We start from the raw sequence: 57,671 nt of genomic DNA on the forward strand, positions 1-57,671 counted from the left end.
GGGCGCCCTTTTTGCGTCTGAGCCCAGACCGGCGCGGGCAACAGTTCCATTCGGCAACAAGCGCCAGGATCACGCTGCGCCGCAGCACCGGAAACCGTATCAGTTGATAATTTCTGTTCAGGTGACAAGGGCAATGCCCTGCGACAGAATGGGCCGCACCCGGAGGAGACAGCCGGGGCCACGATAAAACGTCATACGTAAACGTCAGACCTCAACGTCATACGTCCAAGGCCCATGAAAAAACCCAAGAGCAATGTGATCATCACGTGCGCCATTACCGGTTCGGTGCATACGCCGTCGATGTCGCCCTATCTGCCCGTCACCCCCGACGAGATCGCGCAATCGGCATTGGATGCCGCCGAGGCGGGCGCGGCCATCGTGCATCTGCATGCGCGCGATCCGCAGACTGGCAGGCCCACGCAGGACCCGGCGCTGTACGCGCAGTTTCTGCCGCGCATCAAGGCGCAAAGCGATGTGGTCATCAATATCACCACCGGCGGTTCGCCCGTGCTGCCGGTCAGCGAACGCATGTTGCCGGCCACGCGATTCAAGCCGGAGGTTGCCTCGCTGAACATGGGGTCGATGAACTTCGGCATGTATGAATTGCTGGAACGCTTCAAGGAATTCAAGCACGACTGGGAACGCCCCTATCTGGAAAGCAGCAACGATCTGGTGTTCAAGAACACGTTCAAGGATATTGAGCACATCCTGTCGTCGTGCAATGACAACGGCACGCGCTTTGAGATCGAGTGCTACGACATCGGGCATCTGTACACGGCGGCGCATTTTGTGGACAAGGGGCTGTTGAAGCCGCCGTTCTTGATCCAGTCCGTCTTCGGCATCCGGGGCGGCATCGGCACGCATCCCGAAGACGTGATGATGATGCGCCGCACGGCCGACCGGCTGTTTGGCGATGACTACCGCTGGTCGGTCCTGGCGGCGGGGCGCAAGCAGACCACGCTTGCGACCATGGCGGCGACGATGGGCGGTTTTGTGCGCGTGGGGCTGGAAGATTCCTTGTGGGATGGTCCGGGCGAACTCGCGCAGTCGAATGCGGATCAGGTGCGCCGCATCCGCCGCATTCTTGAGGACTTGTCGCTGACCATCGCCACGCCCGACGAGGCGCGCGAGATTCTGCAACTGAAGGGCCGGGACAACGTCGCGTTCTGACGGCGGCACGGCAACAACAATCAAACCCCAGGCGGGAGACAAACATGAAAAAAATCTTGAACGCGGCAGTGGCGTCGGCCTTGCTGGCCATGGGCGGCGCAGCCATGGCCGACGACAACGTGATCCGTATCGGCTTCATTACCGACATGTCGGGCCTGTCGGCCGATGCCGACGGCCCGGGCGGGGCCGAAGCCATCAAGATGGCGGTGGCCGACATGGGCGGCGAGATCGCCGGCAAGAAGATTGAAGTGCTGGTGGCCGACCACCAGAACCGCGCTGACATCGCGTCGTCACGCGCACGCGAATGGCTGGACCAGCGCGGCGTGGACATGCTGATCGCGGGTGCGAATTCAGCCGCCGCGCTGGCGATGGCGAAGGTGGCTGAAGAGAAGAAGACGCCGTTCTTCGTGGTGAGCGCGGGCGCGTCGGAACTGACCAACGCGCAGTGCACGCCGTACACGGTTCACTACGTCTACGACACGGTATCGCTGTCGCGCGGCACGGCGCGCGCGATGCTCAAGGAAGGCAATAAGGACTGGTACTTCCTGACGGTGGACCACGCATTCGGCCACGCGCTGGAACGCGATGCATCGGCCGTGGTGCAGGCCAACGGCGGCCAGGTGAAAGGCCGCGTGCGCCATCCGCTGAACGCGGCGGACTTTTCTTCGTACATCTTGCAGGCGCAGGCGTCTGGCGCCACAGTGCTGGGGCTGGCCAACTCGGCCGCCGACACCAGCAACGCGGTCAAGGCCGCGGCGGAATTCGGGCTGACACCCAAGATGAAGATCGCGGGCCTGCTGGTGCTGATCACCGACATCCACGCGCTGGGCCTGGCGGCCGGGCAAGACATGTACCTGACCACCGCCTGGTACTGGGACCAGGACGATGCGTCGCGCAAGTGGGCGGCGCGCTTTGAAGAGCGCATGAAGAAGAAGCCGTCGATGCTGCAAGCGGGCGACTACTCCGTCACCACCACCTACCTGAACGCGGTGAAAGCCACCGGCACGACCGACGGCGAGACCATCATGAAGTGGGTGAAGTCCAACCCGGTGAACGACTTCTTCGTGAAGAACGCGACGGTGCGCGCCGACGGCCTGCTTGTGCACGACATGTATTTGATGCAGGTGAAGAAGCCGGCGGAATCCAAGGGCCCCTGGGACTACTACAAGCTGATCGCGAAGATTCCGGGCGACGAAATCTACACGTCGCCGCAGGAATCCAAGTGCCGACTGATGAAGCCATGATGTTGAAACCATGACACCCGCCCACGCCGAAGGAAACCGCATGAACCCGCAAGACTTGACCGCCCTGCCGGTGGACCTGAGCAGCCGCCGCGTCATCGTTACCGCCGGCGCGGCGGGCATCGGCGCGGCGCTGGCCGATGCTTTCGCCGAGCGCGGCGCGCATGTTCACGTCTGCGACGTGGACGAAGGCGCGCTGTTTGAATGCCGCCATGCCAACAGCCGTGCCGACGTGAGCCGCCGAGAAGACATCGACCGCTACATGGAGACCGCGCTAGCGCACCTGGGCGGCCTGGACGTGCTGGTGAACAACGCGGGGATCGCCGGCCCCACCGCCCGCATCACCGACATCCAGCCGGACGAGCTGGCCGCCACGCTGGACATCAACCTGGCATCGCAATTCCACACGGTGCGGCACGCCGTGCCCGCGCTGCGCCAGGCGGGTGGCGGCGCCATCATCAACATCAGTTCGGTGGCGGGCCGCATGGGGCTGCCCTTGCGCACACCCTACTCCGCCTCGAAATGGGGCGTGGTGGGCCTGACGCGATCGCTGGCGGTGGAACTGGGTGTTTACGGCATCCGTGTCAACGCCCTGCTGCCCGGGCTGGTGGCCGGCCCGCGCATCGACCGCGTGATTGCCGCGCGGGCGCGCGCGATGGGTCTGACGGTTGAAGAAGAAACCAAGCTGGAACTGGCGGGCGTCAGCCTGCGGCAGTTTGTCCAGGGCGCCGACATCGCGAACATGGCGCTGTTCCTGGCCAGCCCGTTTGGCGCGATGATCAGCGGGCAAGCGATCAGCATCGACGGCGATCTGCAATCTTTGCCGTGGCAGCCGCCGGCCGATTGAGCTTCCGCCCCCCCCGGTTCCCCTATGCCCGTCCCCTGTCCCCTGCCCCCGTGTGCACGGGGGCCGACGTGACGGGCTAGGCGATCAGTTGGATCGTGTGCGCAAAAACCCCGTTGCGTCTTGCCTGGGCCGTGGCGTGCAAGGCGCCCAGCAAGCGCTCGGCCAGATCCTGGTTCTGGGCTTCCTTGCGCGTGATCAGTACAAACTCGAACCACTGCCTCGACGCCAGCGGCACCGCGACGATGTCGGGGTAGACCGACACGATGTCCGACGCCGATATCGCGTTGACCAGGCTGACGCCTTTCACGGCGCGCACCGTGCCGGGCACCAAGGTCATATGCGCTTGCATGCCGGAGTCCAGCGCATCGGAATCGGCAATGTCGCCTTGCGCCACCACGTAGTCGGACCACAGCGGCTTGACGAAAGATTCGGGGGGAATGTCCGACACCGCCACCACGTCGCGCCGCGCCAAGGGGTGCTCACGGTGCGCGATCAGCATGACGTCGGTGCGCAGAAACGTCGTGAAGTTCACGCGTGGACTGTCGCTGCCCACCGCACCCAGGCCGAAGTCGGCCCGCATGGTTTCCACCGCGCTGATGCACTGCACCGACGATTCCACGTCGATGGAGAACGGCCGCTTGCCGTGTTCATCCAGGTGCCGCTTCACCGCTTCGGGCGCATACACCAGCGCCAACGCAGGCGACGAGGCCACGCGCAAGCCCCGCCCGCCAAACTTTTCAATGCTGTGCAGGGCTTCGTCGATGCGCACCAATTCGTCCAGCACGAACTTGGCTTCGGTGTACAGGTATTGCCCGGCTTCGGTGGGCCGCAGGGTCTTGTGCGACCGGTCAAACAACTGCACGCCCGTGGCGGTTTCCAGCCGCGACACCGCATGGCTGATTGCGGGCTGCGTCAGGCTCATGACCTGCGCGGCCTGGCGCGTGGACCCGGTCATGACCACCGTATAAAAGATGCGCAGGTCGTGGATGTTGAAGTTGCGTTTCATGCCGCTATTGCGCCACCCGCTGTATTTCCGGCGTGACCCACTTGCCGTCCAACAGCGCCGGCTTGGGCCAGTAGTAGCGCAGGGTCACCATGAACGGCCCAGGCGGCGCGGGCAGCCAATTGGACTCTTTGCCCTTGCCCGGCGACTGCGACTGGATGTAGATCGTCAGCCCGCCATCGCGGTCTTTCTTCAGCGACGGCAGCATGGGGGAATTGATTAGATAACGGTCGATCGGGTTGGACGCCAGCAATTGTTCTGGCAGCCGGTACATCGTCATGGACCAGAACGCATTCACGGGCGGCAGGCTGCGCGGCGCAAAGCGCAGCGTGTACGCGTACCGGCCATCCAGCTCCTGGCCCCGGCTGTCTTTTTCCAGCACGGGGTACAGCGCTTCTTCGCGGCTGTTGGCGCCGATGCCGATCTGCGTACCGGTCGCGCGCGCCAGATAGTCGTTCTTGAGCTTGGCGCGGCTGCCGAACAGCCCATCGGTCTTGCCGGCCAGTGCCGTGCGGTTCTTGTCGATGTCGTTCTGCGCCGTATGCATGCCTTCCTGCAAGGCGCGGCGCAGGCGCGGGTCCAACTGATCAACGGGATACGCTTGGCCGGGCTTGATGCCGATGCTGCCAAGCCGTTCGCGCAACCATTTTTCCGTGGGATGGGTGGGCGCAAATTGCAGCAGAAAAGCCAGCTGGTTGTAGAACTCCAGCGACGTGCGCATCTCGCCGGGCGGCACAGGGGGAATCCATTCAACGGCGGCGGGCGCGGGCGGCGCGGGCCGCGTGGCAAAGGAAGACAGGGGTTGGATCTTGTAGCGCGCCTGGATGCGCTTGACGTTGTTCAGGTCGGCCGCATTGAACAACTGCGTGCGGCCCACCACGTTGACGAGTTCGGTTTCCGACTTGATCACTTTGGTGATGCCGCGCGGCACCTTGCCGTCCCAGCGCGGCCCCGCCACCAGGAAGTTGCCGCCGCCGTTGCCGGTTTCGCGGCTGCCGATGTAGGCGAAGTTGTAGGTGTACAAGTCCATCAGTTGCAGGACGAAGTACCGCCGCTTTTCGATCGGCGGCACGCTGATCACGACGGGTTCGGCACGCAGGTCCAGCATGGCGAAGGAATAAGGCGTGTCGGCATTCGGCGTGACGAACGCGGTGTCGTCTGGCGTGAAGACGCGCGCGATGTTGTTGAAGGTGTTGGGCGGGCCTTTGTACTGCGGGTTGTTCTTGTCCAGGTTGAAGGCGTACATGGTCTGGTAGCTGGCCACCATGGGGGTGCCGTACAGATACGCTTCGCTGGCAATGCTGCGCGCTTGTTGCGCGGTGACGCCGTGGATGCCGACAGACTGCGACCCCGTGGCTTCGTCGGACGACGTGAAGCTGCAACCCGCCAGGCTGGCCATCAACAAGGGCGTGGCCAGCAGGGGCTTGGCCAGCAACCCCGCAAGACGGCGGTGGGCCTTGAACGCAAAGCCGGTGCTACTCTGACGATCGCGCATAATTTGCTCCAACACCTGCATGTTGTTGGCAACGCCCTGTTGGCGGCAGCGTCGCGGTCAAGGACAGCAATTCCGCAGGGGATTCTGGCATATTTCCCGCCAATGAAGAAGGATCGGGATACCGCAGCCCAAAAGAGAGAACATCCCCAGGCATGGATATCGACAGCAACTTTCCAGACCGCCCCCTGGGCGATGACGCCAACGTGCGCGCCCCCGCGTACTACGTGCTACAGGCCACGCACGCCTGCCGCCATTGCCAGCGTGCCACGCCCGTGTTCGCGTTGGCGCTGCCGCCAGATCACGAGAGCACGGAAGCCGATACTGAGCTGGAAGAGGACGGCGACAGCTTGGGCCTTTCGCCGACCGCCTTCCACGACTGGCTGTTCAGCCCCGCGCAATGGCAGCGTATCGCCGGGCCGGCGCTGATTTCGCAGGTGGGAATGGTGGCGGCGTCAGTAGCCCACACGCTGAACCAGACGGCGCCTACGCTGAGACCAGACCCCGACCGCCAGGGCCAATGGACCAATTTTTGCGACCACTGCCAGCGCGCGGTATGGGAAGGCGACTTGTACCCGACCGTGGGCCAGGCCTTCTGCCCGAAAGACGACGCCGCCGCCGCGCACATGACGGTGCACGTAGTGAACGCGCCCTTCGCGGCCTACGCCACCATGATCTGGTCAGACAGTTATCGCAATAAATGGCCGCTGTTCAAGCGTCTTGGCGTGCAATGCAGCGAGCCGTGATCGCCACGATGGCGCTCTCGGTGGCGCGCGCGTCGGTGTTCAGGTGCTGAATCAAGTCCAGCGTAGTGGAACGGCGGGTGAGCATCAGGCAGGTGACTTCGGCATCCTCCACGCGCGTGGCATGCCAGCACCCGGGCCGCATGCAAACGCCCTGCCCTTGCGGCACGCGAAAAGCGGCTAGCGTGGCCAGGTCGGGGCTACCGTCGGCTTGGCTTTGCGCCACCACCTGAATGATGGTGCCGGTCAGCGGCACGATGGCCTGCTGCGTCAGCAAGTGCTTTTCCAGGCTGGCGATTTCCGGGGAAGCGCTACGGTAATTGACCCACAGCACTTCGGCATCGCCGCCCGCGCCGGTGTTGAACACGTGTTCCTGCCAGAAATCCGTGGCGGGGTTCGAGAACAAGGGCACGCCGTTGCCATCCGGAATGGGCTTGCCCAACATCCAGCCATACGGCGTGAATGCCTGCGGCGTCAGATCATTGACTTCCAACTGCTGGTTGCTCGTCATGCAGAACCCTGTGATGGCTTGGGCGGCGTGCCGCGTTTGGGGAATTCGGCGGCGTAGTCGAAGTCGCCTCGGGCGATGGCCTCCAGGATGGCGGCGCGCCGATCAGCCGCGCGTTTCAAGTTGGCGGCCGTGGGCTTGACGCGGATGCGTTCAACGCAATGCCGGCCGTTATACATGAAGCCGATCTCGATGGACGATTCCGACGCGGGCCTGACGCCCTCGAACCCCTGGCTCATCGCCTTTCCCGTGGTGATTGCGAATGGGCGACATGATAATCGCCGGATATGCATCGTCCAAGCACGGCTTGCCTGATCACACCGGGCAAGCATGGTTACGATGGCGGATGACCCTGCAAGGATGAACCCGCCAAGAACACCCCTATCAAGGATGCCCACCATGACGACTGACCTGTCATCGCATTATGTTCTGCTGGACGCCACCGGCGCCGCCGCCACGGTCAAGGGTGGCGACGAGTTCTGGTCGCAGTCGCCCGAGGCGCTGGACCGGTTTGGCCGCGGCTGGCTGGTATCTGAATACACCTTCGCCAACGACTGGCCGCAATGGGAAATGCACCCCGAGGCGGACGAAATCGTGCGCCTGATGTCGGGCGCGGCCGAGCTGCATCTGGAATGGCCGACGGGCGTGCAAGTGGTGAAGATGCTGGCCGACGACGCCTACGTCATCCCCAAGGGCGCGTGGCATACCGTCAAGGTGGTCGAGCCCTGTCGCATGCTGCACATCACGATGGGCGCGGGCACGCAGCACCGGCCCGCCTAAGTCTTAACCGGCCGCGCCGACGGTGCGCACACGCAGGATCTCGCGGTCGTCGATGGGCCAATGCAGCACGGCGGACACCACGCCCAGCGCCATCGCGCCCAGCCAGATCAGGTCATACGACCGCGTGGCCTCGAACACCGCGCCGCCCAGCCACACGCCCAGGAACGACCCCAGTTGATGGCCGAAGAACACGAAGCCGAACAGCGTGGTCAGGTAGCGCACGCCGAACACCTGCGCGATCAGGCCATTGGTGAGCGGCACGGTGCCCAGCCAGACAAAGCCCATGATGGCGGCGAAGGCGTACACGGTCCACGTGGACAGGGGCAGCAACAGAAACAAGGCGATAGCCGCCGTGCGCAGCAGGTAGATGCCGGCCAGCAGGTATTTGCGGCGATGGCGCGCGCCCAGCACGCCGAACACATAGGTGCCCATGACGTTGGTCAGCGCAATGATGGCCAAGGCCGCCACCGCGTCGGCCGCCCGCATGCCCTTGTCCATCAGGTAGGCGGGCAGGTGCGTGCCGATGAACGCCAACTGGAATCCGCACGCCAGAAAACCCAGGTTCAACAGCCAGAATCCCGGCCGCGTGAACGCTTCGCCGATGGCGGCGCGCAAGGACAGGCTGGCGTCCGGCGCATTGGCGTCACGCGCTGCGCTGTCGGGCTCGCGCAGCGGCCGGGCCAAGGGCAGCAGAACGGCCATCACCACTGCAAACACCAGCAACGCGCTGACCCAGCCCCAAGCGCCGATCAGCCCCTGCGCGGCGGGCACCATGGCAAATTGCCCCAGGCCGCCCACGGCGCCAGCCACGCCCAGCGCCCACCCGCGACGCTCGGGCGGCACCAGCCGGCTTAGCGCGCCATAGACGGCGGCAAACGCCGTGCCGGACAGCGCGATGCCGATGCACACGCCCGCCATCAGCATGAACGCCAAGGGCGTGACAGCATGCGCCATGCCGACCAGGCCCAGCGCGTAGAACACCAGCCCGCCCGCGATGATCTTGGCCGATCCATAGCGGTCGGCCACCATGCCGGTAAACGGCTGCGCGATGCCCCAGGTGAGGTTCTGCACGGCCAGCGCCATCGCGAAGGTGTCGCGGCTCCAGCCCCGGTCCATCGACACGGGCAAGAGGAACAAGCCTTGTACGTGGCGCACGCCCAAGGCCAAGCCCATGATGATGCCGCCTGCCAGCACCAGCATCCACAAGCGTGAAGCATCGGGAGGCGATGCGTCGAGATGCGACGCAGCAGGACGTGAGGCAGCAGGGCCTGAAGCAGCGGGGGAAGGCGGAACAAGGGGCGCCGGCATGGTGTACCTCTCTGGTCGTACGCTGGGCCTCGGCACGGGAGGCATTGCGGCTTTATTACAGAAGGGCCGCGACGTGGCTTCAACCGATTATTTTTTGCCGGCTGCATGCGGCACGGGAATGCGAACAAAGGCCACCTGTTAACGCTTCGTTTTCTATAGTTACATTTACCCGTCTGTCCCCCGCAACTGCTGGTTACAGTGCTGCCTTCGCATATTCTGGCAAGGCATACGACCATGTGGCACGTCCGGCTTGGCTTTCCTCTTTTCGCGGCCCCTGCCCGCGTGTTCGCATGATGCGCGCCGCGATCAAGCCCTTGGCGCTGGCCGTGGCGCTGGCCTTGCCCGCCCTGCCCGATACGGCGCGTGCCGACTCCTGGCTGGACCAATGCACCACCAGCTACTACGGCCAGGGCGCGGACACGGTCTGCCATCAGTCCTTCAGCGAAGGCCTGGCCGGCGTGCTGACCGGGTCGCGCAGCGACGAGGCGGGCGCCTGGGGCTATATCGACAAGCAAGGCCGCATGGCCATCGCGCCCACCTACACGCAGGCCTCGCCGTTTCAGAATGGCCTGGCCGCCGTCAGCCAGGGCAACTTGTGGGGCTATATCGACACCAAGGGCCAGTGGGTCATCAAGCCGCGCTTCACCACGGCCACGGGCTTTAACGCCGAAGGCACCGCGCTGGTTGAAGACGACGAGCACGATGTGCTGATCGACCGGCAGGGCAAGGTGGTCAAGACCTTCCCGCTGGGCACCCGCACGTGGGGCTTCATGCCCGGCCAGAAGCTGGCGTCGATGGAGGTGCCCACGCCGCCCCGCCTGATCAACACCGCGACGGGTGCCGCTACCGCGCTGCCCGAAGGCGTGATGATGCTGGCCGCGCCGTCGGCCGGCTACTTGCCCGCGCAGGTACGCGGGTCGCGCTATTCCGGCTGGTGGGGCTTGCTGGACGCGCAGGGCCGCTGGGCCGTGACGCCGCAGGTGCTGCGCTCGCGCGAAGCGCCGATGCGCGACGGTGACGTCGTGGCGGTGCGCCGTGAAAAAGATTGGACCTTCGTGGACCCGCGCGGCGAAGCGATTTCGCAAGCCAGCTACGAGCGCGTGCAGTGGCTGGCGTCCGGCCTTTGGCTCGTGGCGGGCGAAGACGGCAAGTCCACTTTGCTGGACGCCAGGCTCAAACCCGTGCATGCGTTCTCTACGTCGTACATGGGCGTGCAGCAACGCGACGGCTGGCGCTATCTGTCCGACGCATCGACAACGCTGTTGATCAGCCCCAACGGCACGGTGCAGAAACTGGCGATACGCGACGGCCGGGTCGACATCGTTCAAGGCCGGGCATGGGTGTATGGCATGCCGGTTGATACCGCCGCCAGCGCTGGCGGCGGGAGCGAGGCCACGAACGACGCCACAGACGAGGAACCACCCGTGGCGGTGGAAGCATCGGACGGCAACGTGGACATCGCCGCTGACGCAATCGCCCCCGACGCGGTGGCCGACTCGGTTGGAACCTACGCGACCGACGCCTCCAAGCCCGCCACGGATGTGGCGACGGCGGCGGTCGACACCCCGGCGGTCGACACCGCAGCGACCGCCGCGGCATCGGCCGCCGCCGCGACCGTCGTGACAGACGCCGCCGAGACGGCCGACGCCGGGCAAGCGGCGGCCGACGCGGAAGTGGCCGACACCCTTAGCGCGGATGACGCCGCGTCGCATACCGCCCTCGCGATCAACGCCGAAGCTTCCCTCATGCAGGTGTACGCCGCTGACGGCAAGCCCTTGCTGGATGCGGACACCGGCATGCGCCTGCGCAGCTATGACGTCAGCGCGTTTTCTCCCGGCAAATCCGCCCAGCGAGGTTCCGGCGATCAGACCATGCCGCTGGCGCTGCTACGCGACCTCAACGGTGCACGGCCCCTGGCCATCCTGACCGTCACGGGCAAGATCGTGTCGAACCCGCAATGGGAAAACATCAACACCTATGACGTGACGATGCCGCTGGTGGTGCGCGCCACGAACGATAAGGTGGGCGCCATCGACGGCCAGGGCGCATGGGCCGTGCCGCCTGACTATGACGACTTGCGCCCGTTCAAGGGCCCCTACACCTGGGCGCGCACCCGCGACATGCTGCGCAACGACGCTCTGCTGATCGATGCGCGCGGCAAACCGGTGCGCTTGCCGGATGACGTGAGCGCGGCGGCGTCCGAACTGGAAGGCGACCTGCTGGTCTACCGCGCGGCGGACGACAACCGCGAACGCCGCTGGGGCCTGTGGAACGTGCGCCTGGGCGCGCCCGCGCTGAAGCCTGAATTTGACCGCATCGAGGAATTCGACGACGACTGGGTCCGCGTACAGGACAAGGGCCGCTGGGGCCTCGTCAACCGCCAGGGCCAGTGGGTCGTGCCGGCCACGCACGACAGCGCCTACAACATGGAATACCTGGGCAACGGCTTCATGCTGGTGAACGAGCCGGAAGGCAAGGGCCTGGCCGGCCGCTATGGCGACAGCCCGTACCGGATGGTCAACCTGCGCACCGGCAAGCGCAGCGACATCATCTTCGGCAAGCCCGACAAGTTGCAAGGCGGCCGCTACATGGGCGAACTGGCCGACGGCAGCGCCGTGCTGTTCGACGCGCAAGGCCGCGCCACGAAAATCTCTGACGGCCAGCCGGAAAGCAAAGAGCAGCATGGCGACTGGCTGATCGTGCGCCAAGGCGAACGCGAAGGCGCCATCAACGCGCGCGGCCAACTGCAAGTGCCCGCGCTGTATGGCGAATTCAATCCCTTCTTTGTGCAGCCCGAGGGACTGGCGCGCGTCAATCTGGGTTCGGGTTACCGCGTCATCGATCAGCAGGGCAAGACCGTGCTGGAAAAGCACGGCGACGGCTTTCCGCTGGCGTCCATGCAGCGCGTGCTGTTCGAGGACGACCGCGCGTCCACCTCCGTGCTGACGGACCTGCAGGGCCGCGAGGTCGCGCGCCTGTCCAACCGCTTTCCGGTGGGCTACCAGCGCGCCAGCGAAGGCGTGGTGCCTTATAGCGAAAACTACGGCAAGCAAGGCTTCCTGAATGCGGCGGGCAAGCGCGTCGTGGGCGCGCACTTCAGCGATCTGGGTGCGCTGAAGCACGGCCTGGCCCGGGCGCAGCGCCTGGACCGCACGGGCAAGCTGTACGGCTACATCGACCTGAGCGGGCGCTACGCCATCCCGCCCGCGTTCACATGGGCACAAGACTTCCAGGACGAACGCGCCATGGTGTTTCACGATCACCTGGTCGAATTCATCGACACACGCGGCAAGACCACCACCACCTTCGGCGTGCTGTGCGACCAGATCGTGATCTTCGACGCGGAAGAAAACCAGAGCTGGCCGCGCGAAGCTCTGACCTGCCAAGATGCGACGCGCATCGATCCCCCCGCCCTAGACACCGCCAAAGCAGAATGACCATGACGTCACGAGTGATCCGCACCACCCGTATCGCCTGCGCCCTGGCCGCGCTGGGCGCCTCCCTGTCCGCGCACGCGCAGATGGGCCATGTGTTTTGCGTTGACGAAGCCCGCGCGCGCAACGACGCCGCCGTCGACGACATCTCGTACCACACGCCCTACGCCAACGGCTGCATCCGCAACCTGGCGGACGGACGCGCCGCCGTGCTGCTGCCGTCCGCGCTGGAACCGATGCGCCGCGTGCCGTCGGACCAATCCCTGCGCCGCCATGCCTGGGGTTTTCTGGACCAGAACGGCAGGCTGGTGATCCGCCCCATCTTTGAGAACGTGCGCGACTTTCGCCACGGACTGGCCGCCGTGCAATGGCAAGGCAAGTGGGGCTTCATCAACCCACAAGGCCGCATGGCCGTGCCGCCGCGCTACGACAGCGTGGGCGACTTTGCTGAAATCGGCCTGGCCGTGGCCACGGTGGACGGACGCCACGAGTTCATCAACCGCCAAGGCGAAACGGTAGGCGAGCCGCTGGACGCCGGCATCGAAAGCCTGGTGATCGAAGACGGCGTGCCCGCGCGCGCAGCAGTGGCATTCAAGCTGGAATACCGGGCGCCATCGGGCGAACGCCGCTTCGCCATGCCCGGCGTGAAGGTGACGCAAGCCTATGGCCAGGGCTTCTTCATCGCCGACAACGGCGAGTATCGATACGGCTTGGTGGACCGCGACTGGAACTGGGTGGTTGAACCCATTTACGACGATATCTCGGTCAATCGCGACGGCATGCTGGCCGTGGCTTATGGGCCAGACGGCGTGGTGCTGCTGGGCACGGACGGCAAGGCGATCGGCGCGGACCAGCACTACGAATCGCTGAACCCCGTGGGCCGCAAGTTCTGGAGCGCGCAGTTGGGCGATCGCAAAGGCTATGCGGTACTGGACACCGCCGGCCAGCTGGTCGTGACCATGACGTTGCCCGAAGCCGAGGCCTCGCAGCGCTTTGGCGATGTGATCGTGTACCCGTCGGGCGACACGATGATGGCGTTGGTGCCTGGTCAGCCCAAGCCGGTGCCGCTGGGCGCGGGCCTTGCCCCCAGCGTCGATGAAGCAGGCTTCGTGCTGTTCAGGGGCGAGGCAGGCGTCGGCCTGCTGACGCCCAAGGGCGCGTGGTTGCACGGCGCCACCGCACCCGCCTGGTTGGCAGAGGCCGGCACGATGGAAGTGCAGCAAGGCCGGCTGTGGATCAAGAATCAGGAACGTGGGCTGCTCAATATCGTCGACGCCGACGGCCAGGTATTGCTGAAGCCTGACGCCGTCGAGGCCGTGCAGAACATGCAACTGAAGGCCCTGGCCGTGGACTTGCCTGGCGCGCCCTTGGGGCTGCTGGGCCAGTCGCATTGCCAATGCGGCCCGGCGGGCGCCGGCCTGCTGCTGGCGGATGGGAGCCTGGTGACCGACCCGTCGTGGAAGGACCTGACGATGCTGGAAGTGGGCGCGGACCGCGACAGCGATGCGCCCATATCCATCGACGGCCTCAAGCCGGAACAACTGCGCTACGCCGCGACCACCGCCGACGGCATCCGCCTGCTGGATGCCCAGGGCCGCGTGATGGACCTGCCGGCGCAGCAATACATAGGCGCGTTTCAGCAAGGCTATGCGCTGGTGTACGCCAACGGCGTGAACAAGATGATCGACCGCGACGGCAAGCTGTACGGCCTGCCCGCCGATGTCTTCGACTCGCAGGTCGTGGCGCCGGGGGTGATGCGCTACGTCAAGACCGCCAGCGCCGATGCGCCGTGGGGTCTGTACGACTTCGTGGCGGGCAAGGAACTGGCCGCGCCCGCGTTTCAGGAGATCGATGCGTTTGAGAACGGGCGCGCCGTCGCATCGCTGGGCGCGGACCGCGTGGGCGTGATCGATCTGCAAGGCAAGTGGACCGTGCCGGCGCGCCATCATGCCGTCGCGCGGGTCAACGACAGCTTGTGGAAGGTGATGCAGGCGGGCGCGCAGGACGAGGACTACGCCCGCCCCGTTGCGCTGTTCAACAGCCAGGGCCGCGCGCTGACGCCCTTCATCAGCCGGCTGCAAATTGGCCAGACGGAAGACGGCGCCGTCACGGCCGAGAGCGATCAGCGCCGCTGGATCTTTTCGGCAGACGGCGCCAATGCGCAAGACCTGGAAGATGCCCTCTACACGCGCCTGGGCGACTGGCTGGAGATTCGTCGCACGCCCCGTCACGGCTATCTGAACGAACAGGGCAAATGGCAGATGCCGCCCAGCGCCGCTACCGGCTCGGTGTTCCAGGGCTCGCCCGCGCGTGCGCTGGCATCCGATGAAAGCGGTGCGCGCCTGATCGACGCGGCGGGCAAGACGGTGGTGACGCTGCCCGCGGGCGAATGGCAGTGGCCGCAAGGTTCACCGCAACTGCTCAGGCATTACGAGGTGAACGGCCGGCTGCGCACGGACTATGTCGACACGAGCGGCAAGACGCGGCTGAGCGTTGAGGGCGTCACATCGGCGTTTTCGGAAGGCCAGGCGGTGTCGTTGCTGCCGACTCGCGCGATGCGCGCCGTGGATGCCAAGGGCGCGCTCACCGGCCCGGCGTTCAATGCGCTGGGCACGCTGCGCGACGGCTTGGCGCCTGCCCTGGGCGACATGAACATCGGCTTTGTCGACCGCCAGGGGCAGTACGTCATTCAGCCCGAGTACAGCACCGTCACGCCGTTCAAGAGCCAGCGCGCGGTGGTGTCCACGATGGACTACTCGGAACTCATCGACCCGGCCGGCCGCGCGCGGGCCCGCGTGGAAATGGTGTGCGGCGTGCGCGCGCTATACGGCAGCGCGGGGCAGCGCTTGTGGCCCAACACGATGCCGGCGCGTTGTGACCGCTAAGGCCGGCGCGTGCTTGAAGCGTCAGCGCGTGCTTGAAGTGCGTGCATGAAGCGCGTGCTTGAAAGGCGGGCGTGAAGCCCCGGCGTTGGACGCCTATTGCGTGTCCAACGCCAGGTAACGCTGGGTCTGCACGATGGCTTCGCGTTCCTTGAAGCTGGTGAGTTGGTCGGCCACCGCGCTGCTGTCGCCGGTCTGCTTGATGGCGGCCAGCGTGGCCTGCATGGCGTGGATGGCGGCGCGCTGCAAGTCCGACGGAATGATGGCCAGGCGATAACCCATGGCCGCCAGATCGGGCAGCGGCACCAGCGGCGTCTTGCCGCCATAAAACATGTTGATGAGCTTCAGGCCCGGCAGGCGGTCGGCAATGGCGCGAATCTGCGCCAGCGTTTCGGGGGCTTCCACGAAGATCATGTCGGCGCCCGCCTTCAGGTAGCGCTCGGCGCGCGTGATGGCAGCATCAAACCCTTCGACCGCGATGGCGTCCGTGCGCGCGATGACCAGCGTGTCTGGGTCGCCCAATGTTTGCCGCGCAATGTGGACCTTGCGGCACATTTCCTCGACGTCGACCAGGCTCTTGTCGTCCAGGTGGCCGCAGCGCTTGGGAAACGATTGGTCTTCGATATGAAAAGCAGCCACGCCCGCGCGCTCCATGATGCGTACCGTGCGCTCAACATTGGCGGACCCGCCGAAGCCCGTGTCCGCATCCGCGACCACCGGCAGCCCGCTTGCGTCCACTATCTTTTCCACGCGGTCCATCACTTCGGTAAAGCTGAGCAGGCCGATATCCGGATAGCCCGCCGCGCGCGCAATGGCGCCGCCGCTGGCGTAAACGGCGTTGAACCCGGCCAGGGCCACCAGCCGCGCGGACATACCGTCATAGGCGCCGGGCGCCACCACAATGCCATCGGCCAAATGCTGGCGCAGCAAGGCGCCGGGTTTCAAAGGGGAGTTCATGCGGGTTCCTGAAAGGGGGATCGATGCCTGCATGATCGGCTCGCAGGACTAGAATGTCCAATATATGGAATGTTGATAATCAGTATGTAAAAGGTATCGATATGGAACTGCGGCATCTGCGGTATTTCGTGGTGACGGCCGAGGCCCAGCACTTCACGCGCGCGGCGGAAATCCTGGGCATGGCGCAGCCGCCGCTGAGCCAGCAGATTCGTCAGTTGGAACAGGAAGTGGGCACGCCGCTGTTCGACCGAACGGGGCGCGGCGTGGTGCTGAACGACGCGGGCCGGGCGTTTTTTTCCTGCGCGCAGGATATTCTGCGACGCGCGGAGGCCGCGGTGCAGACGGCCCAACGCGCTGCGCGTGGCGAAGTGGGGGAACTGGCGTTGGGGTTCACGGAGTCGGCTTCGTTCAATGGCGTGGTGACGGAAGTGATCCGACGCTATCGCCAGCAGTATCCCGACGTTGAGATGACGCTGTCGCAAGGCGATAGCGAGACGCTGGTGGCGCAACTGCGCGATGGCGCGATAGACGCCGCCTTCGTGCGGCCGCCGTTCGCGCTGGACGGCGGGCTGACGTTCACACAGTTGACCGAAGAGCCGCTGGTGGTGGCATTGCCGCTGGGCCACGCGCTGGCGCGCCGCAAGCGCTTGGCGCCGAAGGATCTGACGCAGGAACGCTTCATCCTGTATTCGCGCAAATCCGGCTACGGGCTTAGCGCGGACATCATGGCGGCGTGCCGCCAGCATGGCTTGAACCCGTTGATCGGCCAACGCGCGCCGCAGTTATCGTCGGCGGTGAACCTGGTGGCGGCAGGCATGGGCGTGGCCGTGGTGCCGGCGTCATTACGCCCCCTGCGCCCCGACGGCGTGGTCTACCGCCCCTTCACCCTGGACTGGCCCCGCGCGGTGCTAGGCCTGGCCGTCCGCACAGACAAACCCGGCGGCCGCATAGAAAACCTGCTGCGCCTGGCCCGCGAAAAACCAACGCCAAGCCCGTAGGATGGGTGCAGCGCGAGAGAGCCGAAAAAAGAACGCAGACGCCGTTCGCGCGAAACCCATCAAACAACGCCCCAATTCTTAACAAGCCCAACGCAAGAACCCCCACCGCAAGATGGGTTCCGCGCGCTAAGCGTTCGAGTCCTTATCACGCCCCTGTCGCGCTACACCCATCCTACGATGGCACGACCGTAGGATGGGACGGACGTAGGATGGGTGCAGCGCGGCAAGGCAACAAAAAGAACCCCGACGCAGCCCGCGCGAAACCCATCATCCCCCCGCCCCAACACCCCCCCTCACCCCTCATGCGACTCATGTACCGCCACCGCCCCGCGCTTCCAATAGCTCGCGGCGCGAATACGGGATTTATCGATGGCATGCCGTGACACCATGATTTCGCGCACGGCCTTGGCCACGGCGGATTCGGCGGCGACCCAGACATAGCCTTCGCCTTCAGGCAGCACCAACTCACGCGCCGCATCCAGCAACAGCGTGCTATACCCCGGCGCGGTCCCATTACGCGGCAACCAACGCACCACAACGTTCGCCGCCGACGCCAGCGGCATCTCATTTTCCGCAGACGGCACTTCAATCAACACCAGCGCCTGCGCCTGCGCCGGCAATTCCTCCAGCCGGCGGGCAATCGCGGGCAGCGCGGTTTCATCGCCGATCAGCACATGCCAGTCAAACGCCTTTGGCACCACGAACGAACCACGCGGGCCGCCAATACCAAGCTGCTGACCCGGCTGGGCTTGTTCCGCCCACATGCAAGCCGGACCGTCGCCATGCAGCACGAATTCAATCTCCAGCTCACGACGCTCCGCATCAAAACGGCGCGGCGTGTAATCACGTGCGGCGGGCTTGGGCACACCTTCAGGAAACTTCACGCCGTCCGGGCCGACGCTGGGCAACGCCGGCGGCAGCAGAGGATCGGCGGGGAAGAACAGCTTCACGTGGTCGTCGAACGAGGCGGACACGAAGTCCTGCAGATCGTCGCCAGTGAAGGTAACGCGCGCCAACAGGCCCGCGACGCGCTCAACGCGCTGAACAGTCAGTACGCGCATCTTCAAGTTGTGGCGCACGCGCTCCACGGTCAGGTCACTACGATTCATCAAAGCTCCAGATTCTGGGAAAGTGCGGGATCAAGCACAGGGCTTGCCGTTGATCTCATCGGTGGCACGCGCCAGGATGGCGGCGATGCGGCGTTGTTCAGCGGGCGAGGCATCGGTGCGTTCCATCAGCGCGCGGCGGATCGCATGGCGGGCTTCAACAAACTCGGGCACCCATCCCGTGCGCGCGTCCTCGCCTTCCGGCCCCAGGCTGCGCGGCTCGCCGCTCCATGCCTGCCGCATCCAATCCATCTTGCGGGCGATGTGCTTGAAGCGGTTGAACATCATCGACACGCGATCACGATTCGCGTCCAGATGGACCCGGCCGGGTTCCGCCAGGTGGTAGCGCTTCTTCGCGCCATCCTGCTCGACGGTCGCGTAGCCCAGCTCTTCCAGATAGGTCAGCGCGGGGTACACCATGCCGGGGCTGGGCGTGTAGAAGCCGTTGCTAAGCGTGCCGAATGCCTTGATGAGCTCATAGCCGTGACTGGGGTTTTGTTCCAACAAGCCCAGCAGCATCAACTGCAAGTCATCGGCCGACACGCGACGGCCGCGCGTAAAGCCACGTCCGTCGCCGCCAAAGCCGCCGGCATCGCCGCCGCGCCCCCCGTCAGGCGGTCCGGAAAACCAATCACCCCCGGCACTGGCGTGGTGGGGGTGATGATGGCGATGGGGATGATGATGGCCACGGTGTCCGTGGGCATGGGTGTGATCGACGTCGTGCTGGTGCATGGAATGCCTCTTACGATGTATCTAAAGATATAGATCTTACGATACACCCGCGAAATTCCGGCCGTCAACCGCCCGTTTGTATCGCTAGGCGACGGCGGCCGGGTCGGCATGCGCCGCCAGCCAGTGCGCAAACTCCGCCGCCCGGGTTCGCCGGGCGCCGCCGCGTAGACGACCAGACGCAAATGGCGGCTTTCGTCGACGGTGAGCGTGGCGTGTTCGAACGCGATGTCGCCCAGCGTCTCCACGCGCAGCTTGCGCTGTCCCATGCACGCACCGTGCACGTCGTGTTCGCGCCACCAGGTCTTGAAATCCGGCGATACGGCTTCCAGCTCATCCACCAGCTCGGCAATGTCCGGCACCCCGCTTGCGCTGGCGAAGTCGCGGCGGAAGGTGGACAGCATGGCGGGCGCCTGCGCGGACCAGTCCACGAAAAGCTGCCGCATGCGGGGCTCCACAAACAGCATCCACAGCAGGTTGCGCCGGCCCGGCGCCTGCGCCGAAAAATCGAACACCCGATCCGCCGCGGCGTTCCACATCACCACGTCCCAACGCAAATTCAGGATGTAGGCGGGCCGCGTGGGCAGGTCGTCCATCAGGCGGCGCACTTGCGGCGGCACCGTGCACCAGGTGCGGCCGGGTTCAGCGGGCGGGCGCTGATGCGCAAGCAGATAAAGATGGCGGCGTTCGGCGGCGTCCAGCTTCAAAACGCGCGCCAGGTTTTCCAGAAAGGTGGCCGACACGCTGATGTTGCGGCCTTGCTCAAACCACGTGTACCAGGCCAGGCCCACGCCGGCCAACGCGGCGACCTCCTCGCGGCGCAGCCCAGGCGTGCGGCGACGGCTGCCGGCGGGCAAGCCCAGGTCCGACGGGTTGAGGCGTGCACGCCGCAGGCGCAGGAATTCAGCCAGGTCGGGGCGCGTGCGGTCCAGGCGTTCGGGGGTGGGCGTTGGGGTCATGAAGGGGTGCGAATCGGGTTTGGTGGACGGGGCTACTGTGGGCTGATTACTGCTGAAGCGTTATTGCTGACGGGTTGCTGCTACAAGGCCACTGCTGCCAGCCTATTGCCCGTAGTAACAGCATAAACAGCTAAATTGTATAAGGCTGCGCGCCCGCCCAGAATAGCGCCGATCCCAATCCAATAGCGCTGACATGACCTCGAACGCCCTGCCTTCTTCCCACGCCCGCGCCACCCCCGACACCCCCACCCTGGGCCCGCTGGGCCTGGCGGTGCTGTTGTCGGGCGGCTTCATCACCATCTTCGATTTGTTCGTGGTGAACGTCGCCATACCCAGCATGCAAAGCACGCTGGCGGCGAGCTTTTCACAAATCAACTTCATCATTGCCGCCTACGAAATGGCGTATGGCGTGTTGTTGATCGCGGGTAGCCGCCTGGGCGACCGCCACGGCCGGCGCCGTTTGTTCATGCTGGGCATGGCCGGTTTCGCGTTGGCCTCGGCGCTGTGCGGACTGGCACCCGACGCCAACGCGCTGATCGGCGCGCGGGTGCTGCAAGGCGTGGCGGCGGCCATGCTGTTTCCGCAGGTTTATGCGTTGATCCGTGTCAGCTTCGACGGCCAGGCGCGGCGGCGCGCGTTCGGCCTGATGGGCATGACGTTGGGCTTGGCCGCCATTGCCGGCCAGGTCCTGGGCGGCTGGATCGTGCATGCCGACCTGTTCGGCTTGGCCTGGCGCACCATCTTTCTGATCAACGTGCCGCTGGGCTTGCTGGCGTGGCGTCTGGCGCGCCATATCCCCGAATCCCGCGTGCCTTCCAGTGCGGCCATGGATTGGCCCGGCGCGGCGTGCGTGGCGGCGGGCCTGGCCTTGCTGCTGCTGGCGCTGATCGAGGGGCCGGCGCGACACTGGCCCGTGTGGGCGATAGCGTGCGCCGCAGTGGCCGTGCTGCTGTTGCTGTGGTTCGTGCGCATGCAACGTGGCATCAAGGCACGCGGCGGCGCGCCGCTGCTCGACATGGGCTTGATGACGCAGCCGCGCTTTGCCGTGGGGTGCCTCTTGGTGATGCTGGTGTTTTCCACCGCCAGCGCCATGTTTCTTTGCTACGCAATGCTGGTGCAAACCGGCTTTGGGCTGGACGCGTTCACGGCGGGGTTGATATTCGCGCCGGCAAGCGTCGGTTTTGTGGCCGGGTCCATGGCCGCGCCGCGCCTGGTGGCCCGCTTCGGCACGCCCGCCATTACGCTGGCCGCCCTGCTTTACGGCGGCGCCACCGTGGCATTGATGGTTCACGTGGGCATGGCCGGCGCGGACTTGTCGCCGTGGTCGCTGGTGCCCGCGCTGGTATGGCTGGGCGCGGCGCAGGGCGCGGTCAATACGCCGCTGGTCAACGTGGCGCTGGGCTTGGTCGAAGACCGCCATGCCGGCATGGCAGCGGGCGTGGTGTCGACCCTGCAACAGGTGGGCGCCGCGCTAGGCGTCGCGGCGGCGGGCATGCTGTTTGGCGGCGCCTTGCATGCCCATGCCGACGCCAGCGCGCCCGAACGCTACGCGCATGCCTTCAGCGCGGCCATGCAGTTCAACGTCGCGGCGATCGCGGCGGCGGTACTGCTGTTGTGGTGGTTGGGCCGACGTTTTAGCCCACCGACTTAGCCCGCCGACAACTCACGCGCGCGCGCTTCGGCCTTGCGCACCGCTTGCGTGATGGCATCCGCCACGCCGGCTTCCCGCATGTGCGACAACGCCGCATACGTGGTGCCGCCCTTGGACGTAACGCGTTCCTGCAGTTCCGTCAGCGGCACCGCTTCGCTAGCCGCCAAGCCCGCCGCCCCTCGGAACGTGGACACGGCCAGGCGGCGCGCGTCGTCGGCCGAAAAGCCCAGTTCCAACGCGCCCTTTTCCAGGGCCGCCATGAAATGGAACACGTAGCCGGGGCCGCTGCCCGTTACGGCGGTCACGGCGTCGATCATGGCTTCGGTATCGGTCCAGATACGTTCACCCACGGCGGCGAACAAGGCGTCCACTCGGTTGCGGTCGGCTTCCGCGCAGGCCGACGTGGCGTACAGGCCGGTCATGCCCAGGCCCACCTTGGCGGGCGTGTTGGGCATGGCGCGTACGATGCGCGCGTGCCCGCCCAGCCATTGCGACAGCGACCCCAGGTCCACCCCGGCCGCGATGCTGATCACGGTGGCGTCAGCCGGCAGGAATTCACGCACCTGCCCGCAGGCTTCTTGCAGCCCTTGCGGCTTGGTGGCCAGCACGCACAGTGCGGCGTCGCCAATATCTGCCCCCACGCTTTCCCGGCAGGCCAAACCGCGCGCGATGAGCGCGTCGCGCGTGGGCGCGTAAGGCTCGACCACCAGGAAATCGGCCAGCTCGCGGCCCTGTCCGAGCAAGCCGTCAATGATGGCGGAGGCCATGTTGCCGCCGCCGATGAAAACGATTTTTTCGCGCATAGGGATAGGGTCCAGGAAAGATTGCGAGCCAGCGTGCAAACGAGCTCACAGTAGATTGCATATCGCACGATACGATTGTATTTCGATCGTTTCAGCAACTGCAATCCAGGCGTGCCATTAGACGACGAGGCGGGCTGTGCTGCACGCGGGGCCTGAGTTCTGTCGCCCGCTTCCCGCCTAGGACATACCCTAAAATCAATTGATATACGATTAATCAAATCGAAAAGCGATTTAATCGATCGTATGCTGTGCCTCAATGCACTCGGGTTCCCTTGAACCCCGAGCTTCATTCGGGACGACAGACATGACCAACGGCATCACCCTGCTAGACGCGTTGACCCAGGCCCTGGGCGCCGACGCCATCCTTCACACCGAGGCCGACACCGCGGGCTACACCGAAGACTGGCGCGGCCGGTACAAGGGTCCGGCGTTGTGCGTCGCCCTGCCGGGCAACACGCAGCAGGTGGCTGACATCGTGCGCTTGTGCAACGCGCACGCCACGCCGGTACTGCCCCAAGGCGGCAACACCAGCCTATGCGGCGGCGCGGTGCCAAACGCGACCGGCACGCCGCCCGTCATTGTGAACCTGGCCCGCATGCGCCACGTGCGCCGGGTCGACGCGGCGAACAATTCCATGGAAGTCGAAGCGGGCTGCGTGCTGGCCACGGTGCAGGACGCCGCCGCCGCCGAAGGCCGGCTGTACCCGATCAGCCTGGGCGCCGAAGGCTCCTGCCAGATTGGCGGCACCATCGCCACCAACGCGGGCGGCACCGGCGTGCTGCGCTACGGCAACACCCGCGACAACATCCTGGGCCTGGAAGTGGTGCTGCCCGACGGCGCCATCTGGAACGGCCTGACGGCGCTGCGCAAGAACAATACGGGCTTCGACCTTAAACACCTGTTCATCGGGGCCGAGGGCACGATGGGCATCGTCACCGCCGCCGTGCTCAAGCTGCATCCCCTGCCCACGCGCCACGCCGTGGCCTGGGTGGCGCCGGACAGCCCGCAAGCGGCGCTGGACATACTGGGCATGTTCCAACGCAGCTGCGGTTCGCGCCTGTCGGCCTTTGAAATGATCGACAGCAACCAACTGGACATCGTGATGGCGCACGTGCCGGGGCGCAAGAATCCGTTGGACGGCACGCACCCATGGCATGTGCTGATTGAACTGTCCGACACCGGCAGCGGCGAAGAACTGCAAGACCTGTTGCAGCAGACACTTCTGCAAGCCGCTGAACGTGGCCTGCTGCACGACGCCGTGCTGGCCAGCAACGACACGCAGCGCGCCGCGCTGTGGGAAGTGCGCCACAGCGTGTCCGAAGGCAATAAGAAAGCGGGCGTGGGCCTGACCACCGACAGCGCCGTACCGGTCTCCAGCGTGCCGCGCTTTATCGACGAAGCCACCGCCGCCGTGCGCCGGCTGGTGCCGGACTTGCCCGTGCTGATCGTGGCGCACCTGGGCGACGGCAACGTGCACTTCATTCCCTTCTTCACGTTCGACGCCTGGAACGCCCTGCCCGACCGCGACGCGATGGCCGCCGATATCCGCCGCGCCGTCAATGACGTGGCCGATGCGCTGGGCGGCACCTTCAGTGCCGAGCACGGCGTGGGCCGCACGTCGCTGGCCGAGATGGCGCACTACAAATCGCCGGTTGAACTGGCGATGATGCGCGCGCTGAAGTCCACCTTTGATCCCGCCAATTTGTTCAACCCCGGCCGCTTGCTGCCATGAGCGGCTGTCTTTGACTCACAGCATTTGATCCGCAGTCCTTGATCCGTAGTCCCTGACCCGACCCGCAGGAGTCTTCCATGAAATCCATCCCCCACAACGCTTCGCGCCGCAACGCGCTGAAATCCGTCGCCGCCGGCGCCGCCGCCCTGGCCATGCCCATGATCTGGACGCCGTCGCGCGCGGCCTCCAAGCGCATCGTGGTGCGCGATGACGGCGGCATCTACAGCAAGGCGTATGGCGCCGTGTTCTACAAGCCGTTCACGGAAGCGACCGGTATCCAGGTAGTGGGCGTGCAGGCCAATGCCGAGCCCACCGCGCAGATCCGCAGCATGGTCGACACCGGCAACTACACCTGGGACATGGCCAAGATCAGCCAGCCGGCCATCCTGATGCTGACCGAAGGCGGCAAGGTCTATCTGGAAAAGCACGGCCTGGAATCCGACCCGGTCGTGGCCACCATTCCAAAGCAATACATGTCGCCGTACGGCGTGGGCAACAACGTCTACACCACCGTGCTGGCCTACCGCACTGACGCGTTCAAGGGCCGCCGCGCGCCCGAGTCGTGGGCCGATTTCTGGAACGTGAAAGACATCCCCGGCCGCCGTGGCCTGCGCAAGCATCCGTTCGACACCATCGAAGAAGCCCTGATGGCCGACGGCGTGCCCACCGACAAGGTCTACCCCTGCGACATCGACCGCGCCTTGGCCAGCCTGGACAAGATCAAGCCGTCGGTGGACGTGTGGTGGAACACGGGCGCGCAAGTTGAACAGATGCTGGGATCGGGCGAAGTCGACATGATCGCCACCTGGGTGTCGCGCGCGCAATCGGCCATTGCCAACGGCGCGCCGGTGCAGATCGTGTGGGACCAGAACATCTGGGGCTGCGACAACTGGGCCATTCTGAAAGGCTCGCCCAACGCCGACGCGTGCCGCGAGTTCATCAAGTTTGCCTCCGACCCCAAGCGCCAGGCGTCGCTGGTGGAGTACTTTGCCGCCGGCGTCACGCAACCCGCCGCCTTTGATTACATCAAGGCCGACGTGGCGCGCAACTGCCCCACCCACCCCGACAACATCAAGACCGGCTTGCACATCAACGCGGCGTACTGGTTGGACAAGCAGCGCGACGTGCTTGAGCGTTTCAACGGCTGGGTCCTGAAGTAAGTCGTCAATCGCGCGCCACGCCCGTGGCGCGCTCCGGGCATCTTTAACGTGTTGAACACCATGTCTTCTTCCAATCTGCAAATCTCGGGCCTGGGCAAACGCTATGGCGATTTCGTTGCGCTGGCGCCCACGCACCTGGACGTCGCCCCCGGCGAATTCCTGACGCTGCTGGGCCCGTCCGGCTCTGGCAAGACCACCCTGTTGAGCCTGATCGCCGGCCTGGCGCAGCCTGACGAGGGCCGCGTGCTGATCGACGGCGCCGACGTCACCTATGGCGCGCCGTATGAGCGGGATATCGGCATGGTGTTCCAGAACTACGCGCTGTTTCCGCACATGAGCATCGAGGAGAACATCGCGTTCCCCTTGAAGATGCGCAAGGTGCCGGCGGCCGAAGCGCGCCGCCGCGCGCACGAGGCGCTGGAAATGGTGCGCCTGCCGCACGTGGCCACGCGCCTGCCGCGCGAACTGTCGGGCGGCCAACAGCAGCGCATTGCGCTGGCGCGCTGCATGGTCTACCGCCCCGCCATCATCCTGATGGACGAGCCGCTGGGCGCGCTGGACAAGAAGCTGCGCGACCAGATGCAGTTGGAGATCAAGCGCATCCACCGCGAGCTGGGCACCACCATCGTGTACGTCACGCATGACCAGGAAGAGGCCATGACGATGTCCGACCGCATCTGCCTGATGAACGGCGGCGCGATCGAACAACTGGGCACGCCGGCCGACCTGTACTTCCGCCCCCGCACCTTGTTCGTGGCCGATTTCCTGGGCGAATCGAACCTGCTGCAAGGCGAGGTCACCTCGGTGGACGGCGACACGCTGACCGTGAAGCTGGCGCATCAGGGCGTGACCGGGCAGGCGCTGTCCAACGGCGCCCCCATCAAGGCCGGCCAGAAGGTCACGGTGATGCTGCGTCCGCAGAACCTGCGCGTGGGCACGGCTGGGCCGGGCCTGACCCGGCCGGGGCTGACCGGAAAGCTGCTGGACGTGATGGTGACCGGCAGCCTGACCAAGCTGTACCTGGACTCGGGCGTGCCCGACGCCGCGCCTATCGTCGTGGCGTATCCGACGCAGCGGCAGGCCGAGCAGTACGCCATCGGCCAGCCTTTGACCGTTAGCTGGCAAGCCGCCGACGCGGTGGCGATTGCGGAGTGAACGCATGACTACCCTTGCCACCCCTCGCCAGCGCATGAGCCCCGGCCGCCGCCATTTCCTGATGGCGGCGCCGCTGGTCGTGCTGCTGCTGGTGCTGCTGATCTATCCGGTCGGCCAGTTGCTGTTGCTGAGTTTCGTCGGCGACCAGGGCTTTACGCTGACGCAGTATCACCGGCTGTTTGAATCGTCGGTGTATATCAACGTGCTGCTGATCACGTTGAAGATCTCGTTATGGACCACCTTCTTCTCGGTGGTCGCAGGCTACCCGGTGGCCTATCTGATTTCCAGCCTGACGGCCAAGCGCAAGACCTCTCTGCTGTTCTGGGTACTGCTGTCGTTCTGGACCAGCTTCCTGGTGCGCACCTTTGCGTGGGTGGTGCTGTTGGGCCGCAATGGCGTGGTGAACCAGTTGCTGCAAGCGCTGGGCATCCTGGATGCGCCCGCCAACCTGCTCTACAACTTCGGCAGCGTGCTGGTGGGCATGGTGCATGCGCTGATGCCGCTGGCGGTGCTGACGATGCTGTCCGTCATGGAGAACATCGACCGCAACCTGCCGCGCGCCGCGTCCACGCTGGGCGCGCGCCCTGGCACCGCGTTCTGGAAGATCTATTTCCCGCTGTCGATGCCGGGTGTTGCGGCGGCGGCCATCATGGTGTTCGTGACCGCCATCGGCTTCTTCATCACGCCCGCGCTGCTGGGCGGGCGCAAGGAAACGATGATCACCCAGATCATCATCGACCAGGTGCAGCAGACCATGAACTGGGAGTTCGCCGGCGCGGTGTCGGTGCTGTTGCTGGTGGTGGTGCTGGTGGTGTTCGCCATCTATGACAAGGTGCTGGGCCTGTCCACCATGACGGGCGGCGCATCCACCCGTGTGCGTGCGTCAGGCAAGGAAAGCGTGTCGCGCCGCGCGGGTGATGCGGTGCTGACGGTGCTGGCCAACGTGTCCGATGCGCTGTTCGCACTGCTGCCCAAGCGCATGCGGCGGTCGGTCTCGGGCACCGGGCAGTCACGCACGCTGTGGTGGATGGTGCTGATTGTGCTGGCGTTTCTTAGCGCGCCGGCCTTCTTGATGATCCCGCTGTCGTTCGATTCCGGGTCCGGGCTGACGTGGCCGCCCAAGGGCTTTTCGCTGCAATGGTACGAGCAGATGTTCACGTCGCCCGTATGGATGCAGGCCATTACGCGGTCGCTGATCGTGGGGGTAGGCACGGGCTTGCTGGCGATGCTGATCGGCACGCCCGCCGCCTTCCTGCTGGTGCGCGCCAACATGCGCGGCAAGTCGGCGATGCTGGCCTTCGTGCTGTCGCCCATCGTGGTGCCGCGCATGATCATCGCTGTGGGCATGTTCTATTTCTTCGCCCGCGTGGGCCTGGTGGGCTCGATGATCGGGCTGATCCTGGCGCATACGGTGGGGGCGGTGCCGTACGTGGTGATCACGATGATGGCGGTGCTGCGCAACTACGACACGCGGCTGGATCTGGCGGCGCAAAGCCTGGGCGCGGGTCCCTGGTCCACGCTGCGCTTCGTGACGTTTCCGATTCTAGGCGCGGGGCTGATGTCGTCGTTCCTGTTCGCATTCGCCACGTCATTCGATGAATTGACGATTGCGCTGTTCGCCTCGGGCGGTCTGAACGCCACGTTGCCCAAGCAGTTCTGGGACGAGGTGACGTTGCAGATTTCACCCGTGATTGCGGCGGTATCCACCTGCTTGTTCATTTTCATTGCCGCGCTGATCTGGCTGGCCGACAGGCTGCGCCGCCGCAGCTTGGCCAACTGAACCCGGCGCGTTTGATTTATCTTTAGGAACCCCAACATGCTGAACGCAACCCATCTGCGCGGAGTCTTTCCCGCGATCCCGACGCCGGTCAACGCCGACGACACCATCAACGTTAAGGCGGCCCAGGCGCTGATCGCCTACCTGCTCAAGCAAGGCATCGACGGCATCGTGCCCTTGGGCGGTACGGGCGAGTACGGCGCGCTGGCCCGCGCCGAGCGCATCCGGATGTGCAAGCTGACCGTGGACGCCGTAGCCGGCCGCGTGCCGGTGATTCCCGGCGTGCTGGACCCGGGCTTTCATGATGCGCTGCAAGCGGGCCAGGAGTTCGCGGATGCCGGCGCGGATGCCTTGATGGTGCTGACGCCGTACTATACGACGCCGACGCAAGCGGGGATACGCGATTACTTTTTGCGCTACGCGGATGCGTCGCCGCTGCCCGTGATGATCTACGAAATTCCGTACCGCACGCGGATTGCGATTGCGCCGGAGGTGCTGCATGAGCTGTCGCGCCATGAAAATATTATTGGCATGAAGGCCTGCAATACGGACATGTATCACTTCCTGCGCACGGTGGCGGGGGTGGATGAGTCGTTCGCGGTGTTCAGTGGGGAAGATACCTTGCTGCCGGTGCATTTGGCCGCCGGCGCGAAGGGTGGGATCGTGGTGACGGCCAGCCTGCTGCCGTCGGCGTGGAAGCAGGTGGTTTCGTTGGCGTTGGAAGGGCGCACGAGTGAATCGATGGCGCTGCATCGCCGTTTGATTCCGTTGATGAATCTGGCGTTTGCGGAAACGAATCCGGGGCCGATGAAGTCGGTGATGGATTTGATTGGAGTGAATGCGCCCGAGGTGCTGGACCCGTTGGTGGCCCCGGCGGAGGGGTTGCAAGCGGCGTTGCGTAAGGAGTTGGTGCCGCTGTTGGAGGAGTTTGAAGGGGTGAAGTAGGCGGGGGGGTGTCGGCGTGGGTGGGATTTCGGCTTGCGCTGTGTGATGGGTTGCGCGCGATGGGGGTTGGCGTTCTTGCGGTGACTTTGCCGCGCTTCACCCATCCTACGGTGGGATGCTTGCACGTCACATCGTAGGATGGGTGAAGTGCGTGTGGGCGTGCAGCAGAATGCTGGCGGCTAGCGCACGGAACCCATCACAGCCGCCTCCACCTACCTCGAATACCCCGCGAACTTCGACTTTGAAATCGACGTGGCCGCCACTTGCACGTGGGGGGCCAATTCGGCTTCGACGCGGGCCACCGTCCAACGTGTCGTCGGCACCGAAATATTGATGGCGGCCACCGCGAACCCGCGATGGTCCGTCACGGGCGCGGCCACTGAAATATCACCCAACACCGTCTCGTTCACGATGATCGCGTAGCCCTTCTCGGCCACGCGCTGCACGCGGTCCAGCAATTTCTCGGGGTTCACTTCGGTGTACGGCGTGATCGCTTCCAGCCTGGTCTGCGCCAGAATCTCGCGGCGATGTTCATCCGACAGGCGTGACAGAATCGCCGTGCCCGACGCCGTGAAAAAGGCCGGCAGGCGGCTGCCGACGGCGATGTCCACGTTCACCAGATGATGGCCGGGAAACCGCGCGACGAAGACGATCTCGTGGCCGTCCAGCTCTTGCAGGTTCGTCGTTTCACCCAAGGTGCGGCTGATGTCCAGCAGATACGGCGATGCCTTGTCGATCAGCTCGTTCGCACGCACATAGTTGTACGAAAACTGCAGCACCTTCGGCGTCAGCCCATAGTTGCGCGTATCGGGAATGCGGCGCAGGTAGCCCAGCGTTTCCAGCGTGTAGACCAGGCGCTGCGTGGCGCTGCGGTCCAGGCCCGACTCACGCGCGATGTCGGCCAGGGTCATGTGCCGTTTGGAACCGTCGAAGGCGTGCAGCACCTGAAATGCTTTTTCAGTGGAGCCGACAAACCGCGACGACCGGGTTGCGGTGGGCGCCTGCGGTTCTTGCGTGTCGTCGATGTTTTTTTTGCGCACGGGGAACAGCCTATTGAGTTCTAGGGAGGCCACGCAAACATCAACGCGATGCGGGATTTGCCGGCCCGGCATCGCGTATTGCGCTTGATTTAATTGTAGTTCAATTACTAATAGCAGATATCAATCACTTTCGACGGGCGCCACCAGCCGCACCCCGGGCTGCGATGCCGAACGGGTGCCCGCCACGGGGTGGCATGACGCGGGGTGATACGTATGCACCACCGACAACTTCACCTGATCGCTACGGTTGCCCTGCGCCGCGTGCAAGGTGCGGCAGTGGAAGAACACCACGTCGCCGGCCTGAAGCTCGGGGCACACCGCGCGCGCAATCCAATCGGCGTTTTGCGGCGCGTCTTCGCGAAAGAATTTCTTCTCGTCGAACTGTTCGGGCGCAAAGGCCGCCGCGTGCGAACCCGGGATGAAAGACAGACCGCCGTTGTTGCGCGTTTCGGGTCCCAGGGCCAGCCAACAGGAAACCAGGTCGGTGTCCGTAAACGACCAATATCGAATGTCTTGATGCCACCCCGTCAGGCTGCCGTAGGCGGGGTGCTTGGTCATCACGCAGTTGTGGTGGACCGTGGACAGCACGGGCGGTTCGTCAAAGTAACGCGCCAGCCACCGTCCAATGCGCGGGTCCGTTGCCCATTGCGCGAACAAGGGGTCGCGGGCGTAGGCGTTCAATAGGCGCCGCACCGTCAGGCCGCCTTCGGCCCCGCGTGATGGCGGCGCGCCGGGGTATTGCAGATCGGCTTCGTATTCGATGGGCGCTACATGCTCCGCCAAGTGGCGCTGGGCCAAGGCGCGCAGCGCGGCCACCTGGCTGGGGTCCGCGAACTGACGGGCCACCACAAAGCCCTGCTTGCGCAGGACGGCTATCTGATCATCATGCAGAAACCCGGACATCTCGATCCTCACACCCCGCGGCGGTTGCGAAGCGTCTGCGTGCGGGGCAGGCGCGTACCGGTCAGGCGCCGGTATACGCGGGGATGGCTAGATTACCAAAGCGTCCGCGGCCGCGCGTCAGGTGGACGGGGTTTTTTCAACCTGGGGCGGCAAAGGCCGTTGGGATCGCCCGGCGTCCAGTTCCTGGACCTCGTGGTGGACCCATTCACGCCAGACGGCCACCAGCAGCGCCATCAGCACCGGGCCCACGAACAAGCCGACGATACCCATCGTCTTCACGCCGCCCACCAGCCCGAAGAAGGTCGGCAGGAACGGCAGTTTGACCGGGCCGCCCACCAGGCGCGGGCGCAGCGTTTTGTCGACGATGAACAGTTCGACACTGCCCCAGACCATCAGCGCAATGCCCGCAACAAGATGGCCGGAGCCCACCAGATACAGCGACACCAGCGTGAACGACAGCGGTGCGCCGCCCGGTATCAAAGCCATGAAGCCGGTGACCACGCCCAGCAGCACCGGCGACGGCACGCCCGCCACCCAGTACGCAATGCCCAGCACCAGGCCTTCGCCCAAGGCGATCAGGCCCATTCCGGTGACGGTGGAATTGATGGTGGCCGGCACCACGCGCGAAAAACGCTGCCAGCGGGCCGGCAGGATGCGTTCGCCCAGCACGTCCAATTGCGCCACCATGCGCACGCCGTCCTTGTAGACGAAGAACAGCGTGATCAGCATGAACAATACGGTCAGCAGAAGCTGGAACACGTTGCCCGTGGCCGCCAGCACCATGCGGTAGATGTTGCCCAGATGCTCGCCGCTGACCGCCTCGACCAGTTCGCCCAGCGCATGCGGCTGGCCGATATACGATTCCCAATATTGGCCCAGGCGTTCGCCAAAGACCGGCAAGGACGAGATCCAGTTGGGCACCGCCACCCCGTGGCGGTTGGCCGCGATGGCCCAGGCGAAGAAGGTGCTGGCTTCCTTGATGGCGTAGGACAGCGCGAATGACATCGGCACGATCAGCACCACGATGACCATCAGCAACGCCAAGGTAGCCGCTATCGCCGTGCGGCCGCCACAGCGCACGACCAAGCGCCGGTACAAAGGCCAACTGGCCAGGCCGATAATCATTGCCGCCAGGGCGGGGACGAGGAAGCCGCTAAGGAAGTACACCCCAGCCAACAGCACAAGCAGCAGCAGCCAACGGGCGATCAGGTAAGCGGGAAGTACAGGCTGCATAGAGCGGATCGACAGTAAGGGCGTTGTAGGCTTTGACTGTCGGACTATACAGACGTTTCAAAAAATACGAGGGACACGATCCCTGTATTTACTACGGGGTTTCCCGTGGTCTGGCTGCGTGGCGCGCCATCGGACGCACCACGCCAGGGAGCTTACAGCGCGTACTCGGCTGCCTCTTCACGCGGGCTGCGACGGCGCGGCGGGGTTTGGGCCAATACGGGTCCGGCCTGGGGCTGCACTTGGGGCTGAGCCGCCGGCGCGCCCATCGTCATGGCGCTGGGCATGCCCAGTTGACGCTGGTAAACGCCGCAACTGGCTGCCGCCGGGTCGGTTTCATCCCGGCCGCTAAGCAGCGGGCATCCGGCGAACAATTCCGCCACCCAATCGGTAAACGCGCGCACCTTGGGCGACAACTGCCGGCTTTGCGGATACAGCACCGAAATGGGGGTGGAGCTGGGCTTCCACTGCGGCAGGATCTCGATCAGTTCGCCCGATTGCAAGTGAGGCAAGGCCATATAGCGGGCCACTTGGATCAGGCCAAATCCCTTCAAGCCGCAATCCAGATAGGCGCCAGCTTCATTCACCGCCACCGTGCCCTTCATGTCCACTTCCTGGTGCTTGCCGTCCACCTTGAAATCCCAGGCGCAGTTGCGACCCGTGCGGCTCATGAAGTAGTGCACGGCGTGGTGGTCGCGCAGCGACTCGATGGTTTGCGGCATGCCATGGCGCGCCACATAGGTGGGCGACGCGCAGGTAACCGTCTGCAGGGTGCCGATACGGCGCGCCACCAGGCTGGAATCTTCCAGGTCGCCCGCGCGGATCACGCAGTCCACGGCCTCTTGCACCATATCCACGGGGCGGTCGCCCAGGCCTAGCACCAGCTCGACGTCGGGGTATTTGTCGTGGAAATCACACAATGAGGGAATCAGGATCAGCCGCCCGATGCAGGTCGGCACATCGATGCGCAACCGCCCTTTCAGGCGCAGCGCCGCTTCCTGGAAGCAGGCCTCGGTTTCTTCGACGTCTGCCAGGATGCGCACGCAGTGCTGGTAATAGCCCGCGCCGTCCGGCGTCAGGCCGATACGGCGCGTGGTGCGGTTGAGCAGGCGCACGCCCAGCAGGCGTTCGAGGTTCTGGATGATGGTGGTGACGGTGGTGCGCGGTAGCGAGAGGCTGTCGGCCGCCCGCGTGAAGCTGTTGGCGTCCACGACGCGCACAAACACCTGCATAGCCTGAAAACGGTCCATGGCAACGGTGTCCTTTTGGGCAAATAAGTCGGGGTGAACGGAGCATAACCCGATTTCGGCGCTGATTAGTCATCCGTGTCGAACAGTGTTGCCGAAATAACTGAGTTTATCCGGCCCCACAAAACACTCAGAATGCAAACCATCTTGAAGTGCCCTTGCCTCCCGGCGACCCCACAGGGCATGTCAATCCTCAGCTTTCCGCCCCTGTAGAAACCAGCCGCCAACTGGGTTTTCTGCCTAGGGACCCCGACCTTGTTGAATGCTGCGTTGCAGCATAAGCAAATTCCCCGGGGATGCTCAGGACTGCCATGCCCGACCGCCGCGGCCGCCTCCGCCCCAGGCCCAAACAAGCGCGCTTTCGCACCTATACCACTCAAGGAAACATCATGGTTTCGCGTAATCGTATTGCTTTGCTCGTTGTTTTTGCTGCCGTGCTGGCGGCCGGAGGCGGCTACGCCCTGACCCGTGGCCCCGCCGGCGGCAATGTCGCCATGGCCCAGGGCGCCCCGGCCGCCCCGCCCGTGGAAGTGGCTGAAGTGATCAACAAGACCATCGTGGACTGGCAGCGCTATTCCGGCCGCCTGGAAGCCATCGACCGCGTCGACATCCGCCCGCTGGTGTCGGGCACCCTGACCAAAGTGCATTTCCAGGACGGCAGCATCGTCAAGAAGGGCGACGTGCTCTTCACCATCGACCCGCGCCCCTACAAGGCCGAGGTGGACCGCGCCGCGGCCGCCTTGACCGCCGCCCGCGCCCGCGCCTCCTACACCGCCGCCGATCTTGCGCGCGGCCAGCGCCTCTTGAAAGACAACGCCATCGCCCGCCGCGATTTCGAGGAAAAGCAGAACGCCTCGCGCGAAGCCGCCGCCAACCTGCAAGGTGCGCAGGCCGCGCTGGACTACGCCAAGCTGAACCTGGGCTACACCAGCATCGAAGCGCCGGTTGACGGCCGCGTGTCTCGCGCCGAAGTCACCGAGGGCAACGTGGTAGCCGCCGGCGCCGGTTCGGTGCCGCTGACCACGCTGGTGTCGGTGTCGAAGATGTACGCATCGTTCGACGTGGACGAACAAACCTTCCTGAAGTACGTCAACCCCGCCCGCAATGGCAAGGCCGGCTCGGTGCCGGTTGAGCTGGGCCTGGCGAACGAAGAAGGCTATTCGCGCACGGGCGTCGTGCAATCGGTGGACAACCGCCTGGACGCCACCTCGGGCACGATCCGCGTGCGCGCCGAGTTCGACAACGCCGACGGCTCGCTCTTGCCTGGTTTGTATGCCCGCGTGCGCCTGGGCGGCAGCGAGCCCCGTTCCGCCGTGCTGATCGATGAAAAAGCCATCGGCACCGACCAGGACAAGCGCTACGTGCTTGTCCTGGACGACAAGAACCACGCCGTCTACCGCCAAGTGAAGCTGGGCGCCAACCAGGAAGGCCTGCGCGTGGTGGATTCCGGCCTTGCCGTCGGTGACCGCATTGTCGTCAACGGCCTGCAACGCATCCGCCCCGGCGACGCCGTGACCCCCACCGTCGTGCCCATGGTCGCCGCCAAGCGCGCCCCGGTGCAGACCGCCGCGGCCCAAGCCCAGTAAGGCCCGCGCGTCTTCAGAGAACGTTCATGAATATCTCAAAGTTCTTCATCGACCGGCCGATCTTTGCCGGTGTGCTGTCCATCCTGGTGCTGTTGGCGGGCCTCTTGGCCATGTTCCAACTGCCCATTTCCGAATACCCGGAAGTCGTGCCGCCGTCGGTGGTGGTGCGCGCGCAGTATCCGGGCGCCAACCCCAAGGTCATCGCCGAGACCGTTGCTTCGCCGCTGGAAGAATCCATCAACGGCGTCGAAGACATGCTGTACATGCAGTCGCAGGCCAACAGCGACGGCAACCTGACGCTGACGGTCAACTTCAAGCTGGGCGTGGACCCGGACAAGGCGCAGCAACTGGTGCAGAACCGCGTGTCGCAAGCGCTGCCGCGCCTGCCGCCGGACGTGCAGCGCCTGGGCGTGACCACGGCCAAGAGTTCGCCCACGCTGACGCTGGTGGTGCACCTGATCTCGCCGAACGACCGCTACGACATCACCTACCTGCGCAACTACGCGATCCTGAACATCAAGGACCGCCTGGCCCGCATCACGGGCGTGGGTGAAGTCACGGTGTGGGGCTCGGGCAATTACTCGATGCGCATCTGGCTGGACCCGCAAAAGGTGGCGCAGCGCGGCATGACCGCGTCGGAAGTCGTGGCCGCCATCCGCGAACAGAACGTGCAGGTGGCCGCCGGCGTGATCGGCGCATCGCCCACGCAAGGCGACGTGCCGCTGCAACTGAACGTGAATGCACGTGGCCGCCTGCAAACCGAGGAAGAATTCCGCGGCATCATCCTGAAGACCTCGCCCGATGGCGCCGTGACCTATCTGTCCGACGTCGCCCGCGTGGAACTGGACGCCCAGGAATACGGCCTGCGTTCGCTGCTGGACAACAAGCAGGCGGTGGGCATGGGCATCATGCAGTCGCCGGGCGCCAATGCCCTGGACGTATCGTCCCAGGTGCGCGCCGCCATGGCCGAGCTGGCGCAAGACTTCCCGCCGGGCGTGGAATACCGCATCGAATACGACCCCACGCAGTTCGTGCGGTCCAGTATCGAAGCCGTGGTGCACACGCTGCTGGAAGCCATTGCGCTGGTGGTGCTGGTGGTGATCCTGTTCCTGCAAACGTGGCGTGCGTCGATCATTCCGCTGCTGGCCGTGCCGGTTTCCATTGTGGGTACGTTCGCGCTGTTGCTGATGTTCGGCTATTCCATCAACGCGCTGTCGCTCTTCGGGATGGTGCTTGCCATCGGGATTGTGGTGGATGATGCGATCGTGGTGGTGGAAAACGTGGAACGCAATATCGCGGCGGGCTTGAGTCCACGCGACGCGACGTATCGGGCCATGCGTGAAGTCAGCGGCCCCATCATCGCCATCGCGCTGACGCTGTGCGCCGTGTTCGTGCCGCTGGCCTTCATGACGGGCCTGACCGGCCAGTTCTACAAGCAGTTCGCCATGACCATCGCCATTTCGACGGTGATCTCGGCCTTCAACTCGCTGACCCTGTCGCCCGCGCTGTCGGCCCTGCTGCTCAAGAGCCATCACGACAAGCCGGATTGGCTGACCCGTGGCATGAACCGCGTCTTCGGCCGCTTCTTCAACTGGTTCAACAACATGTTCGGCCGCGCGTCCGAGTCCTACGGCACGGGCGTGTCCAACGTGATCCGCCGCAAGGCGGGCGCCATGGGCGTGTACGCGGTGCTGGTGGCCGCGACGCTTGGCGTGTCGTACCTGGTGCCCGGCGGCTTCGTGCCCGCGCAGGACAAGCAGTACCTGATCGGCTTCACGCAGTTGCCCAACGGCGCGTCGCTGGACCGCACGGAAGCGGTGATCCGCCGCATGAGCGACATCGCCTTGAAGGAACCCGGCGTGCAATCGGCCATCGCGTTCCCCGGCCTGTCGATCAACGGCTTCACCAACAGTTCCAGCGCCGGCATCGTGTTCGTCACGCTCAAGCCCTTTGGTGAACGCAAGAGCGCCGAGCTTTCCGGCGACGCCATTGCCGCATCGCTGAACCAGAAGTTTGCCGCCATCCAGGACTCGTTCATTGCCGTGTTCCCGCCCCCGCCCGTGATGGGCCTGGGCACGCTGGGCGGCTTCAAGCTGCAACTGGAAGACCGCGCGGCACTGGGCTATGCCGAACTGGACAAGGCCAAGCAGGCCTTCCTGGCAAAGGCGCGTGAAACGCCTGAACTGGGCCCGGCGTTCTCCAGCTATGAAATCAACGTGCCGCAATTGGATGTGGACCTGGACCGCGTGAAGGCCAAGCAGTTGGGTGTGCCGGTGACGGAAGTGTTCGACACCATGCAGATCTACCTGGGCTCGATGTACGTGAACGACTTCAACCGCTTCGGCCGTGTGTTCCAGGTGCGGGCGCAAGCCGATGCCCAGTTCCGCGCGCATGCCGACGACATCCTGCAACTGAAGACCCGCAACGCGGCGGGCGACATGGTGCCGCTGTCGTCCTTGGTGACGGTCAACCAAACGTTCGGCCCGGAAATGGTGGTGCGCTACAACGGCTACACCGCCGCCGACATCAACGGCGGCCCGGCGCCCGGCTACTCGTCTGACCAGGCGCAAGCCGCGGCCGAACGTGTCGCCGCCGAAACGCTGCCGCGTGGCGTGAAGTTCGAATGGACCGACCTGACGTATCAGCAAATCCTGGCGGGCAATGCCGGCTTGTGGGTCTTCCCCATCAGCGTGCTGTTGGTGTTCCTGGTGCTGGCCGCGCTGTACGAAAGCCTGACCTTGCCGCTGGCCGTGATCCTGATCGTGCCGATGAGCATCCTGGCCGCGCTGACGGGCGTGTACCTGACGGGCAACGACAACAACATCTTCACGCAGATCGGCTTGATGGTGCTGGTGGGCTTGTCAGCGAAGAACGCGATTCTGATCGTGGAGTTCGCCCGAGAGCTTGAGATGAGTGGCCGCACGCCGCTGGAAGCCGCGATTGAAGCCAGCCGCCTGCGTCTGCGCCCGATCTTGATGACCTCCATCGCCTTCATCATGGGTGTGGTGCCGCTGGTGCTGTCGTCGGGCGCCGGTTCGGAAATGCGCCATGCCATGGGGGTGGCCGTGTTCTTCGGGATGTTGGGCGTGACCTTGTTCGGCCTGTTCCTGACGCCGGTGTTCTACGTGTTGCTGCGTTCGCTGGGCGGCAAGCCGCTGCATTCGGCGGCCCCGCATGAAGCGCCGGAGTGCGCGCCGCACATCGACACGAACGCGCCGCCCACCACGCAGCCTCACGCTTAACGCAGGCAGAAGAGAAGCCAGCGCGTCCTGCTCACAAGGCAGGGCGCGCGCCAAAGAGAATTCATCATGATCCAAAGACTGACCCGCGGTTCCGCCCTGCTTGCCGTCCTGCTCGTGCTGGCCGGCTGCGCGGTGGGCCCCACCTACGAAAAGCCATCCGCCGCCGCGCCGGCGGCCTTCAAGGAAGCGGCCTTGCCCGCGTCTGAAGCCGGCACCTGGAAGCCCGCCGAACCGTCGGAAGACGCGCTGCGCGGCGCCTGGTGGAAGGTATTCGGCGACGAAGGCCTGAACCAGTTGGAAGAAGAAGCGCAGCAGGCCAACCAGAACCTGCAAGCCGCCGCCGCCCGCCTGGCACAGTCGCGCGCGCTGCAACGCGAAGCCCGCGCCGGCTTTTTCCCGACGCTGGACGCGGCCTTTGGCCCGAACCGCCAGCGCCCCTCGGCCGTGTCGCAAGGCCTGCCCGACGGCACGTCCACCAGCCCGGTGACGACGTGGCGCGCGCAAGGTGCCGTGTCGTATGAAGCCGACCTGTTTGGCCGCGTGGCCTCCACCGCCGATGCCGCCACCGCCGACGCCCAACAAAGCGAGGCGCTGTACCGGTCGGTGCTGCTGGCCTTGCAGGCCGACGTGGCCTCGACCTACTTCCTGGTTCGCGAACAGGACGCCGAATCGCAGCTTTACCACCAGACGGTCAAGCTGCGCACCGACACGCTGCAATTGATCCAGCGCCGTTACGATGCCGGCGACATCAGCGAACTGGACCTGGCCCGCGCCAAGTCCGAGCTGGCGTCTGCGCAGTCGGAAGCGCTGGGCATCGACCGCCGCCGCGCCGCCGCCGAACACGCGCTGGCCGTGCTGCTGGGCCGCGCACCGTCTGACTTCACAATGCCGCCGCAGCCGATTGAAAAGGTGGCGCTGTCGATTCCCGCAGGCTTGCCGTCCACCTTGCTGGAACGCCGCCCCGACATCGCCGCCGCCGAACGCGCCATGGCCGCCGCCAATGCCCGCGTCGGCGCAGCCAAGTCCGCGTTCTTCCCGCGCCTGGACATCACCGGCGCCTTTGGCTACGAGTCGTCCGATCTGGGCAACCTGTTCCAGTGGTCCAGCCGCACGTTCCTGCTGGGCCCGCTGGTGGGCGCCGCGCTGTCGATGCCGATCTTCGACGGCGGCCGCCGCCAAGCCGGCCTGGACCGCGCCCGCGCCGTGTATGAAGAAGACGTTGCCGTGTATCGCCAGACGGTGCTTAATGCATTCCGCGAGGTCGAAGACAATTTGGCCAACCTGCGCATCCTGGCCGACCAGACCAAGGCGCAAGACGCCGCGGTCGAAGCCTCGGCCCGCGCCGCGATGCTGTCGCACACGCAATATCGCGAAGGTAGCATCAGCTACCTGGACGTGATCGAAGCCGACCGCAGCGTGCTATTGCAGCAACGCGTTGCCGTGCAGTTAAGCGGCGAACAGGCTCGCTCGGCGGTAGCCCTGATCCGCGCCATCGGCGGCGGCTGGGACAACCCCGTCCCGCCGGATACGGTGGCCGCCCGGTAGGATGGGTGAAGCGCGGCAAGACCGCGCCTAGCACCCAAACGCCGATCGCGCGTAACCCATCATGCAACGGTTGCTGTGTGGCTAAGCTTCAAAAGAACTGGACCGTTGCTTGATGGGTTTCGCGCGATTGGCAATTTCGTTCTATTGAAAATCCTGCCGCGCTGCACCCATCCTACGATGACAATGCCGCCGCAACGTCGGTAGGATGGGTGAAGCGCGGCAAGACCGCGCCTAGCACCCAAACGCCGATCGCGCGTAACCCATCATGCAACGGTTGCTGTGTGGCTAAGCTTCAAAAGAACTGGACCGTTGCTTGATGGGTTTCGCGCGATTGGCAATTTCGTTCTATTGAAAATCCTGCCGCGCTGCACCCATCCTACGATGACAATGCCGCCGCAACGTCGGTAGGATGGGTGAAGCGCGGCAAGACCGCGCCTAGCACCCAAACGCCGATCGCGCGTAACCCATCATGCAACGGTTGCTGTGTGGCTAAGCTTCAAAAGAACTGGACCGTTGCTTGATGGGTTTCGCGCGATTGGCAATTTCGTTCTATTGAAAATCCTGCCGCGCTGCACCCATCCTACGATGACAATGCCGCCGCAACGTCGGTAGGATGGGTGAAGCGCGGCAAGACCGCGCCTAGCACCCAAACGCCGAACGCGCGTAACCCATCATGCAACGGTTGCTGTGTGGCTACGCTTCAAAAGAACTGGACCGTTGCTTGATGGGTTTCGCGCGGTTGGCGATTTCGTTCTATTGAAAATCCTGCCGCGCTCCACCCATCCTACGTTGCGGATTTCCCGCGTTGCGCCACGCGCTGCGCCACGCGGTATCCGGCGAAGACATAGAACGCTGCGCTGTTCACTACCAGCCACGCCCCCAACCCGCCCAGCAGCGCTACCACCGGCCCCACCGCGCGCACCCCGCCTTGGGTCCATACCGCCACGCCCAGGGCGCCAACTGTCACCAGCGCCAGCACCAGCCACTTCACCACCACCAATCCGGCGGACCTGCCGGCCATCACCCACACCACGCCTATCGCCAAGGCCAGCGCCGTGCCTGCGCATACCGCCACCAACGCGAACGCCGCCCACGCGGCCCCGGCCGATTGCAACAACAGGCTCAGCACTTCGATCCCCACGCCCAGGCCGCCCGTCATGACCAGCACGGCCAGCACCAGGGGCGACCACATGCCGGGCGGCGCGTGGCGGGCGTCCATGTCGGCCACGAAGCGGTGCATCGCCGATGACGCCATCGGGTCGTCCGCATCCTCCCTGCCGGACAGCGCCGCCTCTACCTTGCGGCATTGCGCGATCAATGTGTTCAGTCCGGCCTTGGGCCTGTCGTCGGTTGAGGGCATCACAGTCGAGTCATCGTCCCATCGCAGTCAAATCATGGTCGGGTCTCTTCGTCACTTCACAGTCGCCTCACAGCCTGGTCACGCCCGGCGCGTGTTCCGCTACCGTGTTGCGCAGCGCCGCCATGGCCTCTTGCACCGCCAGCGGCCGGAATGCATCTTCGCGCCAGTACATCGCCACCGATCCAAAGCCCGACAGCCGCACCGGAATGATCCGCATCGCCCGCATCTGCGAAAAGCGCAGCGCGGCGCGATGCGAGGCAACGCCGATCATGTCGCTGTTATTGATCAGCGTGAGGTTGATCGTGACCGAATTTGATTCCACGTGATCGGCCGGCGGCGCTTGCCCCGCCGCCGCCAGCGCGGCATCCACCGCGTTGCGGATCGGCGTGCCCTTGGGCCACAAGATCCATCGATACGACAACAGATCCGGCCAGGTCGGCTGTTCAATCGCGAACAGCGGATGACGCGGCCGCGCCACCAAGTGGATAGGTTCCAGGTACAGCGCTTCAAAGCGAATGGCGGGGTCGTGGTGTTCAGGCGCCGAGCGGCCCACCACGATATCCAGATCGCCTTGCGCCAGTTGCGCCAGCAGCCGGTCGGTGGTGCCTTCCACCAGCTTGACGCGCGCTTGCGGCATGCGTTCCAACAGCTTCATCACCGCCAGCGGCACCGTATCGGAGGCCGACGCGCCGGATGCGCCAATCACCACGCGGCCGCCACCCCCTTCGCGCAGCGCGGCCATGTCGGCGCCCGCACGGTCCAGTTGCGCCTCCAGCCGCTGCGCGTGCGCGATCAGCACATCGCCATGCGGCGTGGGACGCAAGCCGCGCGCATGTCGTTCAAACAGCGGCAGCCCGATATCGTCTTCCAGGTCTTTCAGCCACTTCGACAGGCCGGGCTGCGTGGTGTTCAGCATTGCCGCCGAATGGCTGATGTTGCGGGTCTGCGCCAAGCTCAACAGCATCTTCAGATTGCGCAGCCGCAGGCGGTGGGTCCAGTCCATGCAGGCCCTCATCCGTGGGGGGTTGTCTCGTATGTATATGTTTATTGGTATGGATAATAAGATAATTTCATTTCAAAACACATAGCTGTTCTACGCATAATTGTCTGCAAACCTGGACCAGCCGCGAACCACGCGGCGGCCACCCGTAGAAGCCGGCATCAGCCGGACAACCCGGAGACAAACATGCCCGACGGCCACACCACCGGCGCGGAGCGCGGCACTGACCGCAGCGCCGACCGCAGCAACTACTACGCCCGCATTGCCAAGAAACACATGGCTCCGCTCTGGGAGTCATTGCATAACCTGGTACCCCGCCAGCCCACCCCGCGCTGCGTGCCCGCCATCTGGAAGTACGACGACGTGCGCGACGACGTCATGGCGTCCGGCTCGCTGATTACCGCCGAGGAAGCCGTGCGGCGCGTGCTGATCCTGGAAAACCCCGGCCTGCCCGGCCAGGCCAGCATCACCCAAAGCCTGTACGCGGGCCTGCAACTGATCCTGCCCGGCGAAGTGGCGCCCAGCCACCGCCACACGCAATCGGCGCTGCGCTTCATCGTCGAAGGCCGGGGCGCGTACACCGCCGTCAACGGCGAGCGCACCACCATGCATCCGGGCGACTTCATCATCACGCCGTCGTGGACCTGGCATGACCACGGCAATGCCGAAACCGTGGAGGGCGGCGAGCCCGTCGTCTGGCTGGACGGCCTGGACATTCCCTTGCTGCGCTTTCTGGATGCCGGCTTTGCCGAGAACTATCCGCAAGCCGCCCAACCGGTGACCCGCCCGGAAGGCGACAGCATGGCGCGCTTTGGCTACAACATGGCGCCCGTGCGCCATCAGGTGTCCAGCGGCACCTCGCCCATCTTCAACTACCCCTACGAACGCAGCCGCGAAGCGCTGGATGCGCTCTATCGGCATGGCGAACTGGACGCCTGGGACGGCGTGAAGCTGCGCTACCTGAACCCGGCCACGGGCGGCTACCCCATGCCCACGATGGCCACCTTCATGCAATTTTTGCCGGCCGGATTTCAGGGCAAGCCCTATCGCAGCACCGACTCCACCGTCTACAGCGTGGTGGAAGGCCGGGGCATCGCGCGCATTGGCGAAGAGGAATTTCACTTCGGCCCGCGCGACGTCTTCGTGGCGCCATCGTGGCTGCCCATGCAACTGGCCGCGCTGGACGACGCCACCCTGTTCAGCTATTCCGACCGCCCCGTGCAGGACGCGCTGGGCGTATGGCGCGAAGAGCGCGTCGGCTGATACGCGTCGCGCGGTTCGCCGCGCGGGGTTTGCGGCCCGCTTCCTGCTGGGTTCCCGCTTTGCTTTCCGCTTTGCTTGCCGCTTTGCTTTCCGCTTTGTTTCCCGCCTCTTCGATCAAAGGTTGATCCATGCCTTTCGTGTTTGCTCCCGCCGCTCCCGTCGCCGTGCCCATTGCCGGCGGCCAGGATGCCTTTCCCGTGCGCCGCGTCTACTGCGTGGGCCGCAACTACGCCGCCCACGCGCGCGAGATGGGCTTTGACCCAGACCGCGAACCGCCCTTCTTTTTCTGCAAGCCCGCCGATGCCGTCGTACCGGTGGCCGACGGCCAGACGCTGGATCTGCCCTACCCTCCCGAGACCGCCAACCTGCATTACGAGATTGAACTGGTTGCCGCCATCGGCCAGGGCGGCGCGAACATAGCCGTGGACGACGCGCTGCAACACGTCTGGGGCTACGCCGTGGGCCTGGACATGACGCGCCGCGACTTGCAGATGAAGATGCGCGAAGCAGGTCGCCCCTGGGAACTGGGCAAGGCCTTCGACCAGAGCGCGCCCCTCGGCCCGCTGCACCCGGCCGCGTCCGTCGCGGGCATCGAGCAGGCGGGCATCTGGCTACAGGTCAACGGCGCCGACAAGCAACGCAGCGACATCGGCAAGCTGATCTGGTCCGTGGCGGAAACCATTGCCTACCTGTCGCGCTATTTCCGCCTGGAACCCGGCGACCTGATCTACACCGGCACGCCGGAAGGCGTGGGCCCCGTGGTGCGCGGCGACAAGATGCTGGGCGGCGTCGACGGGCTGGGCACGCTGAGCGTGCAGATGGTCTGACGGGAGCCCCCATGCAACTGCACAGCTTTTTCAATAGCTCCACGTCGTATCGCGTGCGTATCGCGCTGGCGCTCAAGGGCCTGCCCTACGAGATCCTTCCTGTGAACCTGCGCAAGCAGGAACAACGCGCGCCCGAGTACGTGGCCAAGAATCCGTCGGCCGGTGTGCCGCTGCTGATTGAGGGCGACGTCCAGTTGTCGCAATCGCTGGCCATCATTGACTACCTGGACGCCACGCATCCCGTGCCGCGCCTGATACCCGCCGACACCTTGGCGCGCGCGCGGGTGCTGGAACTGTCCAACGCCATCGCCTGCGACATCCACCCCGTCAACAACATGCGCATCCTGCGCTATCTGCAAGACGTGCTGGGCGCGAGCGACGCGCAGAAAAACACCTGGTATCAGCACTGGGTAAACGAAGGCCTGGGCGCGGTAGAAGAACTGTTGGCCCGCCATGGCCACGGAGCGTACTGCTTTGGTGATGCACCCACGCTGGCCGATTGCTGCCTGGTGCCGCAAGTGGCCAACGCGCAGCGCATGGGCTGCGACTTGTCGGCCTTTCCGCGCATTCTGCGCATCCATGAGCACTGCAACGCCCAGCCGGCATTCCAGCACGCCGCGCCCGCCCGCCAACCCGACGCCATTCAATGACGATGAGCACGCCCATGCAAGAACCCGACACCCACGGCGCACCGCTGCGCGAATACACCGACCCCGCCTACCAGCCCCTGTGCGCCAACCTGGCCGAGGTGCGCGCCAACATCGACCGGCTGGACGACGAGATCGTGCGCCTGATCGCCGAACGCGCGCTGTATGTGAAAGACGCGGCGCGCTTCAAGCGCGATGCCTACCAGGTCAGCGCGCCCGCGCGCCAGGCCCAGGTTTTTGACAAGGCGCGCGCGCTGGCCACCCGCCACAACCGCGGCTTCGCCAATCTGGAAGCGGTGGTGGACGCGACCTATCGCGCGATGGTGGCGGCCTTCATCGCCGATGAGCAAACCTATTTCGACAACATGAAGAATGTGGGAGACACGGATGACTGAGTTTTTGCCCCTGAAGCGGCCACTGAGACGGCCACTGAGCGTGGCGGCGCGCGCGTTTACGCTGGCCATGGCCGTTGTTGCTCCGCTGTCCGCCCCGCTGTCCACCGCACACGCCGCCGACGCCTGGCCGTCGCAGCCGCTGAAAGCCGTCGTGCCTTTCGGCCCCGGCTCCAGCCCGGATCAGGTGGCGCGTGTGGTCGCCGAAAAGGCCAGCACCCTCCTGGGGCAAACCATCGTCATCGAGAACAAGCCCGGCGCCAGCGGCAACATCGGCACCTACGCCATCGCCAACGCCAAGCCCGACGGCTACACCTTCGGCGTGTCCATCACCGGCCCGCTGGTGAACAACACGCTGCTATTCGACAAGCTGCCCTACGCGCCCGCCACCGACTTGTCGCCGCTGACGCTGGCCGTGCATCAGCCCAACGTGCTGGTCGTGCCCGCGTCAGCCGGCATCGCCAACGTGGGCCAGTTGCTGGACGCGCTGAAGAAGAATCCCGACAAGTACAACTTCCCTTCGACGGGCGCGGGCACCGTGTCGCATCTGGCGGTTGAGCTGATGCTGCAACAGATCGGTGGTCGCGCGACGCACGTGCCCTACCCGTCGTCACCCGCCGCGCTGACGTCCCTGCTGTCGGGCGATACGCAGTTTGCGGCGCTGCCGCCCATTGCCGTCATGCCGATGGTGAAGGACGGGCGCTTGAAGGCGCTGGCGGTGACCTCATCCAAGCGGTCCGCGCTGCTGCCCGACATTCCGACGCTGGCGGAAGCCGGCGTATCGGGTATTGAGGGCTCGGCGTGGATCGGCTTCGTGGTGTCGTCCAAGGTGCCCGCCGATATACAGAAAAAACTGTCCGATGCGCTGATCCAGGCCATCCGCGACCCCGAGGTGGCCAAGCGCCTGCAAGCGCAGTACATGGACCCCGTGGGCAGCACGCCCGCCGAGTTCCGCGCCTACATGGACGACGAGCTCAAGCGCTGGGAGCCCTTGATCAAGAAGCTGGGCATCAAGGGGCAATAAGGCACACGCAAGACAAGCAAGGAGGACATCAATGCTCATTACCGAACCCGCCCGCCAAGTGCCGCTCTACGGCGAATTCGACGTCGTGGTGCTGGGCGGCGGCCCGGCCGGCGTGCTGGCCGCCGCCAGCGCGGCCCGCAATGGCGCACGCGTGCTGCTCGTGGAACGCTACGGCTTTCTGGGCGGCATGGGCACCGCCGCCGGCGTGTCCAATTTCTGCGGGCTGCACGCCAACATCCACGGCAACATCCGCCAGGTGGTGCACGGCATGACTGACGAGCTGCTCGACCGCATGCGCGCCATGGACGGCTTGAACGACCCGCACCTGATCCTGGGCAAGATCCACGCCCAGGCCTACGACATCTCCGCCTTCAAATGCGCGGCCGACGGCATGGTGCAGAACAGCGGCGCGCAGGTACTGTTCCACGCCCTGGCCACCGGCCTGGCGCGCGACGAGCAAGGGCGCGTCGACGTCTTGTTCCTGGAGACCAAGTCTGGTCGCTGCGCGGTGCGTGCCAAGGTCTTCATCGACTGCTCGGGCGATGGCGACATCGCGCAATGGGGCGGCCTGCCCTTCGAAAAAGGCGACGAACACGGTCACATGCTGTACCCCACGCTGATGTTCAAGGTAGGCAACGTGGACGGCGCGCGCGCGCAAGAAGCCTGGAAGACCATTCCGCTCTTGATGGATGAAGCCGCCGCCAGCGGCGAGTTCACCTTCCCGCGACGCGGCGCCATCGTGCGCCCGCAAAAGCACGACTACGAATGGCGCGTGAACGTTACGCAACTGGCCAATGCCGATGGCAGCGCGGCCGATGGCACCGACGCCGGTTCGCTGTCGGCCGGTGAACTGGAAGGCCGTCGGCAGATCATGCAGTACCTGGCCTTTCTACGCGCCAAGGTGCCGGGCTTTGAACAAGCCTACGTGCTGGACATCGCGCCGCAGCTTGGCATTCGCGAAACCCGCCGCATCGTGGGCGAGGCGGTGCTAACCAAAGAGCACGTGCTGGGCTGCGCCGACTTTGCCGACAGCATCGGCGTGAACGGTTGGCCCTTGGAAATGCACACGGCCGGCGACGTGAAATGGGTCTGGCCGCCCATTCCGGAATCTCGCGGCTACAACCAACTGCCGTTTCGGATGATGGTGCCCAAGCGCGGGCCGGGCGTCGCCGACAACGTGTTGGTGGCGGGCCGCTGCGCGTCCATGACGCATGAAGGCCAGTCCGCCGCGCGCGTCAGCGGCAGTTGCTTTGTGATGGGCGAAGCGGCGGGCACGGCGGCGGCCATGGCGCTAAGCGCGGGCGTCATGCCGGCCGAGCTTCCCATCGCGGCCTTGCAGGCGCAACTGACACGCCAGGGCGCCTTCCTGGGCGGCCAGGAATGAACCGGCACGGAACCTTGATATGAATGCATCCTCGACAACAACGACAACCCCCGCCACGCGCTCCGTCATCGTGGTCGGCGGCGGCATCGGCGGGCTGGCGGCCGCGCTGGCGCTGACCCGGCAAGGCATCGCCGTGCAACTGCTGGAGCAGGCCGCGCACATCGGCGAAATCGGCGCGGGCATCCAGCTTGGCCCCAACGCTTTCGCGGCGCTGGACGCGCTGGGCGTGGGCGACACGGCGCGTGCGCGCGCGGTGTTCACCGACCACATCATCATGATGGATGCGGTGGATGCGCAGGAGGTGGTGCGCATCGACACGGGCGAAGCGTTTCGCGCGCGCTTCGGTGGGCCATATGCAGTGATCCATCGCGCCGACATTCATTTGTCGATCCTTGACGCCGTGCAGCAGAACCCGCTGATCCGCTTTCGAACGTCGACGCAAATCGCCGCCATGTCGCAAGACGCGCAAGGCGTGGAGGTGGTGGACACGAACGGTGAACGCTACCGCGCGGATGCTGTGGTGGGCGCGGACGGCGTGAAGTCGGTGATCCGCGAACGCACCGTGGGCGACCCCGCGCGCGTGACGGGTCACGTGGTCTATCGCGCCGTGGTCGAACGCGAGAACATGCCCGAAGAACTGCGCATCAACGCGCCCGTGCTGTGGGCGGGGCCGCGCTGCCATCTGGTGCACTACCCGCTGCGCGGCGGCCAGCAATACAACCTGGTCGTGACCTTCCACAGCCGCGAAGAAGAGCAATGGGGCGTGCGCGAAGGCAGCAAGGAAGAAGTGCTGTCGTACTTCGATGGCATCCACCCGCGCCCGCACCAGATGCTGGACCGCCCCACGTCATGGAAACGCTGGGCCACCGCCGACCGCGACCCGGTCGAACACTGGGGCCAGGGCCGCGTCACCTTGCTGGGCGACGCGGCGCATCCGATGACGCAGTACATGGCGCAGGGCGCGTGCATGGCGCTGGAAGATGCGGTCACGCTGGGTGAAGCCGTACGCGAATGCGGGCACGACCTGGAAGCGGCGTTCCGCCTGTATGAATCGGTACGTATTCCGCGCAGCGCGCGCGTGGTCTGGTCCACCCGGGAAATGGGCAGGCTGTATCACGCGCGTGGCGTGGAGCGCACCGTGCGCAACATGCTGTGGACGGGCCGCAGCCAGTCACAGTTCTACGACGCGTTGCAGTGGTTGTACGGCTGGAAGGTGGAACGCTGCCTGGCGCCGATGTAGGGACTCAATACAAAGACATCAATACCGAAGCGCAGGTTCAAGAAGCGGGATTCAAGCACAAGGTCCAGGCAAACAACAGAAGCACAAGACCAAAGCACAACAGGAGACAACCATGACATGCCATATCCTACGGGGCGCCGCAGCCCTGGCGTTGGCGCTGACGGCATGCGCCGCCGGCGCGCAGGGCAAGCCGCTGGACATCGGCTTCATCGGCACGCTGTCCACGCCCGCCGGCTACATCGGCGAAGACGAGCGCGACGCCTTCATGCTGGCCGTCAAGGAAGGCGGCGGCAAACTGGGCGGCGTGCCGGTCAATGTGCGCGTGGAAGACGACGCGCTCAAACCCGCCAACGCCAAGCAAACCGCCGACAGGATGGTGCAGGACGGCGTGCGTCTCTTCACGGGCGTGAACTTTTCAAACGTCATGGCGGCGGTTGGCCCCACGGTGCTGAACGCGGGCGGCTTCTACGTCAGCCTGAACGCCGGCCCCTCCAACTACGCGGGCAAGGCTTGCAACCCGAACTACTTCGCGGTCGCCTTCCAGAACGACTCGTACGCCGACACCGCCGGCATCGCCGCCAACGAACTGGGCGTGAAGCGCGTGGTGGTGATGGCGCCCAACTACCAAGCCGGCCGCGACGCCGTGGCGGGTTTCAAGCGTGCGTACAAGGGTGACATCGTTGAAGAGATCTACACGAAGCTGGATCAGTCGGATTTCTCGGTCGAACTGGCCCGCATCCGCGCGTTGAACCCCGACGCCATTTTTCAGTTTCATCCGGGCGGCGCGGGCATCAACCTGACCAAGCAGTTCGCCAATTCGGGGCTGTCGGACAAGATCAAGATGATCACGCCGATCTATTCCATGGACGAACGCATGCTGGCCGCGACGGGCACGGCGGGCAAGGGGTTCTATCTGAGTTCGCTATGGAGCGCGGACCTGGACAACCCGCAGAACAAACATTTCGTCGAGGCGTTCACCAAGGCGTATCAACGTGCGCCCACGGCGTATGCGGCGCAGGCCTACGACACCGCGAATCTGATCGCGTCGGCATTAAAAGCCGTCAACGGCGACATCACCGGCCGCGCAGACGACTTCCGCGCCGCGCTACGCAAAGCAGACTTTGCGAGCGTGCGCGGAAAGTTTAAATTTGGACCCAATCAGCACCCGATCCAGGATTGGTATCTGCTGCACATCGAAGCGGACGCAAGCGGCAAGCTGGTCTACAAAAACATGAAGGTGCTGGCCCGCGATCACACAGACGTGCACGCGGCAAACTGCAAAATGTAGGTGCTTGCGGCAGACAGCAAAATGTAGGTGCGTGCGGAAGACAGCAAAATGTAGGTGCTTGCGGAAGATAGCAAAATGTAGGTGCGTGCGGAAGATAGCAAAATGTAGGATGGGTGGAGCGCGCCAGATCCGTAAAAAGAACACAGGCGTGAATCGCGCGTAACCCATCAGGCGATGCCTGCCCCAGCGCGGAACGCCAGAAAAAAACAGCCGCCCGATAAATACCTCGGGCGGCTGTTTGTTCGATTGTGGGGCCTATGCTGCTTCTACCGCTGCTTGATGGGTTCCGCGCGTTCGGCGTTGGCATTCTTGCCTGGACCGTGCCGCGCTACACCCATCCTACAAGAGACGTCCGGCACGTAGGATGGGTGCGGCGCGCCAGAAGAGACGGCCGGCACGTAGGATGGGTGTGGCGCGCCAGACTCGCCAAAAGAACCCCACCGTCAAGCGCGCGAACCCATCAGGCAACCCGCCAAATGTTCACGCAACCGCCAAATGTTCACGCAGCCGCCAACTACTCACGCCTCCGCGCCCCCCCACCCCTCAATTCAAGCTAGCGCCCGAAATCTTCACAATCTCCTGGTACTTCGCTTTTTCACCCTTCACGAACTCGGCAAACGCTTCCGGGGTCATCGGCGTGGCTTCCGAACCCATCGTCAGCAGGCGCTGCTTTACGTCCGGTTGCTGCATCGCATCCGCGTAGGCCTTGTTCAGCTTTGCCACCACCGGCGCGGGCGCGCCGCCGGTCGTGAACACGCCGAACCAGGTGCCCAGGTCAAAGCCCTTGATGCCCGACTCTTCAACCGTCGGCACATCCGCCAGCAGCGACGAACGCTTGGCCGTGGTCACGGCAAGCGCCTTGACCTTGCCGTCCTTGATCAAGGGTGCCGATGCAGCCAGGTTGTCGAACATGAAATCCGATTGGCCCGACAGCAAGGCCAACTGCGCGGGCGCCGCGCCTTGATAAGGAATGTGTTCAACCTTGATGTCGGCGCGCGCCTTCAGCAGTTCGCCCGACAGATGGCCCGCGCTGCCGTTGCCGCCCGAACCGTAGTTCAGCTTGCCGGGGTTCTTCTTCGCGTAGGCAATCAGGTCCGCCAGCGTCTTGATGCTGTTCTTCTCGGCGAATTCATTGTTCATCACCAGCACGTTCGGCACCGCCGCCACGATCGTCACGGGCGCGAAGTCCTTGACCGGGTCGTAAGGCAGGTTGGCGAACAGCCAGGGGTTGATGGCGTGCGTGGCCACCGCGCCCATGACCAGCGTGTAGCCGTCGGCCGGCGCCTTGGCCACCAGATCGGCGCCGATGTTGCCGCCCGCGCCCGACCGGTTTTCCACGATCACGGGTTGGCCGAGCGAACCGCGCACCTTTTCGGCCAGCATGCGGGCCATGGTGTCCAGCGGGCCGCCGGGCGGGTAAGGCACGACGAAGCGGATCGGCTTGGTCGGGAAATCGGTGGCTTGGGCCAGCGCGGGTGCGGCGAAAGGCAAGGTGGCGGCAAGCGCCACGGCGCCTTGCAACAGGGCACGGCGGACCGCGCTGTGGGGGGTTTTCGTCATAATGTTGTTCTCCTCAATCCAGATCAATGGCGGTCAGTAGCATACCGCAGCCCAGGCGCTGGCGTAACAAAGGGATACGCGGCAGATTGGCCCGATATTCGCGCGGGTAAGGGGGATTTCACCGCCACACGTGCGCCGATCAGCCTTGCGGCGTGGGTTCGGATTTGCGCCTGACCAGCGCGGTGAGTGAAACGCCTAGGGCGTTCATGACCTTGCGCAGGGTGTGGTAGCTCGGGTTTGCGCCGGGGGCCAGCACCCGATACAGGTTTGTTCTGGCAAGCCCTGTTTCACGAGCGATTTCAGTAATGCCGCGCGCGCGCGCCACGTCGCCTAGGGCTTGCAGGAAGGCGTCAGGATCGTCCTCCGCCGCCGCGTCCGCCAGGTAATGCGCGATCGTTTCGTCATCTTTCAAATAATTCGCTGCGTCGAAGTCGCGTAATTTGGTCATTTCTCGATGCTCCGCTTAATTTCCGTCCAAAGGCGTTTGGCTTGGGCAATGTCTTTGCCCTGGCTGGTCTTGTTACCGCCGCAAAGCAGCACGTAGACCACCTCGCCGGCTCGGGCGTAGTACACCCGGTAGCCGGCGCCAATATTCACGCGCATTTCACTGACGCCCTCGCCCACCGCCTCTACGTCGCCAAAATTTCCATTCATGGCGCGCGACAATCGGCGCAGGATTTGAGCACGCGCCCGCAGGTCTCGGAGGGAATCCAGCCAACGGGAGAACGCCTCGGTTTCTCGGAATCTAAGCATACCGAGAATTGTCGCCCAAAAGGTACATTTAGAACAACGGCCAGACCCTTCCTCGGCGTCAGCCGGCCACACACTTTCGTCGCGCTAAAAACAAAACACCCCAAAACCCGGATCGCAATCCAAGCCTTGGGGTGTTTGCCGAAACGGCGGTTCTTGACGTATCAGTGCAGGATCTGGCTCAGGAAAAGCTGAGTGCGTTCGTTCTGCGGATTGTCGAAGAACTGGTCGGGCGTGTTTTGTTCGATGATTTCGCCGCGGTCCATGAAGATGACGCGGTTGGCGACTTTGCGTGCGAAGCCCATTTCGTGGGTGACGCAGATCATCGTCATGCCGCTTTCCTGGGCCAGCGTGACCATGACGTCCAGCACTTCCTTGACCATTTCGGGGTCAAGCGCCGACGTCGGCTCATCAAACAGCATGATCTTCGGGCTCATGCACAACGACCGCGCAATGGCCACGCGCTGCTGCTGGCCGCCCGACAACTGGCCGGGGAATTTCTTGGCCTGTTCCGGAATGCGCACGCGCTCCAGGTATTTCATGGCCGTGGCTTCAGCTTCCGCGCGCGGCTTCTTCAGCACCCACATGGGTCCCAGCGTCAGGTTTTCCAGCACCGTCAGGTGCGGGAACAAGTTGAAGTGCTGGAACACCATGCCGACGTCCTTGCGGATCGTCTCGATGTGCTTCAAGTCATTGGTGAGCTCGGTGCCATCGACAATGATGTGGCCCTTCTGGTGCTCTTCCAGACGATTGATGCAGCGGATCATCGTGGACTTGCCCGAGCCCGACGGGCCGCACACCACAATGCGCTCACCCTGCGCCACGTCCAGATTGATATTGCGCAACACGTGGAACTGGCCGTACCACTTGTTCACGTCCTGCAAACGAATAATGGCATCCGACATGCCTGTACTCCCGTAAATATCGCTGTGCGCGCCCGCCGGCAGGCGGACGCGCACCATTGACTAGCGTTGGTGATCCGTCGCAAGACGTTTTTCAAGCGCCTGGCTGTACTTGGACATGGAAAAGCAGAACACGAAGTAGATCAGCGAGATGAACAGATACGCCTCTACGCCGAATCCGCGCCATGCCGCATCCGACAGGGCCGCCTTGGCTGCCAACGTCAGGTCGAAAATGCCGATGATGACCACCAGCGAGGTGTCCTTGAACAGCGCGATGAAAATGCTGACCAGCGGCGGAATCACGATCTTCAGCGCCTGCGGCAAGATGATCTTGCGCATCTGCTGCCAGTACTTCAGGCCCAGCGAATCCGCGCCTTCGTACTGCCCCTTCGGGATCGCCTGCAAACCACCGCGCACCGTTTCCGCAATGTAGGCCGCGGCGAACATGATGATGGCGATCTGCGCGCGCAGAAGCTTGTCGATGGACACGCCTTCCGGCAGGAACAGCGGCAACATCACCGACGACATGAACAGCAGGCTGATCAGCGGCACGCCACGGATCAGCTCGATGTACACGACGCACAGCGCCTTGATGGCCGGCATCTTCGAGCGCCGGCCCAGGGCCAGCAGCACGCCGATGGGGAACGCGAAGGCGATACCGAACGTGGACAGGATCAGCGTCAGCGGCAGGCCGCCCCAGCGTGCGTTTTCCACATAGGTCAGGCCGAACACGCCGCCCCACATCAAGAGCGCAACCGCCGTCAGGCCCACGACCCAGATGACGGCCAGCTTCCAGTTCCAGAAGCGGCGGATGCCGCTGCACACAATCACGGCCACCAGCAGGAAGGTGGCGATCAGCGGACGCCATTGCTCGTCGTACGGATAGGTGCCGAACAGGATCAGCCGGTGCTTTTCGATGATGAACGCCCAGCAGGCGCCACCCGAGGCCCGGCATTCCTGGGCGTTCGCCGCGTTGAAGTCGGCTTTGAAGAACGCCCATTCCAGCAGCGCCGGCACCGACATCAACAGGAACCACGCAAGCAGTACGGTGATGAGGATGTTCAGCGGCGACGAGAACAGGCGGGATTTCAGCCACGCCCATGGGCCCACATGCGTGCTGGGCGGCGGCATGGCGTCGGTGGGGGTATGCGTAGTGCTGCTCATCTCAACGCTCCACCAGCGCGATGCGCTTGTTGTACCAGTTCATGAATATCGAGATCGAGAGGCTGACCGTGAGGTACGCGCCCATGATGATAAGGATGCCCTCGATGGCCTGGCCCGTCTGGTTCAGCGTGGTGTTGACCACCGACACGATGTCCGGATAACCGATAGCCACGGCCAGCGAGCTGTTCTTCGTCAGGTTCAGGTACTGGCTGGTCATCGGGGGGATGATCACGCGCAGCGCCTGCGGCAGGATCACCAGGCGCAGCACCTTACCGCGCGGCAAGCCCAGCGAACCGGCGGCTTCCCATTGGCCGTTGTTGACGGCCTGGATGCCCGAGCGCACCACTTCGGCAATGAAGGCCGAGGTGTAGATCACCAGACCCGCCAGCAGCGCGGCGAATTCCGGCGACAGCGTCAGACCGCCCGCGAAGTTGAAGCCCTTGAGTTCCGGCATTTGCAGCGTCAGCGACGCGCCGCTAACCAGCCATCCGATGAACGGCAGCCCGATCAGCAGGCCGATGGCCCAGCGACCCAGCGGGAACATGTGGCCCGTGGCTTCGTGGCGCTTCTTGCCGTAGTGGCCCAGGAAGATGATCGCGACGATGGCCAGGCCGAGGCCCGCCAGCATCCAGTCCAGCGAATTGCCTTCCAGCGACGGCACCTTCAGGCCGCGATTGGAAATGAACACCCCGGGCAGCGGATTGTGCGCCTGACGCGGACCCGGCATGTTTTCCGTGATCAGCGCGTACCAGAAGAACAATTGCAGCAAGAGCGGCACGTTGCGCATCACTTCGACGTAAACCGAGGTGATCTTGGCGACGAGCCAGTTCTTGGACAGACGGCCAATGCCGATCAGCGTACCGAGGATGGTGGCAAGCACGATGCCGATGACGGCGACGCGCAAGGTGTTGAGCAAGCCGACCAGAATGGCCCGGCCGTAGTCATTCGAGGGGGAGTAGTCGATGGCCGTTTCGCCGATCGCAAATCCGGCTTCTCGGCTCAGAAACCCGAAGCCCGTGGCGATATTGCGCACGGACAGGTTGTGTAGCGTATTGGAAACCAGGAACCACACTGCCCAGGCCACCGCGGCCAGCGCGAACACCTGGTACACCACCGAGCGTACGCCGGGGTCGTTCCAGTTGAGCCGCCGGCGAGGAGCCGCAATTGGGGCACTATTTTTAGAAGTCGTCATGATGAATCTACAGAAGTCGTAAACCGGGCGGCAACGCCGGCAAGGCCACCCCTACTCCTGCCGCCCGCTCGGGTGGCGGGCTAGGCAAAACGGAGCGCCAGGCTCCGTTTTGCCAGGCAGCCGTGTTAGCGCACCGGCCAGCCGTACATCAAACCGCCTTGCTTGTACGACGCGTTCAAACCACGCTCCAGCTTCATCGGGCTGTTCTTGCCCAGCGTGCTTTCGAAGCTTTCGCCGTAGTTACCCACGCTCTTGATGATGTGGTAAGCCCACTTGTCGTCCACGCCCAGGTTCTTGCCCATGCCCGGGGTCACGCCCAGGATGCGCTGGATGTTGGGGTTGGGGCTCTTGGTCATTTCATCGACGTTCGCCTTGGTGATGCCGTATTCCTCGGCTTCCAGCATGGCGTTCAGCGTCCAACGAACGATGTTGAACCACTGCTCGTCGCCCTGGCGGACCATGGGGCCCAGCGGCTCCTTGGAGAAGTCTTCCGGCAGGATCACGAACTTGTCCGGGTTCTCGAGCGTGGTGCGGGTGGAGGCCAGTTGCGACTTGTCGGTGGTGAAGGCGTCGCAGCGGCCGGCCGAGAAGGCGCGGATGATTTCGTCGTACTTGTCGATCACGACCGGCTTGAATTCAATCTTCTGGCTGCGGAACCAGTCGGCCAGGTTCAGCTCGGTGGTGGTGCCCGGCTGCACGCAGATGGTGGCGCCGTTCAATTCCTTGGCGCTCTTGATGTTCAGGTCCTTGGAGACCATCACGCCTTGCGAATCGTAGTAGTTCACGCCCGCGCCGATCAGGCCCAGCGTCGTGTCACGCGTCAGCGTCACGGTGGTGTTGCGGGTCAGCACGTCGATTTCGCCGGATTGCAGCGCGGTGAAGCGTTGCTGCGTGTTCAGCGGCGTGAACTTGACCTTGGTGGGATCGCCGAACATGGTCGAGGCGATGGCGCGGCACATGTCCACGTCGATGCCCTTGTATTCGCCCTTGCTGTCAGCAATCGAGAATCCCGGAATGCCCGTTGAAACCCCGCATTGGACAAACCCTTTCTTCTTAACGTTATCGAAGGTCGCGCCCGCATTGGCAGCCGCGGATGCAGCGAACAGTGCCGCGCCAATAGCAGCGAGTTTCAGTACTTTCATCGTGATCTCCGTGTGGGACAAATCGAGCTTGCAACGGCCGGGTTGGGCCGAAGCATGGGGCGGATGGTAGCGTCCGGACACGGGCGGGCACATCCGGGAATTCCCTTGAAATATAGGGACACTGGCGAAATCAATTGATGTTTTCGTTCGAAAACGGGGACGCCTTTTTTCAGTTGAACGGCGTTCGAAGATGTGTTCATTTCGTTCTGCTCAAAAGGTGTCCAACTGGTCACGCGGAAACGCTTTTTCACAGGACCATCGTGAATCGGCTTATGCCTGCCTCCTGTCCCCGAGTTACTATTGCGGCTTCATCCGACAGCCGCCATGATCGAATTCCAGCACGTATTCAAATCATATGGTCGC

The 57,671-nt window shown here is 64.6% G+C and carries 48 protein-coding genes and 1 pseudogene (1 of these 49 only partly in view); 26 read left to right on the forward strand and 23 right to left on the reverse strand.

All coding sequences use genetic code 11. The features are described from left to right. The first annotated feature begins 234 nt into the window (after positions 1–234). The 3 genes from kce to ACE04A_RS23635 are packed head-to-tail and all read left to right on the forward strand — an operon-like array spanning position 235 to position 3,258. Positions 235–1,170 (forward strand): 3,5-dioxohexanoate:acetyl-CoA acetone transferase, encoded by a 936-nt coding sequence (kce, locus tag ACE04A_RS23625; RefSeq protein WP_447991809.1) that lies wholly within the window; start codon positions 235–237, stop codon positions 1,168–1,170. Positions 1,171–1,214: 44 nt separating this feature from the next. After that, positions 1,215–2,414 (forward strand): ABC transporter substrate-binding protein, encoded by a 1,200-nt coding sequence (locus ACE04A_RS23630; RefSeq protein WP_259250672.1) that lies wholly within the window; start codon positions 1,215–1,217, stop codon positions 2,412–2,414. A gap of 40 nt (positions 2,415–2,454) precedes the next feature. Then, the gene (locus ACE04A_RS23635; RefSeq protein ID WP_448716668.1) at positions 2,455–3,258 is read left to right on the forward strand and encodes an SDR family oxidoreductase; all 804 of its coding nucleotides are present in this window, start codon (positions 2,455–2,457) and stop codon (positions 3,256–3,258) included. Between the two features lie 76 nt (positions 3,259–3,334). Here the strand turns inward: ACE04A_RS23635 and ACE04A_RS23640 are convergent, their stop codons facing one another. Then, a complete protein-coding gene (locus ACE04A_RS23640; RefSeq protein WP_259250675.1) occupies positions 3,335–4,264 on the reverse strand; it encodes a LysR family transcriptional regulator in 930 nt (309 codons plus the stop codon). A gap of 4 nt (positions 4,265–4,268) precedes the next feature. After that, on the reverse strand, positions 4,269–5,756 hold the full coding sequence (locus tag ACE04A_RS23645) for a DUF1254 domain-containing protein (protein WP_485820571.1): 1,488 nt from the start codon (positions 5,754–5,756) through the stop codon (positions 4,269–4,271). A gap of 152 nt (positions 5,757–5,908) precedes the next feature. On the opposite strand from ACE04A_RS23645, the gene ACE04A_RS23650 reads away from it, so the two are divergent. After that, positions 5,909–6,499: a hypothetical protein gene (locus ACE04A_RS23650; protein WP_448716671.1), complete on the forward strand. Its 591-nt coding sequence runs from the start codon at positions 5,909–5,911 to the stop codon at positions 6,497–6,499. Here the strand turns inward: ACE04A_RS23650 and ACE04A_RS23655 are convergent. Beyond that, complete coding sequence (locus tag ACE04A_RS23655; RefSeq protein ID WP_438858519.1) at positions 6,465–7,007, reverse strand: ureidoglycolate lyase; 543 nt, start codon at positions 7,005–7,007, stop codon at positions 6,465–6,467. The genes ACE04A_RS23650 and ACE04A_RS23655 overlap by 35 nt on opposite strands. Then, a complete protein-coding gene (locus ACE04A_RS23660) occupies positions 7,004–7,243 on the reverse strand; it encodes an Arm DNA-binding domain-containing protein (protein ID WP_100854236.1) in 240 nt (79 codons plus the stop codon). Before ACE04A_RS23660 ends, ACE04A_RS23655 begins: the two co-directional genes overlap by 4 nt. Positions 7,244–7,403: 160 nt before the next feature. On the opposite strand from ACE04A_RS23660, the gene ACE04A_RS23665 reads away from it, so the two are divergent. Next, entirely contained in the window at positions 7,404–7,784 is a 381-nt protein-coding gene (locus tag ACE04A_RS23665; protein WP_485820572.1) for a cupin domain-containing protein, read from the forward strand. Positions 7,785–7,787: 3 nt separating this feature from the next. On the opposite strand, the gene ACE04A_RS23670 is transcribed toward ACE04A_RS23665, so the two are convergent. Beyond that, complete coding sequence (locus ACE04A_RS23670) at positions 7,788–8,984, reverse strand: MFS transporter (protein WP_448716675.1); 1,197 nt, start codon at positions 8,982–8,984, stop codon at positions 7,788–7,790. A gap of 398 nt (positions 8,985–9,382) precedes the next feature. On the opposite strand from ACE04A_RS23670, the gene ACE04A_RS23675 reads away from it, so the two are divergent. Continuing rightward, positions 9,383–12,529, forward strand: coding sequence for a WG repeat-containing protein (locus tag ACE04A_RS23675; RefSeq protein ID WP_485820573.1), 3,147 nt, complete (start codon positions 9,383–9,385; stop codon positions 12,527–12,529). 2 nt (positions 12,530–12,531) lie between these two features. Next, a complete protein-coding gene (locus ACE04A_RS23680) occupies positions 12,532–15,411 on the forward strand; it encodes a WG repeat-containing protein (protein WP_485820574.1) in 2,880 nt (959 codons plus the stop codon). A 93-nt stretch (positions 15,412–15,504) separates the two neighbouring features. On the opposite strand, the gene ACE04A_RS23685 is transcribed toward ACE04A_RS23680, so the two are convergent. Next, positions 15,505–16,365, reverse strand: coding sequence for an isocitrate lyase/PEP mutase family protein (locus tag ACE04A_RS23685; RefSeq protein WP_259250693.1), 861 nt, complete (start codon positions 16,363–16,365; stop codon positions 15,505–15,507). Positions 16,366–16,466: 101 nt separating this feature from the next. Between ACE04A_RS23685 and ACE04A_RS23690 the strand changes: the two genes are divergently transcribed. Further along, positions 16,467–17,363, forward strand: a complete 897-nt coding sequence (locus ACE04A_RS23690) for a LysR family transcriptional regulator (RefSeq protein WP_485820575.1) — start codon at positions 16,467–16,469, stop codon at positions 17,361–17,363. Positions 17,364–17,656: 293 nt separating this feature from the next. On the opposite strand, the gene ACE04A_RS23695 is transcribed toward ACE04A_RS23690, so the two are convergent. The 3 genes and pseudogenes from ACE04A_RS23695 to ACE04A_RS23705 all read right to left on the reverse strand — a co-directional run. Further along, entirely contained in the window at positions 17,657–18,472 is an 816-nt protein-coding gene (locus tag ACE04A_RS23695; RefSeq protein ID WP_447991830.1) for a siderophore-interacting protein, read from the reverse strand. A gap of 30 nt (positions 18,473–18,502) precedes the next feature. After that, positions 18,503–19,201: a PadR family transcriptional regulator gene (locus ACE04A_RS23700; RefSeq protein ID WP_448716681.1), complete on the reverse strand. Its 699-nt coding sequence runs from the start codon at positions 19,199–19,201 to the stop codon at positions 18,503–18,505. A 185-nt stretch (positions 19,202–19,386) separates the two neighbouring features. Continuing rightward, positions 19,387–20,157 (reverse strand): annotated as a pseudogene (locus ACE04A_RS23705) (helix-turn-helix transcriptional regulator); the annotation flags it as partial. Between the two features lie 193 nt (positions 20,158–20,350). Here ACE04A_RS23705 and ACE04A_RS23710 point away from each other — a divergent pair. Then, positions 20,351–21,808, forward strand: coding sequence for an MFS transporter (locus ACE04A_RS23710; RefSeq protein ID WP_448716684.1), 1,458 nt, complete (start codon positions 20,351–20,353; stop codon positions 21,806–21,808). On the opposite strand, the gene proC is transcribed toward ACE04A_RS23710, so the two are convergent. After that, positions 21,805–22,611, reverse strand: coding sequence for a pyrroline-5-carboxylate reductase (proC, locus tag ACE04A_RS23715; RefSeq protein ID WP_448716686.1), 807 nt, complete (start codon positions 22,609–22,611; stop codon positions 21,805–21,807). The genes ACE04A_RS23710 and proC overlap by 4 nt on opposite strands. A gap of 304 nt (positions 22,612–22,915) precedes the next feature. On the opposite strand from proC, the gene ACE04A_RS23720 reads away from it, so the two are divergent. From ACE04A_RS23720 to dapA, 5 genes are all read left to right on the forward strand, one after another. Further along, positions 22,916–24,343, forward strand: coding sequence for an FAD-binding oxidoreductase (locus ACE04A_RS23720; RefSeq protein WP_448716687.1), 1,428 nt, complete (start codon positions 22,916–22,918; stop codon positions 24,341–24,343). A gap of 77 nt (positions 24,344–24,420) precedes the next feature. Continuing rightward, positions 24,421–25,503, forward strand: coding sequence for an ABC transporter substrate-binding protein (locus tag ACE04A_RS23725; RefSeq protein ID WP_259250704.1), 1,083 nt, complete (start codon positions 24,421–24,423; stop codon positions 25,501–25,503). Positions 25,504–25,563: 60 nt separating this feature from the next. After that, on the forward strand, positions 25,564–26,658 hold the full coding sequence (locus ACE04A_RS23730) for an ABC transporter ATP-binding protein (RefSeq protein ID WP_485820576.1): 1,095 nt from the start codon (positions 25,564–25,566) through the stop codon (positions 26,656–26,658). A 4-nt stretch (positions 26,659–26,662) separates the two neighbouring features. After that, on the forward strand, positions 26,663–28,438 hold the full coding sequence (locus ACE04A_RS23735) for an ABC transporter permease subunit (RefSeq protein WP_485820577.1): 1,776 nt from the start codon (positions 26,663–26,665) through the stop codon (positions 28,436–28,438). A 36-nt stretch (positions 28,439–28,474) separates the two neighbouring features. Continuing rightward, positions 28,475–29,380, forward strand: a complete 906-nt coding sequence (dapA, locus tag ACE04A_RS23740) for a 4-hydroxy-tetrahydrodipicolinate synthase (protein WP_259250709.1) — start codon at positions 28,475–28,477, stop codon at positions 29,378–29,380. 212 nt (positions 29,381–29,592) lie between these two features. On the opposite strand, the gene ACE04A_RS23745 is transcribed toward dapA, so the two are convergent. The 4 genes from ACE04A_RS23745 to ACE04A_RS23760 all read right to left on the reverse strand — a co-directional run bounded on the left by ACE04A_RS23745 (position 29,593) and on the right by ACE04A_RS23760 (position 33,803). Further along, positions 29,593–30,420 (reverse strand): IclR family transcriptional regulator, encoded by an 828-nt coding sequence (locus tag ACE04A_RS23745; protein WP_485820578.1) that lies wholly within the window; start codon positions 30,418–30,420, stop codon positions 29,593–29,595. A gap of 120 nt (positions 30,421–30,540) precedes the next feature. After that, complete coding sequence (locus tag ACE04A_RS23750) at positions 30,541–31,323, reverse strand: phytanoyl-CoA dioxygenase family protein (protein ID WP_448716691.1); 783 nt, start codon at positions 31,321–31,323, stop codon at positions 30,541–30,543. 117 nt (positions 31,324–31,440) lie between these two features. Continuing rightward, positions 31,441–32,556, reverse strand: a complete 1,116-nt coding sequence (locus ACE04A_RS23755; protein WP_259250713.1) for an AI-2E family transporter — start codon at positions 32,554–32,556, stop codon at positions 31,441–31,443. Positions 32,557–32,708: 152 nt separating this feature from the next. Continuing rightward, positions 32,709–33,803, reverse strand: a complete 1,095-nt coding sequence (locus ACE04A_RS23760) for a LysR family transcriptional regulator (RefSeq protein ID WP_448716693.1) — start codon at positions 33,801–33,803, stop codon at positions 32,709–32,711. Positions 33,804–34,189: 386 nt separating this feature from the next. On the opposite strand from ACE04A_RS23760, the gene ACE04A_RS23765 reads away from it, so the two are divergent. The 3 genes from ACE04A_RS23765 (at position 34,190) to ACE04A_RS23775 (ending at position 40,173) form a co-directional block, all read left to right on the forward strand. Then, the gene (locus ACE04A_RS23765; RefSeq protein WP_279995428.1) at positions 34,190–35,386 is read left to right on the forward strand and encodes an efflux RND transporter periplasmic adaptor subunit; all 1,197 of its coding nucleotides are present in this window, start codon (positions 34,190–34,192) and stop codon (positions 35,384–35,386) included. 26 nt (positions 35,387–35,412) lie between these two features. Then, positions 35,413–38,628 carry an efflux RND transporter permease subunit gene (locus tag ACE04A_RS23770; RefSeq protein ID WP_259250717.1) on the forward strand — a complete coding sequence of 1,072 codons (3,216 nt, stop codon included), beginning with the start codon at positions 35,413–35,415 and terminating at the stop codon, positions 38,626–38,628. Between the two features lie 66 nt (positions 38,629–38,694). Next, positions 38,695–40,173 carry an efflux transporter outer membrane subunit gene (locus ACE04A_RS23775; RefSeq protein WP_259250719.1) on the forward strand — a complete coding sequence of 493 codons (1,479 nt, stop codon included), beginning with the start codon at positions 38,695–38,697 and terminating at the stop codon, positions 40,171–40,173. 784 nt (positions 40,174–40,957) lie between these two features. Here ACE04A_RS23775 and ACE04A_RS23780 read toward each other — a convergent pair. Next, complete coding sequence (locus ACE04A_RS23780; RefSeq protein WP_448716694.1) at positions 40,958–41,533, reverse strand: hypothetical protein; 576 nt, start codon at positions 41,531–41,533, stop codon at positions 40,958–40,960. Positions 41,534–41,600: 67 nt separating this feature from the next. Continuing rightward, positions 41,601–42,536, reverse strand: coding sequence for a LysR family transcriptional regulator (locus tag ACE04A_RS23785; RefSeq protein ID WP_259250722.1), 936 nt, complete (start codon positions 42,534–42,536; stop codon positions 41,601–41,603). A 183-nt stretch (positions 42,537–42,719) separates the two neighbouring features. On the opposite strand from ACE04A_RS23785, the gene gtdA reads away from it, so the two are divergent. From gtdA to ACE04A_RS23825, 8 genes are all read left to right on the forward strand, one after another. Continuing rightward, positions 42,720–43,796, forward strand: a complete 1,077-nt coding sequence (gtdA, locus tag ACE04A_RS23790; protein ID WP_485820579.1) for a gentisate 1,2-dioxygenase — start codon at positions 42,720–42,722, stop codon at positions 43,794–43,796. A 128-nt stretch (positions 43,797–43,924) separates the two neighbouring features. After that, positions 43,925–44,623, forward strand: coding sequence for a fumarylacetoacetate hydrolase family protein (locus tag ACE04A_RS23795; protein WP_448716697.1), 699 nt, complete (start codon positions 43,925–43,927; stop codon positions 44,621–44,623). A gap of 11 nt (positions 44,624–44,634) precedes the next feature. Continuing rightward, positions 44,635–45,273, forward strand: a complete 639-nt coding sequence (maiA, locus tag ACE04A_RS23800; protein ID WP_448716699.1) for a maleylacetoacetate isomerase — start codon at positions 44,635–44,637, stop codon at positions 45,271–45,273. 14 nt (positions 45,274–45,287) lie between these two features. Then, on the forward strand, positions 45,288–45,665 hold the full coding sequence (locus ACE04A_RS23805; RefSeq protein WP_448716700.1) for a chorismate mutase: 378 nt from the start codon (positions 45,288–45,290) through the stop codon (positions 45,663–45,665). After that, positions 45,658–46,686, forward strand: coding sequence for a Bug family tripartite tricarboxylate transporter substrate binding protein (locus ACE04A_RS23810; RefSeq protein ID WP_485820580.1), 1,029 nt, complete (start codon positions 45,658–45,660; stop codon positions 46,684–46,686). Before ACE04A_RS23805 ends, ACE04A_RS23810 begins: the two co-directional genes overlap by 8 nt. Before the next feature lie 31 nt (positions 46,687–46,717). Further along, positions 46,718–48,070: an FAD-dependent oxidoreductase gene (locus ACE04A_RS23815; protein WP_448716702.1), complete on the forward strand. Its 1,353-nt coding sequence runs from the start codon at positions 46,718–46,720 to the stop codon at positions 48,068–48,070. 19 nt (positions 48,071–48,089) lie between these two features. Then, positions 48,090–49,310, forward strand: coding sequence for a 3-hydroxybenzoate 6-monooxygenase (locus tag ACE04A_RS23820; protein ID WP_448716704.1), 1,221 nt, complete (start codon positions 48,090–48,092; stop codon positions 49,308–49,310). Between the two features lie 112 nt (positions 49,311–49,422). Beyond that, positions 49,423–50,598 carry an ABC transporter substrate-binding protein gene (locus ACE04A_RS23825; protein ID WP_259250732.1) on the forward strand — a complete coding sequence of 392 codons (1,176 nt, stop codon included), beginning with the start codon at positions 49,423–49,425 and terminating at the stop codon, positions 50,596–50,598. A 543-nt stretch (positions 50,599–51,141) separates the two neighbouring features. On the opposite strand, the gene ACE04A_RS23830 is transcribed toward ACE04A_RS23825, so the two are convergent. From ACE04A_RS23830 to ACE04A_RS23860, 7 genes are all read right to left on the reverse strand, one after another. Then, a complete protein-coding gene (locus ACE04A_RS23830) occupies positions 51,142–52,158 on the reverse strand; it encodes a Bug family tripartite tricarboxylate transporter substrate binding protein (RefSeq protein ID WP_448716705.1) in 1,017 nt (338 codons plus the stop codon). A 139-nt stretch (positions 52,159–52,297) separates the two neighbouring features. Beyond that, the gene (locus tag ACE04A_RS23835; protein WP_127185936.1) at positions 52,298–52,606 is read right to left on the reverse strand and encodes an addiction module antidote protein; all 309 of its coding nucleotides are present in this window, start codon (positions 52,604–52,606) and stop codon (positions 52,298–52,300) included. Then, positions 52,603–52,911: a type II toxin-antitoxin system RelE/ParE family toxin gene (locus ACE04A_RS23840; protein WP_279995408.1), complete on the reverse strand. Its 309-nt coding sequence runs from the start codon at positions 52,909–52,911 to the stop codon at positions 52,603–52,605. The genes ACE04A_RS23835 and ACE04A_RS23840 overlap by 4 nt, the downstream gene beginning before the upstream one ends. Positions 52,912–53,072: 161 nt before the next feature. Beyond that, a complete protein-coding gene (locus ACE04A_RS23845; RefSeq protein WP_050445733.1) occupies positions 53,073–53,813 on the reverse strand; it encodes an amino acid ABC transporter ATP-binding protein in 741 nt (246 codons plus the stop codon). Between the two features lie 60 nt (positions 53,814–53,873). Further along, the gene (locus ACE04A_RS23850; protein ID WP_259250737.1) at positions 53,874–54,974 is read right to left on the reverse strand and encodes an amino acid ABC transporter permease; all 1,101 of its coding nucleotides are present in this window, start codon (positions 54,972–54,974) and stop codon (positions 53,874–53,876) included. A 1-nt stretch (position 54,975) separates the two neighbouring features. Beyond that, positions 54,976–56,166 (reverse strand): amino acid ABC transporter permease, encoded by a 1,191-nt coding sequence (locus ACE04A_RS23855; protein WP_447991876.1) that lies wholly within the window; start codon positions 56,164–56,166, stop codon positions 54,976–54,978. A 125-nt stretch (positions 56,167–56,291) separates the two neighbouring features. Then, positions 56,292–57,308 (reverse strand): amino acid ABC transporter substrate-binding protein, encoded by a 1,017-nt coding sequence (locus tag ACE04A_RS23860; protein WP_259250740.1) that lies wholly within the window; start codon positions 57,306–57,308, stop codon positions 56,292–56,294. Between the two features lie 324 nt (positions 57,309–57,632). On the opposite strand from ACE04A_RS23860, the gene ACE04A_RS23865 reads away from it, so the two are divergent. Beyond that, positions 57,633–57,671 carry the 5' end (the start) of a cell division ATP-binding protein FtsE gene (locus ACE04A_RS23865; RefSeq protein WP_279995406.1) on the forward strand. Its footprint extends 726 nt past the window's final position, so 39 of the gene's 765 nt are visible here — the first part of the coding sequence; the start codon lies at positions 57,633–57,635; the stop codon falls past the right edge of the window.

The sequence above is a fragment of the Achromobacter colocynthidis genome, assembly GCF_057334535.1.

Coding starts and splice junctions, on each gene's coding strand:
- kce (WP_447991809.1), top strand. CDS start 235: ATGAAAAAACCCAAGAGCAATGTGATCATCACGTGCGCCATTACCGGT.
- ACE04A_RS23630 (WP_259250672.1), top strand. CDS start 1,215: ATGAAAAAAATCTTGAACGCGGCAGTGGCGTCGGCCTTGCTGGCCATG.
- ACE04A_RS23635 (WP_448716668.1), top strand. CDS start 2,455: ATGAACCCGCAAGACTTGACCGCCCTGCCGGTGGACCTGAGCAGCCGC.
- ACE04A_RS23640 (WP_259250675.1), bottom strand. CDS start 4,264: ATGAAACGCAACTTCAACATCCACGACCTGCGCATCTTTTATACGGTG.
- ACE04A_RS23645 (WP_485820571.1), bottom strand. CDS start 5,756: ATGCGCGATCGTCAGAGTAGCACCGGCTTTGCGTTCAAGGCCCACCGC.
- ACE04A_RS23650 (WP_448716671.1), top strand. CDS start 5,909: ATGGATATCGACAGCAACTTTCCAGACCGCCCCCTGGGCGATGACGCC.
- ACE04A_RS23655 (WP_438858519.1), bottom strand. CDS start 7,007: ATGACGAGCAACCAGCAGTTGGAAGTCAATGATCTGACGCCGCAGGCA.
- ACE04A_RS23660 (WP_100854236.1), bottom strand. CDS start 7,243: ATGAGCCAGGGGTTCGAGGGCGTCAGGCCCGCGTCGGAATCGTCCATC.
- ACE04A_RS23665 (WP_485820572.1), top strand. CDS start 7,404: ATGACGACTGACCTGTCATCGCATTATGTTCTGCTGGACGCCACCGGC.
- ACE04A_RS23670 (WP_448716675.1), bottom strand. CDS start 8,984: ATGCTGGTGCTGGCAGGCGGCATCATCATGGGCTTGGCCTTGGGCGTG.
- ACE04A_RS23675 (WP_485820573.1), top strand. CDS start 9,383: ATGATGCGCGCCGCGATCAAGCCCTTGGCGCTGGCCGTGGCGCTGGCC.
- ACE04A_RS23680 (WP_485820574.1), top strand. CDS start 12,532: ATGACGTCACGAGTGATCCGCACCACCCGTATCGCCTGCGCCCTGGCC.
- ACE04A_RS23685 (WP_259250693.1), bottom strand. CDS start 16,365: ATGAACTCCCCTTTGAAACCCGGCGCCTTGCTGCGCCAGCATTTGGCC.
- ACE04A_RS23690 (WP_485820575.1), top strand. CDS start 16,467: ATGGAACTGCGGCATCTGCGGTATTTCGTGGTGACGGCCGAGGCCCAG.
- ACE04A_RS23695 (WP_447991830.1), bottom strand. CDS start 18,472: ATGAATCGTAGTGACCTGACCGTGGAGCGCGTGCGCCACAACTTGAAG.
- ACE04A_RS23700 (WP_448716681.1), bottom strand. CDS start 19,201: ATGCACCAGCACGACGTCGATCACACCCATGCCCACGGACACCGTGGC.
- ACE04A_RS23710 (WP_448716684.1), top strand. CDS start 20,351: ATGACCTCGAACGCCCTGCCTTCTTCCCACGCCCGCGCCACCCCCGAC.
- proC (WP_448716686.1), bottom strand. CDS start 22,611: ATGCGCGAAAAAATCGTTTTCATCGGCGGCGGCAACATGGCCTCCGCC.
- ACE04A_RS23720 (WP_448716687.1), top strand. CDS start 22,916: ATGACCAACGGCATCACCCTGCTAGACGCGTTGACCCAGGCCCTGGGC.
- ACE04A_RS23725 (WP_259250704.1), top strand. CDS start 24,421: ATGAAATCCATCCCCCACAACGCTTCGCGCCGCAACGCGCTGAAATCC.
- ACE04A_RS23730 (WP_485820576.1), top strand. CDS start 25,564: ATGTCTTCTTCCAATCTGCAAATCTCGGGCCTGGGCAAACGCTATGGC.
- ACE04A_RS23735 (WP_485820577.1), top strand. CDS start 26,663: ATGACTACCCTTGCCACCCCTCGCCAGCGCATGAGCCCCGGCCGCCGC.
- dapA (WP_259250709.1), top strand. CDS start 28,475: ATGCTGAACGCAACCCATCTGCGCGGAGTCTTTCCCGCGATCCCGACG.
- ACE04A_RS23750 (WP_448716691.1), bottom strand. CDS start 31,323: ATGTCCGGGTTTCTGCATGATGATCAGATAGCCGTCCTGCGCAAGCAG.
- ACE04A_RS23755 (WP_259250713.1), bottom strand. CDS start 32,556: ATGCAGCCTGTACTTCCCGCTTACCTGATCGCCCGTTGGCTGCTGCTG.
- ACE04A_RS23760 (WP_448716693.1), bottom strand. CDS start 33,803: ATGGACCGTTTTCAGGCTATGCAGGTGTTTGTGCGCGTCGTGGACGCC.
- ACE04A_RS23765 (WP_279995428.1), top strand. CDS start 34,190: ATGGTTTCGCGTAATCGTATTGCTTTGCTCGTTGTTTTTGCTGCCGTG.
- ACE04A_RS23770 (WP_259250717.1), top strand. CDS start 35,413: ATGAATATCTCAAAGTTCTTCATCGACCGGCCGATCTTTGCCGGTGTG.
- ACE04A_RS23775 (WP_259250719.1), top strand. CDS start 38,695: ATGATCCAAAGACTGACCCGCGGTTCCGCCCTGCTTGCCGTCCTGCTC.
- ACE04A_RS23780 (WP_448716694.1), bottom strand. CDS start 41,533: ATGCCCTCAACCGACGACAGGCCCAAGGCCGGACTGAACACATTGATC.
- ACE04A_RS23785 (WP_259250722.1), bottom strand. CDS start 42,536: ATGGACTGGACCCACCGCCTGCGGCTGCGCAATCTGAAGATGCTGTTG.
- gtdA (WP_485820579.1), top strand. CDS start 42,720: ATGCCCGACGGCCACACCACCGGCGCGGAGCGCGGCACTGACCGCAGC.
- ACE04A_RS23795 (WP_448716697.1), top strand. CDS start 43,925: ATGCCTTTCGTGTTTGCTCCCGCCGCTCCCGTCGCCGTGCCCATTGCC.
- maiA (WP_448716699.1), top strand. CDS start 44,635: ATGCAACTGCACAGCTTTTTCAATAGCTCCACGTCGTATCGCGTGCGT.
- ACE04A_RS23805 (WP_448716700.1), top strand. CDS start 45,288: ATGCAAGAACCCGACACCCACGGCGCACCGCTGCGCGAATACACCGAC.
- ACE04A_RS23810 (WP_485820580.1), top strand. CDS start 45,658: ATGACTGAGTTTTTGCCCCTGAAGCGGCCACTGAGACGGCCACTGAGC.
- ACE04A_RS23815 (WP_448716702.1), top strand. CDS start 46,718: ATGCTCATTACCGAACCCGCCCGCCAAGTGCCGCTCTACGGCGAATTC.
- ACE04A_RS23820 (WP_448716704.1), top strand. CDS start 48,090: ATGAATGCATCCTCGACAACAACGACAACCCCCGCCACGCGCTCCGTC.
- ACE04A_RS23825 (WP_259250732.1), top strand. CDS start 49,423: ATGACATGCCATATCCTACGGGGCGCCGCAGCCCTGGCGTTGGCGCTG.
- ACE04A_RS23830 (WP_448716705.1), bottom strand. CDS start 52,158: ATGACGAAAACCCCCCACAGCGCGGTCCGCCGTGCCCTGTTGCAAGGC.
- ACE04A_RS23835 (WP_127185936.1), bottom strand. CDS start 52,606: ATGACCAAATTACGCGACTTCGACGCAGCGAATTATTTGAAAGATGAC.
- ACE04A_RS23840 (WP_279995408.1), bottom strand. CDS start 52,911: ATGCTTAGATTCCGAGAAACCGAGGCGTTCTCCCGTTGGCTGGATTCC.
- ACE04A_RS23845 (WP_050445733.1), bottom strand. CDS start 53,813: ATGTCGGATGCCATTATTCGTTTGCAGGACGTGAACAAGTGGTACGGC.
- ACE04A_RS23850 (WP_259250737.1), bottom strand. CDS start 54,974: ATGAGCAGCACTACGCATACCCCCACCGACGCCATGCCGCCGCCCAGC.
- ACE04A_RS23855 (WP_447991876.1), bottom strand. CDS start 56,166: ATGACGACTTCTAAAAATAGTGCCCCAATTGCGGCTCCTCGCCGGCGG.
- ACE04A_RS23860 (WP_259250740.1), bottom strand. CDS start 57,308: ATGAAAGTACTGAAACTCGCTGCTATTGGCGCGGCACTGTTCGCTGCA.